The 57,671-nt window shown below is 35.6% G+C and carries 49 protein-coding genes and 1 riboswitch; of the genes, 9 read left to right on the plus strand and 40 right to left on the minus strand.

Going from position 1 to position 57,671, the window contains the following annotated elements; all coding sequences use genetic code 11:
* Positions 1-220 precede the first annotated feature (220 nt).
* From WMO19_RS03540 to hutI, 25 genes are all read right to left on the minus strand, one after another.
* The gene (locus tag WMO19_RS03540; RefSeq protein WP_349170216.1) at positions 221-1,225 is read right to left on the minus strand and encodes a zinc-ribbon domain-containing protein; all 1,005 of its coding nucleotides are present in this window, start codon (positions 1,223-1,225) and stop codon (positions 221-223) included.
* Positions 1,226-1,240: 15 nt separating this feature from the next.
* Positions 1,241-1,795, minus strand: a complete 555-nt coding sequence (locus WMO19_RS03545; RefSeq protein WP_311565270.1) for an NYN domain-containing protein — start codon at positions 1,793-1,795, stop codon at positions 1,241-1,243.
* Between the two features lie 9 nt (positions 1,796-1,804).
* Positions 1,805-2,512, minus strand: coding sequence for a 23S rRNA (guanosine(2251)-2'-O)-methyltransferase RlmB (rlmB, locus tag WMO19_RS03550; protein ID WP_349170217.1), 708 nt, complete (start codon positions 2,510-2,512; stop codon positions 1,805-1,807).
* Positions 2,509-3,270: an FAD-dependent thymidylate synthase gene (gene thyX, locus WMO19_RS03555; RefSeq protein ID WP_316719328.1), complete on the minus strand. Its 762-nt coding sequence runs from the start codon at positions 3,268-3,270 to the stop codon at positions 2,509-2,511. Before thyX ends, rlmB begins: the two co-directional genes overlap by 4 nt.
* Positions 3,267-3,674 (minus strand): Mini-ribonuclease 3, encoded by a 408-nt coding sequence (locus WMO19_RS03560; protein ID WP_349170218.1) that lies wholly within the window; start codon positions 3,672-3,674, stop codon positions 3,267-3,269. The genes thyX and WMO19_RS03560 overlap by 4 nt, the downstream gene beginning before the upstream one ends.
* Positions 3,659-5,056 carry a cysteine--tRNA ligase gene (gene cysS / locus WMO19_RS03565; protein ID WP_349170219.1) on the minus strand — a complete coding sequence of 466 codons (1,398 nt, stop codon included), beginning with the start codon at positions 5,054-5,056 and terminating at the stop codon, positions 3,659-3,661. The genes WMO19_RS03560 and cysS overlap by 16 nt, the downstream gene beginning before the upstream one ends.
* Positions 5,057-5,092: 36 nt before the next feature.
* On the minus strand, positions 5,093-5,581 hold the full coding sequence (locus WMO19_RS03570) for an NUDIX hydrolase (protein WP_316719324.1): 489 nt from the start codon (positions 5,579-5,581) through the stop codon (positions 5,093-5,095).
* Between the two features lie 213 nt (positions 5,582-5,794).
* Positions 5,795-7,489, minus strand: a complete 1,695-nt coding sequence (locus WMO19_RS03575; protein ID WP_349170220.1) for a DUF2207 domain-containing protein — start codon at positions 7,487-7,489, stop codon at positions 5,795-5,797.
* Positions 7,490-7,624: 135 nt separating this feature from the next.
* Complete coding sequence (gene glmL / locus WMO19_RS03580) at positions 7,625-8,968, minus strand: methylaspartate mutase accessory protein GlmL (RefSeq protein WP_349170221.1); 1,344 nt, start codon at positions 8,966-8,968, stop codon at positions 7,625-7,627.
* The gene (locus WMO19_RS03585; protein WP_019124896.1) at positions 8,965-9,591 is read right to left on the minus strand and encodes a cyclodeaminase/cyclohydrolase family protein; all 627 of its coding nucleotides are present in this window, start codon (positions 9,589-9,591) and stop codon (positions 8,965-8,967) included. The genes glmL and WMO19_RS03585 overlap by 4 nt, the downstream gene beginning before the upstream one ends.
* A gap of 8 nt (positions 9,592-9,599) precedes the next feature.
* Positions 9,600-11,279: a formate--tetrahydrofolate ligase gene (locus WMO19_RS03590; protein ID WP_316719321.1), complete on the minus strand. Its 1,680-nt coding sequence runs from the start codon at positions 11,277-11,279 to the stop codon at positions 9,600-9,602.
* Positions 11,280-11,287: 8 nt separating this feature from the next.
* Complete coding sequence (ftcD, locus tag WMO19_RS03595) at positions 11,288-12,181, minus strand: glutamate formimidoyltransferase (RefSeq protein ID WP_311565261.1); 894 nt, start codon at positions 12,179-12,181, stop codon at positions 11,288-11,290.
* Positions 12,182-12,251: 70 nt separating this feature from the next.
* Entirely contained in the window at positions 12,252-13,790 is a 1,539-nt protein-coding gene (gene hutH, locus WMO19_RS03600; protein WP_070612012.1) for a histidine ammonia-lyase, read from the minus strand.
* Positions 13,791-14,240: 450 nt separating this feature from the next.
* On the minus strand, positions 14,241-14,450 hold the full coding sequence (locus tag WMO19_RS03605) for a hypothetical protein (protein WP_349170222.1): 210 nt from the start codon (positions 14,448-14,450) through the stop codon (positions 14,241-14,243).
* A complete protein-coding gene (locus tag WMO19_RS03610) occupies positions 14,440-15,129 on the minus strand; it encodes a hypothetical protein (RefSeq protein ID WP_349170223.1) in 690 nt (229 codons plus the stop codon). Before WMO19_RS03610 ends, WMO19_RS03605 begins: the two co-directional genes overlap by 11 nt.
* Before the next feature lie 118 nt (positions 15,130-15,247).
* Positions 15,248-15,970: an amino acid ABC transporter ATP-binding protein gene (locus tag WMO19_RS03615; RefSeq protein ID WP_288166690.1), complete on the minus strand. Its 723-nt coding sequence runs from the start codon at positions 15,968-15,970 to the stop codon at positions 15,248-15,250.
* Positions 15,963-16,640 (minus strand): amino acid ABC transporter permease, encoded by a 678-nt coding sequence (locus WMO19_RS03620; protein ID WP_349170224.1) that lies wholly within the window; start codon positions 16,638-16,640, stop codon positions 15,963-15,965. The genes WMO19_RS03615 and WMO19_RS03620 overlap by 8 nt, the downstream gene beginning before the upstream one ends.
* 70 nt (positions 16,641-16,710) lie before the next feature.
* Positions 16,711-17,565, minus strand: a complete 855-nt coding sequence (locus WMO19_RS03625; protein WP_349170225.1) for a transporter substrate-binding domain-containing protein — start codon at positions 17,563-17,565, stop codon at positions 16,711-16,713.
* A 109-nt stretch (positions 17,566-17,674) separates the two neighbouring features.
* A complete protein-coding gene (locus WMO19_RS03630; RefSeq protein WP_349170226.1) occupies positions 17,675-18,478 on the minus strand; it encodes a L,D-transpeptidase family protein in 804 nt (267 codons plus the stop codon).
* A gap of 1 nt (position 18,479) precedes the next feature.
* Positions 18,480-21,296: an excinuclease ABC subunit UvrA gene (gene uvrA, locus WMO19_RS03635; protein ID WP_349170227.1), complete on the minus strand. Its 2,817-nt coding sequence runs from the start codon at positions 21,294-21,296 to the stop codon at positions 18,480-18,482.
* A gap of 12 nt (positions 21,297-21,308) precedes the next feature.
* Positions 21,309-23,300 carry an excinuclease ABC subunit UvrB gene (gene uvrB / locus WMO19_RS03640; RefSeq protein ID WP_349170228.1) on the minus strand — a complete coding sequence of 664 codons (1,992 nt, stop codon included), beginning with the start codon at positions 23,298-23,300 and terminating at the stop codon, positions 21,309-21,311.
* A gap of 11 nt (positions 23,301-23,311) precedes the next feature.
* Positions 23,312-24,913, minus strand: a complete 1,602-nt coding sequence (locus WMO19_RS03645; RefSeq protein WP_349170229.1) for a gamma-glutamyltransferase family protein — start codon at positions 24,911-24,913, stop codon at positions 23,312-23,314.
* Between the two features lie 320 nt (positions 24,914-25,233).
* Positions 25,234-25,752 carry a hypothetical protein gene (locus WMO19_RS03650; RefSeq protein ID WP_349170230.1) on the minus strand — a complete coding sequence of 173 codons (519 nt, stop codon included), beginning with the start codon at positions 25,750-25,752 and terminating at the stop codon, positions 25,234-25,236.
* 64 nt (positions 25,753-25,816) lie between these two features.
* Positions 25,817-27,352, minus strand: coding sequence for a Na+/H+ antiporter NhaC (nhaC, locus tag WMO19_RS03655; RefSeq protein WP_349170231.1), 1,536 nt, complete (start codon positions 27,350-27,352; stop codon positions 25,817-25,819).
* Between the two features lie 412 nt (positions 27,353-27,764).
* Positions 27,765-29,030 (minus strand): imidazolonepropionase, encoded by a 1,266-nt coding sequence (gene hutI, locus WMO19_RS03660; protein ID WP_349170232.1) that lies wholly within the window; start codon positions 29,028-29,030, stop codon positions 27,765-27,767.
* Positions 29,031-29,482: 452 nt separating this feature from the next.
* Here hutI and WMO19_RS03665 point away from each other — a divergent pair, with 452 nt between their 5' ends.
* Positions 29,483-31,474, plus strand: coding sequence for a urocanate hydratase (locus WMO19_RS03665; protein WP_349170260.1), 1,992 nt, complete (start codon positions 29,483-29,485; stop codon positions 31,472-31,474).
* 119 nt (positions 31,475-31,593) lie between these two features.
* Positions 31,594-32,094, plus strand: a complete 501-nt coding sequence (locus tag WMO19_RS03670) for an LURP-one-related/scramblase family protein (RefSeq protein WP_332087678.1) — start codon at positions 31,594-31,596, stop codon at positions 32,092-32,094.
* Positions 32,095-32,161: 67 nt separating this feature from the next.
* Here the strand turns inward: WMO19_RS03670 and WMO19_RS03675 are convergent, their stop codons facing one another.
* The 5 genes from WMO19_RS03675 to WMO19_RS03695 form a co-directional block, all read right to left on the minus strand.
* Positions 32,162-33,553 (minus strand): hydroxyethylthiazole kinase, encoded by a 1,392-nt coding sequence (locus WMO19_RS03675; protein ID WP_349170233.1) that lies wholly within the window; start codon positions 33,551-33,553, stop codon positions 32,162-32,164.
* Positions 33,543-34,349, minus strand: coding sequence for a bifunctional hydroxymethylpyrimidine kinase/phosphomethylpyrimidine kinase (gene thiD, locus WMO19_RS03680; RefSeq protein ID WP_349170234.1), 807 nt, complete (start codon positions 34,347-34,349; stop codon positions 33,543-33,545). Before thiD ends, WMO19_RS03675 begins: the two co-directional genes overlap by 11 nt.
* Positions 34,339-34,854: an energy coupling factor transporter S component ThiW gene (gene thiW, locus WMO19_RS03685; protein WP_019124916.1), complete on the minus strand. Its 516-nt coding sequence runs from the start codon at positions 34,852-34,854 to the stop codon at positions 34,339-34,341. The genes thiD and thiW overlap by 11 nt, the downstream gene beginning before the upstream one ends.
* 24 nt (positions 34,855-34,878) lie before the next feature.
* A riboswitch (TPP riboswitch) is annotated at positions 34,879-34,982 on the minus strand.
* 55 nt (positions 34,983-35,037) lie between these two features.
* Positions 35,038-36,339: a phosphomethylpyrimidine synthase ThiC gene (gene thiC, locus WMO19_RS03690; RefSeq protein ID WP_349170235.1), complete on the minus strand. Its 1,302-nt coding sequence runs from the start codon at positions 36,337-36,339 to the stop codon at positions 35,038-35,040.
* 231 nt (positions 36,340-36,570) lie between these two features.
* Positions 36,571-37,080 (minus strand): adenine phosphoribosyltransferase, encoded by a 510-nt coding sequence (locus WMO19_RS03695; RefSeq protein WP_349170236.1) that lies wholly within the window; start codon positions 37,078-37,080, stop codon positions 36,571-36,573.
* 114 nt (positions 37,081-37,194) lie between these two features.
* On the opposite strand from WMO19_RS03695, the gene nhaC (WMO19_RS03700) reads away from it, so the two are divergent.
* Both nhaC (WMO19_RS03700) and WMO19_RS03705 read left to right on the plus strand, forming a co-directional pair.
* The gene (gene nhaC, locus WMO19_RS03700) at positions 37,195-38,619 is read left to right on the plus strand and encodes a Na+/H+ antiporter NhaC (RefSeq protein WP_349170237.1); all 1,425 of its coding nucleotides are present in this window, start codon (positions 37,195-37,197) and stop codon (positions 38,617-38,619) included.
* 53 nt (positions 38,620-38,672) lie between these two features.
* Positions 38,673-39,428 (plus strand): formate/nitrite transporter family protein, encoded by a 756-nt coding sequence (locus tag WMO19_RS03705; protein ID WP_349170238.1) that lies wholly within the window; start codon positions 38,673-38,675, stop codon positions 39,426-39,428.
* Between the two features lie 26 nt (positions 39,429-39,454).
* On the opposite strand, the gene WMO19_RS03710 is transcribed toward WMO19_RS03705, so the two are convergent.
* The 3 genes from WMO19_RS03710 to WMO19_RS03720 all read right to left on the minus strand — a co-directional run bounded on the left by WMO19_RS03710 (position 39,455) and on the right by WMO19_RS03720 (position 41,712).
* Positions 39,455-40,159 (minus strand): TMEM164-related integral membrane acyltransferase, encoded by a 705-nt coding sequence (locus WMO19_RS03710; protein ID WP_349170239.1) that lies wholly within the window; start codon positions 40,157-40,159, stop codon positions 39,455-39,457.
* 91 nt (positions 40,160-40,250) lie between these two features.
* Complete coding sequence (locus WMO19_RS03715) at positions 40,251-40,667, minus strand: PaaI family thioesterase (protein WP_349170240.1); 417 nt, start codon at positions 40,665-40,667, stop codon at positions 40,251-40,253.
* Positions 40,654-41,712, minus strand: a complete 1,059-nt coding sequence (locus tag WMO19_RS03720; RefSeq protein ID WP_349170241.1) for a DNA polymerase IV — start codon at positions 41,710-41,712, stop codon at positions 40,654-40,656. Before WMO19_RS03720 ends, WMO19_RS03715 begins: the two co-directional genes overlap by 14 nt.
* 77 nt (positions 41,713-41,789) lie before the next feature.
* On the opposite strand from WMO19_RS03720, the gene WMO19_RS03725 reads away from it, so the two are divergent.
* A complete protein-coding gene (locus WMO19_RS03725; RefSeq protein WP_349170242.1) occupies positions 41,790-42,419 on the plus strand; it encodes an HAD family hydrolase in 630 nt (209 codons plus the stop codon).
* A gap of 60 nt (positions 42,420-42,479) precedes the next feature.
* Here the strand turns inward: WMO19_RS03725 and WMO19_RS03730 are convergent, their stop codons facing one another.
* Genes WMO19_RS03730 through WMO19_RS03740 form a run of 3 tightly spaced genes read right to left on the minus strand, consistent with a single transcriptional unit; the run spans position 42,480 to position 45,808 of the window.
* Positions 42,480-44,261, minus strand: a complete 1,782-nt coding sequence (locus tag WMO19_RS03730) for a thioredoxin domain-containing protein (protein WP_349170243.1) — start codon at positions 44,259-44,261, stop codon at positions 42,480-42,482.
* Positions 44,261-45,193: an FAD-dependent oxidoreductase gene (locus WMO19_RS03735; protein WP_349170244.1), complete on the minus strand. Its 933-nt coding sequence runs from the start codon at positions 45,191-45,193 to the stop codon at positions 44,261-44,263. Before WMO19_RS03735 ends, WMO19_RS03730 begins: the two co-directional genes overlap by 1 nt.
* Before the next feature lie 9 nt (positions 45,194-45,202).
* Positions 45,203-45,808 (minus strand): histidine phosphatase family protein, encoded by a 606-nt coding sequence (locus WMO19_RS03740; RefSeq protein WP_349170245.1) that lies wholly within the window; start codon positions 45,806-45,808, stop codon positions 45,203-45,205.
* A gap of 227 nt (positions 45,809-46,035) precedes the next feature.
* Between WMO19_RS03740 and WMO19_RS03745 the strand changes: the two genes are divergently transcribed.
* Positions 46,036-48,966 (plus strand): S-layer homology domain-containing protein, encoded by a 2,931-nt coding sequence (locus WMO19_RS03745; protein WP_349170246.1) that lies wholly within the window; start codon positions 46,036-46,038, stop codon positions 48,964-48,966.
* 70 nt (positions 48,967-49,036) lie between these two features.
* On the opposite strand, the gene WMO19_RS03750 is transcribed toward WMO19_RS03745, so the two are convergent.
* The 4 genes from WMO19_RS03750 to WMO19_RS03765 all read right to left on the minus strand — a co-directional run bounded on the left by WMO19_RS03750 (position 49,037) and on the right by WMO19_RS03765 (position 53,642).
* Positions 49,037-50,647: a MutS-related protein gene (locus tag WMO19_RS03750; RefSeq protein WP_349170247.1), complete on the minus strand. Its 1,611-nt coding sequence runs from the start codon at positions 50,645-50,647 to the stop codon at positions 49,037-49,039.
* 121 nt (positions 50,648-50,768) lie between these two features.
* Positions 50,769-51,716 carry a D-2-hydroxyacid dehydrogenase gene (locus WMO19_RS03755; RefSeq protein WP_349170248.1) on the minus strand — a complete coding sequence of 316 codons (948 nt, stop codon included), beginning with the start codon at positions 51,714-51,716 and terminating at the stop codon, positions 50,769-50,771.
* A 201-nt stretch (positions 51,717-51,917) separates the two neighbouring features.
* Positions 51,918-52,646: a TraX family protein gene (locus tag WMO19_RS03760; RefSeq protein WP_349170249.1), complete on the minus strand. Its 729-nt coding sequence runs from the start codon at positions 52,644-52,646 to the stop codon at positions 51,918-51,920.
* Positions 52,647-52,712: 66 nt separating this feature from the next.
* Positions 52,713-53,642, minus strand: a complete 930-nt coding sequence (locus tag WMO19_RS03765; protein WP_349170250.1) for a nitronate monooxygenase — start codon at positions 53,640-53,642, stop codon at positions 52,713-52,715.
* A 279-nt stretch (positions 53,643-53,921) separates the two neighbouring features.
* On the opposite strand from WMO19_RS03765, the gene WMO19_RS03770 reads away from it, so the two are divergent.
* The 3 genes from WMO19_RS03770 to WMO19_RS03780 are packed head-to-tail and all read left to right on the plus strand — an operon-like array spanning position 53,922 to position 57,590.
* Positions 53,922-54,986: a TAXI family TRAP transporter solute-binding subunit gene (locus WMO19_RS03770; RefSeq protein WP_349170251.1), complete on the plus strand. Its 1,065-nt coding sequence runs from the start codon at positions 53,922-53,924 to the stop codon at positions 54,984-54,986.
* Positions 54,986-55,519, plus strand: a complete 534-nt coding sequence (locus tag WMO19_RS03775) for a DUF1850 domain-containing protein (protein WP_019124934.1) — start codon at positions 54,986-54,988, stop codon at positions 55,517-55,519. The genes WMO19_RS03770 and WMO19_RS03775 overlap by 1 nt, the downstream gene beginning before the upstream one ends.
* On the plus strand, positions 55,506-57,590 hold the full coding sequence (locus tag WMO19_RS03780) for a TRAP transporter permease (RefSeq protein ID WP_349170252.1): 2,085 nt from the start codon (positions 55,506-55,508) through the stop codon (positions 57,588-57,590). Before WMO19_RS03775 ends, WMO19_RS03780 begins: the two co-directional genes overlap by 14 nt.
* Positions 57,591-57,671 lie beyond the last annotated feature (81 nt).

A 57,671-nucleotide genomic window follows, 5' to 3' on the forward strand; every position in this document is an offset into this window, starting at 1 on the left:
TCGTTATTAACATTTTACACGAAGTTAGTATGAGTTTTTATTTTTTATTTGTGTCGCATTTAATTTTACAACTTATCATTAAAAAAAATTATGAAATTTTTTCATAGATATAATATTTTTAACTCTTCGATTTTTAGAAAATTTTTATTTCATTAAAGTAATTTTAAATATAATAAGTTCTAAACAAAAAAAAGACAGCCTAAAAGCTGTCTTAAAATATTTATTTACTTTCACCATTAAGTGTTCTATAACTAATCCAACCATTTCCTATATTACACCAAGTTCTTCCATCGGCTCTTCTAGTGTCATATACATAAACTGGATCGCCCTTGAAGAGGCTAAATTCAACTCCATAAGAAAATCCTGGTCCACTTCTTACATTGGCTCTGCCTGAAGTTACAAATTGATAAGTGCCAATTAAGTTTGATGCCTCTGCATTTTTTAATTTTGCAATTTGCTCTTCTAATTCGTCAGCCCTTGCCTTTTCCTTTAAGGCTTCACTTTCCTCTTCTGCCTTCTTTTCACTGTCTAACTTTTGAGAATTTATGTCCTCTAACATTTTTTTGAAGTCAGCATTTTCTGGGTCCACTGCCAAATAAGAGTTGAGCCTCTTAATTGCACCCTCATAATTATTGCTACTCGTTAGCTGTGAAATTTCAGCCTTAATTGCAGAATAGTTTTTCTCTATAAGGGATTCCTTCTTTTCTTTTAATTCATCGTCGTCACTTTCTAAGTCCTTTAAATAAGCAAGAGAGGCCTCATAGTCTCTGCCTTCAAACTTTTGATTGGCCTTGTTAAAGGTATCTTTGGCTTCAAGGTTCTTGTCGATTTTATTTATTTCATCTAAGTATTTTTTGTCAGAAGATTTTTCGTAAAGCTGGCTAAATTTTTCTCTAGCTTCCTTATAGTTCTTGGCTTCTAAATTTGCCCTTGCAGAACTTTCCAATTTGTTAAATTTATATTTCCCAAAGCCAAAATTAAATAAGAGAGAAAAGGCTATTAAGCCAAGGATTACAAATCCAAAGACTAGACCCTTTTGCTTTGTTCCCATGGAATCATCTTTAAAGGAATTGTTTTTTATGATTTTTTCTTCGTCTTCATAGTCGTAATCTCTGTTTATTTTTTGAGTCTTGGAAAAATCCATGTCCTCCCTCAAAGGCTGACCACATTCCATACAAAATAGGGCGCCCTCTGCATTTTCTTTTCCGCAATTCTTACATCTCATTTATAAGCCTCCTCACTATTTTTTATTTTTGTTTTTATTAGAAATATCTCTTCGAAAAATTTTTAGCTTGTGAATAATTTCTTCGTCGAGAGCAGTAACCTTCTCTTCCTTTAACTTTTTTGCAACATGAGAAACTTTATTTTTTGAATTTAGGACTTCAGCTTCAAGTTCTCTTGCAGAAATTCTCGTGCCTCCCCGAGACAAGATAATTTGCTGCTCAATGTTGTCACTTGTTGCCACCCGCACATTGGTAAGCTTTCCTATTTCGTCAAGTTGCCTCTCAATGTAGTGGTCTGCCGTCTCAAACTCCTTTGTAAAGATTATGTCGATTCCATCTCTGTGATAATTCTTGCCGCCAGATTTTTTCACCAAGTAGGCATCGAAGACAAGTATTATGTGCTCTTTAGTGCTGTGAGAAAATTCAATCATAGTATCTATGAGTTCATTTCTTGCATCTTCAAGAGAAATGTTTTTTAATTTTATTAAATTTTGCCAAGAATTTATAATATTGTATCCATCTACAAAGAGATAGTTCACATCTCTTCTATACCTACTTCTTTGTCTCTTCATTTTAAAAAACTATCTAAAAATTTCGTACATTACTATTGCAGCTGCAACTGAGGCATTAAGGGAATCAAAGTCAGAAAAATTTGGAATAGTTATGATCTTGTCGGAGTTTTTCAAAACATTCTTTGAAACTCCCTTGCCTTCGTTGCCAATAATTACTGCAACTTTGCCAGAGAAGTCACACTTTCTTATGTCTTCTCCTTCAAGGTCTGTGGCATAAATCCAAAATCCAGCTTCCTTTAATTTTTCTATTGCCTGAGAAATATTTGTAACCTTTGACACATCAATGTCGTAAATTGCACCAGCAGAGGACTTTACAACTGTGTCGTTAACAGTAGCTGCCCTCCTATTTGGAAAAATAATTCCATCTACGCCAAAAAAGTTTGAACTTCTTGCTATAGCACCAAAATTGTGGGGGTCTTCAATTTTATCTAAGATAAAAATTTTCGCATCTTCCTTGTCCCTTAGTTTATTTATAAGATCTTCAAGTTCAATGTATTCAAAGTCACTTACAAGAGCCACAACTGCTTGGTGGTTTTTTGTGCCAGCAAGTTCTTCCAACTTTTCATTGTCGCTAGTAACTGCGGGAACTTTTGCATCTCTCGCCATACCAATAATTTTTTTTATGGAACCTGTGGCATTTTTTCCCACATAAATTTTTTCTACTTCTTCATTTTTTAGGGCCTCAATAACTGGGCCCCTTCCATATATATATTTCATTTTAGATTTTTAAACTTCTCTCTAATTTCTGCTGCCTTGCCACAAGTCATCTTGCCTTCTGGGCATGGACCTGTCACGCAAGCTGGACCTTCGTCTCTAAATAAAAGTGGTGCAACTTCCTTAACTTCTCTTAGCATTTCAGTTGCAAGTTCTCTTATTTCCCATTGAGCCCTTTCGCAACATCTCACTGTGAAGAAATGTTGAAGAGTTCTAACATTCATTGTGACAACAATTTTTGTCTCGCAGGCATTAGGGAAGACATATCTTGCATCTTCTATGGACATTTTTTCCACTGCCTTTTTTGCCTTTTCTTCTTCCATTCCACTTTCTATTAGAGGTCTTGCATTTTCCCTTACAAGAATTTCTACTAATTTGTCGTAATCTTCTTGGTCTCTTCTCATAGCTTCAAGGAAAACTTTCTTTGCTTCCTCATTTTTTTCGATTTGAGGTGGAATAATGTATTCAAAGCTGTCAAGTTTTACATATCTTTGTGATTGTTGTGAGTAAGAGGCAATTCTGTGTCTCACAAGTTGATGAGTAAGTGTCCTAGAAACACCTTCAATGGCAAAGGTAAAGCTCACATGCTCAAGAGGTGAAAGGTGGGAAAAGGACATAAGTCTATTTAAAAACTTTTCTGTGGATTCTTCTGTCAGATTCTCTGTGATTTCTTCAACACCAACTCTTGAATAGCAAAGTTTTGCAGCTGCAGCAATGGTCTTATCTGGATCCATTGTGTGTGAAATAATTTTTACCTTCATCTGATCATCTCCTTAAATATTTCTCTAATTCTATTATACCTTTTCAAAAGATAGAGGTAGCCAAAGAGAGCCTCCACTCCCGTTGCAATCCTATAGTCAATGGGATCTGCGTTTTTGGGAACTGTGTGGGACTTGGCATTTCTCCCTCTCTTAAAAATTTTAATCTCTTCCTCTGTAAGATTTTCTTCTATTTTTTCAAAAAGTTCTCTCTGGGATTTTGCACGGACAAATCTTATGCTTTCTCTGTGAAGCTTGTTGGGATTTTTCCTTACATCTAAAATTTCACTTCTAACTAAAATTTCAAAGCAAGCATCACCTATGTAGGCAAGGGCAAGGGGGCTAAGCTCCCTAACCTCTCTTTCGCTATAATTTTTAACTTCTAAAAAATTTAAATTCTCTTCCAAGTTGTTCCACTTCTCGTATCTTCTATTTCAATGCCCATTTCCTTAAGCTTGTCTCTGATTTCGTCAGCCTTGGCAAAGTCCTTGTTCTTTCTTGCGGCATTTCTTTCAGCAATAAGACCTTCTATGTCTTCAGAAATTTCTTCTCTTTCACCTTCCATGATGCCAAGAACTCTTGTAAGTTTCTTTAAAAGTTCAAGAGTTTTTTCTAACATCTCCTTGGAATTACTTTCATCAAGGTTTAAGTTTATGTCCTTAACTAAGTCAAAGATTGCAGTAATAGCATCAGCTGTATTTAAGTCGTCATCCATGGCATTTTCAAACTTTTCAATGTGCCTGTCAAAAGACTTATATAATTTTTCTTCTTCATCAGTGATTTTATCTAGGCTAGACTTTTCTATTGCATCTTCAAGCTTATACTTTGCATTGTAAAGTCTCTTGCTGGAATTTTTAGTTTGTTCCATTACTTCTCTTGAAAAATTAATTGGTGAACGGTACTGAGTAGTCAAAAGGAAAAATCTTAAGACTTCAAGGTCAAATTCATCTGCAATTTCTCTTACAGTAAAGAAGTTACCCTTGGACTTAGACATTTTTTCGTTGTCAACAGTTATCATGCCATTGTGGAGCCAATAATTTGCAAAGGGAACTCCATTGCAAGCTTCTGATTGTGCAATTTCATTTTCGTGGTGAGGGAATTGTAAGTCTTCGCCACCAGTGTGAATATCTATGTTATCGCCGATTAATGTCTTTGCCATTACAGAACATTCAATGTGCCAGCCAGGTCTGCCTTCTCCCCAAGGTGCTTGCCAGAAAGGCTCCCCTTCCTTTTTGTTTTTCCAAAGGGCAAAGTCACTTGGATTCTTTTTGTTGTCGTTTATGTCAACTCTGTGGCCAGAAATTAAATCTTCAATGTTCTTCTTAGAAAGCTTGCCGTAGTCCTTGGCATAATTAATGTCAAAGTAAACATCGCCATTGGAAACATAGGCAGCGCCCTTGTCTATCAAAGTCTTGATAAAAGAAATAATTTCATCAATGTGCTCTGTTGCTCTAGGGTTTAGGGTTTCATAATCGTAAAGGTGAAGGCCATTGGCATCTTGTTTAAACTCCTTGATGTATCTTTCAGCAATGTCAGAAACCTGTACGCCTTCATCATTAGCCTTATTTATCATCTTGTCGTCAATGTCAGTGAAGTTTACAACAAATTTCACCTTCATTCCCTTGTAAGTAAAATATCTTCTTAGGGTATCGAAGACAACAAGGGGTCTCGCATTGCCAACATGTATAAAGTTATAGACAGTTGGACCACAATTGTAAATCCCAACTTCTCCCTCTTTAATTGGCACAAAATCTTCCTTTGTTCTACTTAGAGTATTGTATAATTTCATAAATCCTCCTATAAAAAAACGCCTCCTGTGAGACGATTATATACCTTTGAAAAATTTTTCGTAGTAATCAAGTCCTATAAAAGTTTTGTCTTCCACCATTTTTCTTATCTTATTTGGATCTGCAAGGTCAACGTCCATGACTTCTTCCTCTTGCAGTTTAATCTCATCAAGAGAAATATTTTTGCGAACTAGAAAAATATAAAAAATTGTATTTTTTTCTGTGATGATCCTCTTTAAATGAAGCTCTTCTTCACTGATGTCGACGCCAAGTTCTTCCTTGAACTCGCGAACCATGCCTTCCTTTGGCGTCTCTCTTGAAATAACAGAACCACCAGCAGAACAGTACCACATGCCAGCAAAGGATTTTTTATCGAGAGCCCTTCTTTGGATTATAAAATTTCCGTCATCTCGCAAAATCCATCCTTCTACAATAATATGGTATTCATCATTTTTTAGACGCTCGCCCTTTCTTATGGCGCGCCTCTTCCATTTTCCCTTTTTATCATATACATCCCAATATTCCACGACAAAACTCCTTATAGTTATTTTACACCATTTATCAAGTTTTTAAAAGATTAAGAAGACTTTATTTAAGTAAAATATTATCCATAAAAAAATGCTGAGAAAAATTTAAGCCTAACAATTTTTATCAGTTGAAAATATTTTTCCATAAAAATTTTTTTAAGCAATAAAAAACTCTTCGCTGCAAAATTTAACAGCAAAGAGTTTAATTTTCCTTTAGCGACCACCACCGCCGCCTCCGCCGAAGGATCCACCTCCACCTCCAACAGAAGTTGCGCCACCAAAGCCTGCACTATTAAAGCCAGTTGCAGCTTGGTAAGAGCTATTGATGTCCTTTGAAAACTTTCTTGAAGTCATTATGTGAGTGTTGTAAAGGGCATAATTATTAATATAAGCCGGGTAAGCTGATGCTCCTCTTGCAAATTCTTCATCGAGGAAAAATATTGATGAGTAGATTAAAAAGTCCTGCCACTTTTCAAATTCAACTTCATCAGTAACTTGATCTCCATAATCTTTCAAATAATTTTTGAATTTTATGAGATTTTCCCAAAGTTCTTTTCCCTTTTCAGTTACCCTAAGTTCTGTTCCTCTTTTCTTGGAGAATAAAAACTTCTTTTCATAGGTGTAATTTTCTAAATATCCTCCAGCCTTTAGGGCTTCAATGGACTTATCTTCAAATTCATCGTAATAATTTTCCATGTCGTCCTTGTTTGCCTTTACATATTTTTTGAAGTCCTTGGCTGTCATATAGTCCTTGCCATTTTCTTCATTGGCTGCAGCAATCATGTCAAAAAGTTCTTCTTCAAGGGGACCCATGTCCTTTGGTCTAGAAATAATTTTTATTTTATTTTTAGAAAAAATTTCATCATCTTCAATAAATTCAATGGCACCATCAAGGCTCCACTTTAAGATAAAGGAGTTGATATAATTTCCCGCTAAGTCACTTATTACCAAAGAAGACTTACTGATGAAAAATGCCAAATCTTCAAGAGGACCATGGTAGGGCAAGTCCTTGTAATATTCTCCCTTTAAGTCCTTTATACTAGCAAGTTCCTTTTTATTTTCAATTCTCTTCTTGCTAAAGCCAAGGGCAATTAAGCGCCCTACAAAATAAATCACGCCAAGTACAGCTAAGCCAACTATGACAAGACTTGTCTTTGCCACATTTGACATTGGCTTTTGGTAAGCTTCCCCTTCTCTACTTTCCCATTCAGTGCCTTTTGCTGCCTGGTTGGCATAGTCCTGAAAGTCCTTGTCAATTTTATAGGCAGTGTTAAAGTATCCCTTTGGAAATTTTAGCATAACTGTTGCATAGTCAACATAGCCTGATGAAGTCATGAGGATTTCTCCATCAACATTGTGGATTTCACCTTCCATGCCAAAGCCCCACATTTTTACATCCTTAAAGGGTTCGAATCCCCTAATTTTTATTTGCACGCTTTTAGGTTTTGGGTCAAAGTTTTCTCCCACGAATTTAAAGAACAACATATCGCTGTCATTTAAACCCACTACAAGTGGATTTATCTTGTAGGACAAGTTATAAGTGTTGTCACCAAACTCACTGATGCCCCAAGTTAGTTCCACTCCGTTATCCTTGTCGATCCTTCCATAGTGGTATGCCTTGTCCTCAAAACTTGCATCAATATTCCAGGGCATGAGCTCTGTAAAATCTCTTCCAAGAGCATTAACAGAAAAATCTTCAATTTTAATTCCCTGCAAATTGTTTATGGCTTTATATCTCTCTGTGTAATCTTCATTGTCTTCGTCAATTTTCCAAACTTCCTTTACCTCTCCTATTCCATTTTTATCTATAGTCACATCAAGATTCATTTCTTTAAAATCTTCTGCAAATACAAAAGCTGGCATGAAGAAAAGCAAAAGTGTCAAAGCAAAAATTTTTCTAAATTTCATAAAAACCTCCCAATTTTTTTATACCCAAAATAATTATTTCAGTAAAAAATAAATTTTTCAAGAAAATTTTATTTTTTCAAAAATTTTTTATTGCAAGAAAAAGAAGTTGCCATAATGACAACTTCTCAAAGTATTTTATAATTCTTTTAAATATTTATTTAATAATTTGTAGGAAGCTTCTTCATCTACAGTAGAGATCAGTCCAGCTGATGATAAAATATAATTTTTATCTAAATAATATTTTATCTTCCTATTGATTAAATATTTATCGTCTAAATCCTCTATTGCTGAGAGAATTTTTTTCGGCTCATTAGAATTAATAAGCGATCCACCAGTTCCGATAAACATTTCAGCCGGTCTCAAATCTTTTCCGTATTGTTCGTAAATCGTCCTAGTCGGAGTTTTAATTTTTTTTATGTGACCTATATGTCTCATAAGTGAAGTGTGAGTAGCAATATAGCAAAGGACATTGTCAAAGAATAAATCCTCGTCATTGTCTGGAATATAATTTGTGTGATTGAAACGATACTCCGTCTTTTCCCTTGCATCCTTTATGCCAAATTTTAGGAAGGGTTCTTCACCTACTGACTCGTAAAGAGCAGTGGCTGAATACCTCATGCCCATGTCGCCTTCCACAGTTCTCTTTTCAAAGGGCTCATCAATGGGAGGTGAAATTACATTTTCTTCTCCATAATAAGTTTTGCCAATGGAATGGATGTCTGTAGTTGCTCCACCAATATCCACAGATAAAATAACTTTATCTAAATGTTTTGCATAGACAGACATTGCCTTTTGAACTGCAACGGGCGTTGGCAAAAGAATTTCAAAATCCTTACTCAATAAATCAATTCCCTTAGCGTGAGCAATTGTCCTTATAAAAAGGTCGCCAATTGTCTTTCTAAGCGGTCTATAATTTATAGTGTTAGTAGTTGGCATGACATTTTCTGTGAAGTCACAAGGAACTTTATTTTTTTCAAAAATTTCTCTTATTTCTTCATGAGTGTCAATGTTACCTGCCACAACAACAGGAGTCTTAAGACCACCCTTAGCAAGTTTTTTTGCATTGAAGATGATATTATCTTTGTTGCCGTGGTCAGTCCCACCACATAGTACTATAATATCGGCACCAGAATTTTTTATTTCATCTACTTGCTCATCTGTGAGTTCATAGGAATATACCTTTAAAATTCTGGCACCAGAAGATAGTGACGCCAGCCTTGCAGCGTCAGTAGTAAGATTCTTTGAAAAACCTATTGCTACAACTTTTAGTCCTCCTGATGCTGAAGAGCAACCTAAAACTTTGTCATATTTGACATCAGTAACTTCCCTTAATTTTTTATAGGCATTGTTAAAGCCTTCTCTAACATCAGTTTCTACAGTGGTGTAACTTGATGCACTGCCTAGAATTTCATTTTTGTCAGTATCCACTAAATTAAGTTTAGTATAAGTTGACCCAACATCGACTAAAAGGTAAATCATGCTAATTTTTCATCTACAACTTTCATAATTTCAGCGTGATTTTTTTCTACAATTTTTCTTGTAGCAGCCATTTTATCTTCAAGTTCATGTCTGTAGTCTTGGTCTTTAAGTGAGTTTAGGTTGATGATTACATTTAAGAAAGCACCATTAACTGCAGCTTCAATATTTAATAGAGCAACTGCAACATCAGTGATGGCATTTGAATTTCCCTTTTCAGCAAGTTCCCTTGCAAAGTCATAAAGTTCTGTAACCTTCATACCAAGTCCAAGAGGTACTTCAATTGCATTTCTGTAACCTTCTTGAATTTTTTCAGATCTGATTTTCTTTTCTTCTTCAGTTTCCTTTGGAAGTTGCATAGCATCCATAACTCCGTTAAAAGAGTTAGCGTCCTTGTCAATTCCATCAACAAAATCTTTTTTATATTTTACAAGTTCAGCATGGATTTCTTCCATTCTTTCAGAAACATCCATATATTTTTTCTTGCCAATAGTTAGTGCTGCAACCATTGCAAGAAGTGAAGCAGCCATTGATGCGTTAAGTGCAGCAATAGATCCGCCACCTGGTGCTGGTGAATTTGAAGCAGTTTCGTCTGCGAATTCTACTATAGTTAAATCTTTAAGCATTTTTCCTCCTAGAATAATCCAGTGATAACTCCGTTGTTGTCAATATCCATCTTGTTGGCAGCTGGTACCTTTGGAAGTCCAGGCATTACCATGATGTTTGAAGTTTGAACAACAATAAATCCTGCTCCTGCAGAAACTCTTACATCTTGAATTTCGATGTCAAAGTCAGTAGGTGCTCCCATTACTTTTTGGTCGTCAGTAAAGGAGAATTGTGTCTTAGCAACACAGATAGGAAGTTTGTCAAGACCCATTTCTTCAAGTTTCTTAACTTGATTCATTGCAGCCTTAGTGAAGTTAGCCTTTCTACCTCTGTAAATTTCAGTAACAATAGTGTTAACTTTGTTTACTATGCTGTCATTTTCGTCGTAAAGTGGTTTGAAGTTGGATTTTTCTTCGTCGATTAGTTCAACAACTTGTTTAGCTAAATCTTCTGCACCTTCGCCACCCTTTGCGAAACATTCACAAAGTGAAATTCTTACGCCAAGTTCTGCACAAAGTTCTTGTAATTTTGCAATTTCAGCTTCAGTATCATCAGCAAATCTGTTGATAGCAATAATAGCTGGAACGCCAAATTTCTTAATATTTTCAACGTGACGTCTTAAGTTAGCAAATCCTTTTTCAAGAGCTTCAACATTTTCAGTCTTTAGTTCTTTTTTATCTACTCCACCGTGCATCTTAAGAGCTTTAATAGTAGCAACAATTACTACAGCATCTGGAGATAGACCAGCTTTTCTACATTTAATGTCCATGAATTTTTCTGCACCAAGGTCAGCACCGAAACCTGCTTCTGTAACAGCGTAATCGCTAGTGTTAAGTGCAAGTTTTGTAGCTAAGATTGAGTTACATCCATGAGCAATATTTGCAAAAGGTCCACCGTGAATAAATGCTGGTGTATTTTCAAGTGTTTGTACCATATTTGGTTTAAGTGCATCTTTAAGAAGCATTGCAACTGCACCTTGGATTTCAAGATCAGCAACAGTTACAGGTTCTCCATCAAGATTATATCCAATAATCATTCTAGCAAGTCTATTCTTTAAATCTTCAATGTTTTCAGAAAGACAAAGAACTGCCATGATTTCAGATGCAACAGTAATCATGAAGTGGTCTTCTCTAGGGAAACCATCAGCTTTTTTACCAAGAGAGATAACAACATTTCTTAAAGATCTGTCATTCATATCGATAACTCTCTTCCAAGTAATTTGTCTACAGTCAATTCTTAGAGCATTTCCTTGATGAATGTGGTTGTCAATACAAGCTGAAATAAGGTTATTTGCAGCTGTCATTGCGTGAAGGTCTCCAGTGAAGTGAAGATTAATATCTTCCATTGGAACTACTTGTGAGTATCCGCCACCTGCAGCTCCACCCTTAACACCAAAAACTGGTCCAAGAGATGGTTCACGAAGTGCTACTGCAGATTTTTTGCCAATTCTATTAAGACCTTGAGTAAGTCCAATAGAAACTGTAGATTTACCTTCACCTGCTGGTGTAGGGCTAATTGCAGAAACTAAAATTAGTTTTCCGTATTCGTTGTTTTCATCAATTCTTTTAATTGCGTCCCAAGAAATTTTTGCCTTATACTTGCCGTATTGTTCAAGATCGTCTTTTTCAAGACCGATTTTAGCAGCAACTTCTTCAATAGGAAGCATTGTAGCTTCATCAGCTATTTGTATATCTGTTTTAAATGCCATATATTTAATTACTCCTCAATTAATAATGTTTCAAGAACTTGTTCTGATTTTAAGCCTTCGATTTGCATATAATAAGCTGCTGAATCTACTAGGGCTTGAAGTGGAAGAAGTCCAATAAGTTCAGTATTTACAACTGTAACGCCATATCTCTTAGCTTCTGATTTAATCATTTCAAGAGCTTGGTAAATTGCAGTTTTTTCAAAGTTTACAAGGTTCATTGATACTTGAGTTTGACCTTTTTCTTCAAGTTCAAGACCAATAGCCTTAACAAATCTAAGTCCTCCACCAATGTGACGAACTTTCTTTGCAATTGTATCAGCAACAGTTAAGTCGCTTGTGTTTAGGTTAACATTAAATGCAATAAGGTGGAATCTTGCTGCAACAGCAGTAGCTCCTGATTTAACATTCATTTCTTGAGGACCAAAATCTGGTTTCCATTCAGGTTCCTTGATTTTGTCGAAGAATCCTTCATATTGTCCTTTTCTTACTTTTGCAAGATTCTTTCTATCTGGAGTGGAAGCTGCATCTTCATATAGATAAACAGGAATTCCCATATCACCAATTGCTTTACCAACTTTTTTAGCATATTCAACACATTCTTCAGTAGTACATTCAGTTACTGGAACGAAAGGTACAACGTCAACAGCTCCCATTCTTGGGTGAGCTCCCTTGTGTTTTGACATATCGATTATTTCAGAAGCAACTTTTACAGATTCAATAACTGCATCAATAACAGCTTCTGGTTCACCAATTACTTCAACAACAAGTCTGTTGTGGTCAGCGTCTGGTTGATAATCGATTAATTTAATGTTTTCTTTTGCTCTAAAGCATTCTGTGATTTGTTCAACTTTCTTTAGGTCCCTACCTTCAGAATAGTTTGGGATACACATTACTCTTTTCAATTAATTTCCTCCTATAGGTTATCTAATACTTTTTTCTTACCGATATATTATATAATATTTAAACTAAATATTAAAGTTCTACTACTTTTTCAACTTCTTCAAGAAGTTTTCCGCTTGTAATTAATTCTTGAGCTTTTTCAAGTTCAACATAAATTTCAATCTTCTTATCTTCTTCGATAAATGCAACTTGATTTCTAATTACATCGTGAGCAACTTTTGTACCTTTACCAAGTTCATATTTGTTGTCTTCCATTTCCATTCTGAAATCAAGGGCTTGAGCAGCTATCATAAGTTCAGTAGTTAAAATTCTTGCAGTGTTCTTAACAACTTCTCTAACTTTTCTTGAAGCCCAGTTACCCATTGATACGAAGTCTTCTTGGTTTTCACAAGATGTTATTGAGTCAACACTTGCTGGGTGAGATAGTGTTTTATTTTCAGATGCTAAAGCAGCTGCAGCATATTGAGTGATCATAAATCCAGAGTTAAGTCCTGGGTGCTTAACTAGGAAAGAAGGCATTCCAGAAAGTGTAGTGTTAACCATTCTTTCAATTCTTCTTTCAGAAACATTACCTAGTTCAGAAACTGCAATTGCTAAGAAGTCAAATGGTTGAGCCATTAATTCTCCGTGGAAGTTACCACCAGAAATTACCTTACCATCGTGAGTGATGATTGGGTTATCAGTTGCTGAGTTAAGTTCGATTTCAACTTTTTCTTTAACATATTCAAGAGTATCCTTAGAAGCTCCGTGAATTTGTGGCATACATCTGAATGTATAAGCATCTTGAACTCTAAGTTCAGCAGTGTGAGTTACATAAGTTGAACCTTCAAGAATATTTCTTAAGTTTTCAGCAGTCTTAAGTGATCCTGCGTGTGGTCTAATTGTGTGAAGTTCTTCCCAGAATGCGTCGATGATTCCTCTTGAAGATTCACAAGCCATAGCTCCTGCGATATCAGCGATCTTAGAAAGTTGAAGTGCATCATATAGTGCAAGTGCTCCAGTTGCAGTAAGAACTGTAGTACCGTTAATTAGTGCAAGACCTTCTTTAGCTGCAAGTGCAATTGGTTTAAGTCCTGCTTTTTCCATGGCTTCTTTTCCTGGAAGAAGTTCGCCTTCATAGTAAGCTTTTCCAAGACCAAGCATTGGAAGAACCATATGTGCAAGTGGTGCTAAGTCTCCAGATGCTCCAAGAGATCCCTTTTCTGGAATAAATGGAACAACATTTCTATTTAACATTTCAAGAAGTAATTCAATAGTAGAAAGTCTGATTCCAGAAACTCCCTTTAATAATGAGTTAATTCTAATAAGCATAACTGCTCTTGTTTCGTCTTCAGGAAGTGGGTTGCCAAATCCAGAAGCGTGAGTTCTAATGATGTTTTCTTGAAGTTGAGCTGAATCTTCTTTAGAAATTGAAACTCTTGATAGAGAACCAAATCCAGTGTTGATTCCATAAACTACTCTTTCTTCTTCAACGATTTCTTCAACATATTCTCTTGATTTGTTTACATCAGCAATAGCCTTTTCGTCGATTACTGCCTTTACATGGTTTCTAGTAACTTCTACTAATTCTTCTAGTGTTAGATCATTACCTGTTAATACTACTTTGTTCATAATTGTACTCCCTTTCCTTTAATTGATTACATTTTACTTACTAATTCAAAAGAAAATATAAAGATGAAAAATTATGTCATCCTTTGAAAAGTAGTAACTATAAAAATTTACCAGCACTTGCTAAACTTTAATTGTTTGCAAATGTTTTCTACAATGATTCTATTCCAAATATAAATTATTGTCAATAATTTTCAATAAAATTAAACTCTTTTACTAAAAAAAGTACAATATTTTATCTCTTTTTTTTAGTAATTTGATTCTTGATTTTTGTGTTTTAAACAAAACTTAGTCTACATGATTAGTAATCCTTCCTTTTTATAAAAAATTATTATAAAAACTTTTAAAAAAATTATATCATTTATATTAATCTATGTATTTTTGCATCTTTGTATCTTAGAAAAAATATTTCCAATAAAAAATGACTTAGTCCCCTAAGTCATAAAATTCATCTTAATCTTTTTTTATTAATCCATAAACAATAAGTCCTACGGAAAGAATAAAGGCAATTATTAAAGTGCTGTCATCTTTAAGGTAATTAATTAAATTATTTTGATAAGACGATGTCATCTTCAGATCAAAAAGTGGCATGAAGTGTAAAAATATTATTAATAAAACAGTCAAGACCACGCCACTTATAATATACTTGTCTCTAGATTTCATTTATTTGCTCCTTTCTTACTATTAAATATCCTCCAACAACTTTTTTTGCGCTGCCCTTTCTTATCTCTCCGTTCTTACTAAGAATTTTAAAGTAATAAGAATTAATTTCAGGGTAAAGGCTGGCAGTGGCAAAAGTTTTTCCTTCAACTTTTATATCAAGATCTAAATCAATTAAAATCTCTCTTTTTACATCAAAAGCCAAGGCATTGGAAATTATTTTTTCATCTATAGGCAGGTCTGCCATATAATCATTTTTAAATTTTTTCTCTCCAAGTTTTATAGTGACTTCTTCATCTTCCTTGTTGTCGCATATTGACTGATAATAGTCTCCACTAAACTCTACTACATTTTTAACTTCTGAAATATCTTCAATTATATAGCCTTCTTTATTTTTTACTTCTTGCTTAATATAAGCTTCATCTTCAAAAAATTTTATGTGTTTTATTTCTGAAATTTCGGAGCCTAGACTTTCTTCAATTTGTTTTTTCTCTTCATCAGATAGATCTTCTATTTCGAAGTTTTTCTTGTCCTCACTTTTTTCCCCACTGTAATTTTTTTGATCTTCACTTGAAATTACCTGGTCCTTGTTGTGTGAATTATAGGTCCTAAGTCCAGCATAGATGAAAAGCAAAAATATTATGGCAAGAAAAATAATTATCTTCTTCACTGATGACTTCATCAAACACTCTCCTTAAGAGGATTATATCATCTGAAAAAAAATTTTTCCATGTAAAAAACTGCAAGAAAAAATGACTTAGTCGCCTAAGTCATCTCTATCTAATATTTACAAAAATTATTTAAAGCACCTTTGCTAAAAAGTTTTGTGTTCTTTCATTCTTCGGATTGCCGAAGACTTCTTCTGGACTTCCCTCTTCTACAATATAGCCGCCGTCCATGAATAAAATTCTGTCGCCAACTTCTCTTGCAAAGCCCATTTCGTGAGTTACAACAACCATTGTCATGCCTTCCTTGGCAAGGTCCTTCATTATATCTAAAACTTCTCCTACCATTTCTGGGTCAAGGGCAGATGTTGGTTCGTCAAAGAGCATTACCTTTGGATTCATGGCAAGGGCTCTCGCTATGGCAATTCTTTGCTTTTGTCCGCCCGATAAGGACTTTGGATAGGAATCTCTCTTGTCTGGGAGACCCACTCTTTCTAAAAGTTCCATTGCCTTTTTTTCTGCCTGATCTTTTTCCATTTTCTTCACAAGAGTTGGTGCAAGAGTAATGTTATCTATTATATTTAAGTTGTTGAAGAGATTAAAGGACTGAAATACCATGCCCATTTCCTCACGAACTTTATTTATGTCAATGTCCTTTGAAGTTATCTCTTCATCATCTACAAAAATTTTGCCACTTGTTGGCTCTTCTAAAAGGTTTAAGCACCTTAAAAAAGTTGATTTACCTGAACCTGATGGTCCAATGACAACTACTACTTCTCCGTCTTTTATTTCTTGATTTATTCCCTTTAGGACTTCAAGTTCTCCAAAGGATTTAGTCAAATTTTCTACCTTAATCATTTGCAAGTCTCCTTTCTAGAAGTCCCAAAGCCTTTGAAAGGCTAAAGGTCATAATGAAATAAATTACAGCTACAAATATGAAGGGTTTTACTAGTTGATAAGTACCTGAAGAAATAGTTTTTCCGGCATACATGAGTTCTCCAACTCCAACTGTATAGGTGATGGAAGATTCCTTTATAAGTGTAATAAATTCATTTACAAGGGCAGGAAGTATATTTTTTATTGCTTGTGGCATTATTACCTTTGCCATGGCTTGCTTTTTGTTAAGTCCAAGAGATCTTGCTGCTTCCATTTGTCCAGGATCAACTGATGCAATACCTGACCTTATAATTTCTGCAACATAGGCTGCTGAGTTAAGACTTATTGAAAGTGCACACAAAAACATTGGGGCAGTCAAAAGTGTAAATTGTTCTGGTATTATTTTTTTTAGTCCAAAATAAACAATCATTATTTGCACAAGCATTGGTGTACCTCTCACCACTTCGATGTAAATATTTGAAAGTATATTTAGTAATTTTATTTTTGATGTCTTCATTAGAGCAAGTAAAAGTCCAAGGGTAAAACCTAAAAGGACTCCAATTATTGAAAGCTCAATAGTGGTCAAGGCTCCATTTAAATAGGTTGGAAGATATTTACTTGCGAAGGCAATTTGTCTCGATATGATTCCCATATTATTCCTTTCTAAATTATCTAATTTACAAAATAAAAATTCCCCACATAAAGTAGGGAATATTTAATTACTAATTGTTAGCTTCTTTGTTAGATAGTTCAATATACTCATCAAACCATTTTTCAACTTGGCCTGAATCTTTTAATCCTTTAACAACTTCATTAACAGCTCCTGTTAAATCGTCATTTCCCTTTTTAATTGCTACTGCAAATCCACTTTCATCTGGGATTCCTAAATTGTCTATGATAACAAGCCCATCAGTTATTGATGCAAATTGCTTTGCTGGAAGTTCTGATAGGAAAGCTGCATCAATGGATTTGTTCTTTAATTGCTCAATGATTACATTGTTAAGATCAAATCCCTTGCACTTATCTCCAAACTTTTCAGTTGCAAACTTTTGTTGAAGTGAACCAAGTTGTGTACCAATAATTTTTCCTTCAAGGTCATCAAAAGTTTTATACTTATCTTTATTTTCTTCAGTTACTAGTAGTACTTGTGCTCCCTTTGAATATTCTTCAGAGAAGTCAACTTGTTTCTTTCTTTCTTCGTCAGCACCCATGCCCGCAAGAACCATGTCAACATCGCCTGCATTTAGGGAAGCTAGAAGTCCTTCGAAGGCCATGTTCTTAACTTCAAGTTCAACTCCAAGAGAATCGGCAATTGATTTTGCAATTGCAAGGTCAATACCTGTAAATTCTTCCTTGCCATTTTGGAAGGATGTCCATTCCATTGGTGGGAAGTCTGCTGAAGTTCCAAGAACAATTTTGCCCTTTTCCTTTATAGCGTCAATAGTTGGTCCAGTAGTTGTTATTTCAAACTTAACTGCTTCCTTTGCTTCTTCTTTTTCATCATCTTTTTTCCCACAGCCAAATAAAAATAAGGCTGCCATTCCTATAATTGCAATATTAAAAATCTTCTTTTTCATAATACCCTCCTAGTTCCTTGTAAATAGTATTTCCATGTCTTCTTTAATTTTAAAAAACATTATAACTCAAAACAAATTGAATTTCAACGATTTTTATTACTTTATTTAATTAAAATTCTAAAAGATCTCCTGCTGGAACACTCTCTATAGTCTTTTGGGCTTTTGTCTCTTCTTGCACTTCTGAAGGTTTTTCTTCTACAGGTGCTTTTGCTTCTTCCTTTTTAACTCTTGAGTATTGGTAAACTCCCCAAGATTCAAGTTCATTATCTGTACCTATCCACACTGGTGAACCCACAGACATATTTGGAAATACATAATTTTCCACATCATAATTAAATAGTCTTATGCAGCCGTTGGAATAGTAGCCGCCAATTTGATGAGGCTTAATATTTCCATGAATGCCATATCCACTTGCTCCAGGCAGTCTTAGACCCATCCATCTTTCCCCAAGAGGATTGTTGGGGTCGTCAGCCTTAGCTGGTTTGTACTTTCCATTCATTCCACCCCAAGCAGGGTTTTTGTGCATATTTTGAATTTTTCCCTTTGCAGATGGTGTTGGTGTGGCATTGGTACCTAGTGTCACTGGATACTTGCCAATAGACTGATTTCCCTCATACATAGTAAGAGTTCTTCTTGACTTGTTTACCACTATCCACTTGCCCTTTGTTGGTGGATTTGTCACCATGTCGTAAACTTCATAATTTTCAGTGTGTAGAGCTTCTTTAGTCTTGTCGTTTAGAGTTCCCGTCACTGGCAAATTCATGCGAGCTTGCCATCTTTTGATTTCATCTCTCTTTTCAACGCCGCTTTTATCCATAAAATTATTTTCTCTGACAAAGCCCTTGGCAAAAACAAAATTCGGCAAGAGACTTGCAGCTAAAATAAAAATTCCAAATTTTTTAATTTTCTTCAAATTAATCCTCCAATTTATCCCTTAAAAATTCTCCAGTGTAAGAATTTTTGCACTTAACAATTTCTTCAGGAGTGCCAGTGAAGAGAACCTCTCCTCCACCGTCGCCGCCTTCAGGTCCTAAATCTATTATATAATCGGCACACTTTATGACATCTAGGTTGTGCTCAATAGTAATGACAGTATTGCCTCTATCTACTAACTCTTCCAAAACCTTTATGAGTTTATTTACATCTTCAGAGTGAAGTCCCGTTGTAGGTTCATCTAAAATGTAGAGAGTCCTGCCAGTTGCCCTCTTAGAAAGCTCTGTGGCAAGTTTTATTCTCTGTGCCTCTCCACCTGATAAAAGAGTAGAAGATTGTCCAAGCTTGATGTAGGACAAGCCAACATCTCTTAGGGTTTCAAGCTTTCGCAAAACTCTCTCGTGATTTTGGAAAAAGTCAATTGCCTCTTCCACTGTCATGTCTAGGACATCATAAATATTTTTGCCCTTGTATTTAACTTCAAGAGTTTCACGATTGTATCTCTTGCCATGGCAAACTTCGCAAGGCACATAGACATCAGACAAAAAGTGCATTTCAACCTTTAAAATTCCGTCTCCCTTGCAGGCTTCGCACCTTCCGCCCTTTACATTAAAGGAAAATCTTCCCTTCTTGTAGCCACGCATTTTTGCCTCGTTAGTAGATGCAAATATATCTCTTATTATATCAAAAGCGCCAGTATATGTGGCAGGATTTGATCTTGGAGTCCTTCCAATTGGTGATTGGTCAATGTCCACGATTTTGTCAATATTTTCTAGTCCTTCTACACTTTTGTGCTTGCCAGGTTTTATTCTCGATTTATTTATTTTTTGTGCAAGGCTTTTATATAAAATTTCGTTTACTAGAGAGGACTTGCCTGAACCAGAAACACCAGTTACGCAGATAAAGTCGCCTAAAGGAAATTCTACATCAATATTTTTTAAATTATTTTCACTGGCTCCTATGACCTTTATTGACTTGCCATTGGACTTTCTTCTCTCCTTGGGAACTTCAATTTTCTTTCTGCCACTTAAATAGGCACCAGTAATTGACTCTTGAACTTCCATAATTTCTTCAGCAGTCCCCTGTGCAACTATTCTTCCCCCATTTACACCAGCAAGGGGTCCAATGTCAACAATTTGGTCAGCTGCAAACATGGTATCCTCGTCATGTTCTACAACGATTAGTGTGTTTCCTATGTCCGTTAAATTTCTTAGGGATTCCAAAAGCTTTGCATTGTCCCTTTGGTGAAGTCCTATGCTGGGCTCGTCTAGTACATAAATCACGCCCACAAGTTGTGAGCCAATTTGTGTTGCAAGTCTAATTCTCTGTGCTTCTCCACCAGAAAGGGTTCCCGCCATTCTTGATAGAGAAAGGTACTCTAAACCTACATTTACCAAAAATTCAAGACGAGATTTTATTTCCTTTAAAAGTTCTTCAGCTATAATCATTTCATTTTTTGTTAACTCTAAATTTTTGAAAAATTCCAAAGCCTTATCTATGGAAAGCTCTGTCAGCTCAAAAATATTTAGGCCGCCAACTTTTATGGCAAGAGAAGAATCTTTAAGCCTTGAACCGTGACATTTTGGACAGGGAACTTCTTCCATAAACTCGTCAATTTTATCAAGCATTCTGTCGGAGCTGGACTCAGTATATCTTCTCTTTAAATTTTTTAAAATTCCCTCAAAGCCACCAGAGTATTTTTTTTCTCCAGAGAAGAAGGAATTGAAAGAAAAGCTCAATTTGCCCTTGTAACCATTAAATATTGCCTCCATAAATTCTTCTGGTGCATTTTTTATTGGCTCTTTTGTGCTAAAGTTAAATTTCTTTGCAATTTCAGAAATTATTTCATAATAATAAGTTCCCTTAGAATTTGAGTAACAGGCAATGGCTCCCTGGTCTATGGAAAGGTCTTTGTTGGGAATTACTAAGTCCCTGGAAACTTCCTTGGAGAAGCCTAGTCCCTTACACTCATGGCAGGCACCAAGAGGTGAGTTAAAGGAAAAGGATCTTGGCGTAACTTCTTCTATTATAATATTGCAGTGAGGGCAGGCAAATTTTGTTGAAAATATTAAATCTTCACCATCAAGAACATTTACCTTGGCAATACCATCACTTAAATTTGTTGCAATTTCAAGAGAGTCAGCCAATCTTGATTCAATTTTTTCCTTTACAATAATTCTGTCAACGACAATATCTATATCGTGATTTTTATTTTTATCAAGCTCAAAGTCTTCAGAAATGTCATGCATCTCTCCGTCAACAAAAACTCTTAAAAAGCCTTCTTTTTTTATCTTTTCAAAAATCTTTTTGTGTTGACCCTTCCTGTGCCTTACCACTGGAGAAAGTATTTGGATTCTAGTTCTCTCTTCCAGTTTCATAACTTCATCAACCATTTGGTCAATTGTGTAGGAAGAGATTTCCTTGCCACATTCAGGGCAAAAGGCATGACCAACTCTTGCATATAAGAGTCTTAGGTAGTCATAAATTTCTGTAACTGTGCCTACAGTTGACCTCGGATTTTTTGATGTAGTCTTTTGGTCAATGGAAATTGAGGGACTCATTCCTTCAATATAGTCCACCTCTGGTTTATCCATTTGTCCCAAAAATTGTCTGGCATAGGAAGACAAACTCTCAACATATCTCCTTTGACCTTCGGCATAAATTGTGTCAAAGGCAAGGGAAGACTTTCCTGAACCAGATAATCCAGTGAAAACTACAAATTTATTTCTTGGGATTTTTAAATCAACATTTTTTAAGTTGTTGACTCTGGCTCCCTTTACTATTATTTCATCTTTCAATTTAACACCTCTTTATAAAAGGGCAGATTTTTTCTTCTCTCTTAAGTCCTTTATCTTATCTCTAATTTCAGCAGCCCTTTCAAAGTCAAGTTCCTCTGCTGCCCTGTACATTTCAGGTTTTAGAGCATCAATCATTTCATTTATTTCATCTTTTGTAAATTCATTATCTGTATCTACAAGTTCTTTAAAGTCAAGGCTATCTTCTGCAGCAATGGCAGTGTTAATAACTTCACGCACACCCTTAACTATTGTCTTTGGAGTGATGCCATGCTCTTTATTGTAGGCTTCTTGAATCTTTCTTCTCCTAGAAGTTTCATCAAGGGCAACTTGCATTGACGGAGTTATTGTATCGGCATACATTATAACCTTTCCCTCGGCATTTCTAGCAGCACGACCTGCCGTTTGTATAAGTGATGTCACAGAACGAAGGAAGCCTTCCTTGTCTGCATCAAGTATGCAAACTCTAGAAACTTCTGGAAGGTCAAGCCCTTCTCTCAAAAGGTTAATGCCAACGAGGACATCTACCTCTCCAAGACGCAAGTCTCTTATAATTTTCATTCTCTCCAAGGTATCCACATCGGAGTGCATGTAGGTTATTTTATACCCAATTTCCTTTAAATGTCTTGATAAATCTTCAGACATTCTCTTAGTAAGAGTTGTGATTAAAACTCTTTCCCCTCTATCAATAGCTCCATTTATTTCATTTATTATGTCGTCAATTTGATTTTTTATTGGTCTAACTTCTATTATTGGGTCCAGAAGTCCCGTAGGCCTAATAATTTGCTCAACTTGTTGCTCTGTATGCTCAAGTTCATAGGGACCTGGCGTTGCAGAAACATAGACGCATTGGTTCATCATCTCTTCAAACTCATTAAACCTAAGAGGTCTGTTGTCAAGGGCAGAAGGAAGTCTAAATCCATATTCAACTAAGGTTTCCTTACGAGATCTGTCGCCGTTAAACATTCCCCTAATTTGTGGAATTGTCTGGTGAGATTCATCTATTATAGTTAGAAAATCCTTAGGAAAATAATCTATTAAGGTGTAGGGTCTTGAACCTGGCGCCCTGCCAGATAAGTGTCTGGAATAATTTTCTATGCCAGAGCAAAAGCCCATCTCAGAAAGCATTTCTAAATCATATCTAGTCCTTTGCTCCAACCTTTGTGCTTCCAAAAGTTTTTCTTGGTCCTTTAAGACCTTTAATCTCTCTTCAAGTTCTTCTTCTATTGTCACTATTGCCCTCTTCACCTTTTCTTCTGAAGTTGCAAAGTGAGATGCCGGCGTAATGTAGGCGTGATTTAGGTAGTGCAGAACCTCCCCAGTTAAGGCATTTACTTCTGTAATTCTATCTATTTCGTCGCCAAAAAATTCAACTCTAATGGAATTTTCAGAAGAAGATGCAGGAAAAATTTCCAAAATATCTCCACGAACCCTAAAAGTTCCACGCTTAAATTCATAATCGTTTCTAACATATTGAATGTCCACAAGTTTACTCATGACATCATTTCTATCCTTAATCATGCCTGGTCTTAGTGAAATGGCAAGTTGTTCATAGTCAATTGGATCTCCCAAGCCATAGATGCAAGAAACTGATGCAACAATTATTACATCCTTTCTCTCAAAAAGAGCCATAGTTGCAGAGTGACGAAGCTTATCTATTTCATCATTTATAGAAGAATCCTTCTCAATAAAAGTGTCAGTGCCAGGCACATAGGCCTCTGGTTGATAATAATCATAGTAGGATACAAAAAATTCCACTGCATTTTCTGGGAAAAATTCCTTTAACTCAGAGCAAAGTTGGTAGGCAAGAGTCTTGTTGTGGGCAATTACAAGAGTTGGCTTTTGCACTCTCTCTATTACATTTGCCATGGTAAAGGTCTTGCCTGAGCCTGTTACACCTAAAAGATTTTGGTGCTTGTAGCCTTTTTTTATGCCTTCAGCTAACTTATCAATTGCCTGAGGTTGGTCGCCAGTAGGCTTGTAGTCTGAATGAATTTTAAATTTCACTTAATCACCTTCTAAAAAGCAAAAATATTGGAGTCAGTCCTCTTTTCTGTTCCGCCAATATATACATCATCTTTCTTCAAAATAACTTGTCCACGACCCATGTTTTTAAAATCACTTATTACATTGACATGGTGACCAAGTTTCTTTAGACCATCAATTATATCATCATCAAAGTCACACTCAAGGTCAATGTTTTTGTCGCCAGTCCACATAAGTCTCGGTGCATCAAGAGCAGCCTGTGGGTTTAAATTAAAGTCAAGCATATTCATGAGGACCTGGACATGAGCTTGTGGCTGCATAAAGGCTCCCATTATGCCAAAGGCTCCAAAGACCTCACCCTTCTTTGTCATAAAACCAGGGATAATTGTGTGGTAGGGAAGCTTTCCACCTGCAAGAGAATTTGCCAGTCCTTCTTCAAAATAAAAGTTTTCAACTCTGTTGTTAAGAGCTATTCCAGTCCCTGGCACAACAATTCCTGACCCAAAGCCAGCATAATTTGACTGAATCATGGAAACCATGTTGCCATACTTATCTGCAGTGGCAAAATAAACTGTATCTGAAGATTTTATAGGATAAGACTTTGGCATTTCAGCAAAATCTTTTATGTCAGCCCTTCTCTTTTCAGCATATTCTTCTGACAAAAGCTCTTCAATTTTTATCTTCATTGAATCAGGATCTGCCACAAAAGTCTTTGCATCAGTTAAGGATAATTTTATGGCCTCTATAATTTTGTGCGTAGTTCCTATGTCAGATCTTTCCTTTATTTCCATTTTACTTAAAATATTTAGTGCCATTAAGACAGAAATACCATGGCCGTTAGGCGGTATCTCCCAAATGTCAACGCCCCTATAATTTGTTGAAATTGGATCAACATATTTTGGAGTAAAGTTTTTTAAGTCCTCTTCATTTAAAAATCCGCCAAGTCTTTCTACTTCAGCTGAAATTTTTTCTGCCAGCCTACCCCTATAGAAGGACTCACCCCTAGTGTCACGAATTTCTCTTAGGGTCTCTGCCATGTCTTTGCAGGAAAAAACTTCTCCAGCTCTCGGTGCTCTTCCATCTATTGTAAAAGTTTTGAAAAATTCATCAAATTCTTTTCTATTAAATTTTCTGTATTTTTCTACGCTTTCCCTCCAAAGCTTTGCAATTTGTGGAGTGACTGCAAAACCTTCTTCTGCATAAGAAATTGCAGGCTCAAAAATTTTCTCAAGACTCATTGTGGCAAAGTCCTCATGAACTTTCATGGCGCCTCCAATTAGTCCCGGCGTGTTAATTACATTTACACCACAAGAAGGCATCTTGTCATAACCCTTTTCTTTTAAGGCATCAATGGAAATAGATTTTGGACTTCTTCCACTGGCATTGATGCCATAGAGTTTTCCTTCAAAATAAATGAGAGCAAACATATCTGAACCAAGACCATTGCCCGTCGGTTCAACAACAGGAAGGGTCATAGATACAGCAAGGGCAGCATCAATTGCATTTCCCCCTTCAAGTAAAATTTTTGCTCCAGCACTTGTTGCATAGGGTGAAGAAGTTGCCACCATTCCCTTTTTCCCAAAGATGGTCCTTCTTGTGGAAGGATAGGGATATTTATTGTAATCAAAATTCATTTAATCATCCTCATATTTTATAAAAATTATCACTCAAAGCTTTATCAACTAAAGATAATTCTATAATTAAAAGGTAAATAATTCAACTTCTAGTGATTATTGTTGAAAATATTCTTAAATTTAAATTTTCCCTAGCTTTAAAAATTTTTACTCTAAAGTTTTTTTATATTTTTAAAATTTTTCTTTGTTGTAAATTTTTCTTAGCTTAAAATTATTTCATCAAAAAAAATATTATGTAAGATTGGATTAGAGTAGTGACTAAAAAATCAAAAGAAAAAAAGAGAAACTTCAAATTGAAGTCTCTCTCAAAATTAAAATTATTATTTTCTACGATTCTTCTTGTTCATATTTTTCATCTCTTTTTTAAATCTTTTGAGATCTTGTTTATATTCCCAAGCATCATAAATTTTTATTTTTTTGTTGTGCTTTTTAGCTAAGTCAAAAACACTTTCCTTATCCTTTTCATCAAAGAAAAATCTCTTAGTTATATCTCCCTTTGTGAAATATAAAAGTATTAACTTAGGCTCTTCAGCTTTCTTTTCATAAGTAACAGCTTCAATGTCTGACCATTCCCACACATTGTAGGTGTGAGTAATTTTCATGTCAGTGTACATTTCAAGGCCCTTGGCACTTACTGCCACATATCTCTTAGAGATTAATGACAATAATAATAAGAGTGCAAGAATTAAAGTAAGCTTATACTTTGTAGTTATGCCTAATATAATCAAAATAGAAGTGATTATGTAGGCATATTTTTCAGAAAAGTTTTTTCTTGGATTTACATACACGTATTTAATTGCTTCGCTGTCATCATCCCAAGGTAATTTTATTTCTGACACATAATCACTTCTTTCTAATTCAATTATTTTTAATTTTTAGTCTTTGCTTAATTAAGACTTTAAATTAAGCATTAACCTTTGGTGCTTTTCCTTCTGCTCTTAATTTTTCAAGTTGAGCAAGAGCATATTTGTGTGCTTCTTCAGGAGCAGCAGCTGCTTTCTTCATCTTTGTTTTACCAAATAAATTTGTGTAAGCTCCGTCAGCCCAGAATATATTTCTGCCCATAAGTGCAGTTACACAAGCGTAAATTGGGTTTAGTAAGTTTACGAAAGCAAATGGGAAGTAAACGAATGGACTCATGCCAAGTACTCCAGATTGGTAAGCTCCACAAGCTGTCCATGGGAACATACAAGCCCAAAGTGTACCAGCATCTTCAAGTGTTCTTGAAAGCATATTTCTTGCAAGACCAAGTTCATCATACTTATCATCATATAGTGGAGCAGGAACACCGATTCCTAAGAATTGGTCACACATTGCTGCATCACAGAATATTGATGTAAGCATTGTAGCGAAAACAAGTCCGCCAACAGTGTTGATTTTATGTTTAATATTTCCAAAAATTCTTTCAACAGAACCGCATTTTTCAAGAGCACCACCAAAGGATACTGCAAGAATAATTAGGTTGATTGTCCACATTTGATTATCCATACCACCCTTAGCAAGAGCTGCGTCTACAAATTCATTTCCAGTTTCAATTCCTGGACCATAGTGAAGTACGCCAAATAATCCAGCTAAATTGTATCCACCTTGGAAAATAACTGCAAATAATACACCAGTTGCTACTGAAATAAGAACTCCAGGAAGTCCAGGAACTCTCATAACACATACAACTACAATTACTATGATTGGAAGAAGTACAAGTGGGTTTAGATTAAAGTTTGCTGCTAGTGCATCTTGGATTCCTTGTGCAATTGTAGGATCATAGTTAGCACCATTAATTCTTGAACCAAGAATTGTGTAAATAATAAGTGTAATTAAGAAAACAGGTCCTGTAGTAGAAACCATTGCATTTACGTGGTCAAATAATCCAGTATTTGAAACACCTGCTGCAAGGTTTGTAGTATCAGATAGTGGAGAGAATTTATCTCCAACATAAGCACCTGAAATAACCATACCTGCTGTTAGTGCAGGGCTAATTCCAAGACCAACACCAATTGTCATAAAGGCAATACCTATTGTTCCTGTTGCTGTCCAAGATGAACCACAGGCAAGACCAACTATTGCTATAAGAATACATCCTATAGGTAAAAATGTTTGTGGTGTAAGTAATTTCAAACCATAATAAATAACTGCTGGGATAGTTCCTGAAATCATGAAAGATGAAATCAATAGACCTACTGTAAGTAGAATTAAAATTGCTTCAAGAGTAGCTGTAAGTCTTTCGATCATTCCTTCAAGCATATCAGAAAAACTATGTCCACATGCTGCTCCAACTCCACATGCAACTACAATTCCAATAACTAATGGCATATGAGCTCCGTCATAAACGCCATCAGAAAGGTTGAAAACATAAACCATTAAACAAACCATTGTAATAATTGGCAAGAATGCTCCTATAAAACTAGGAAGTCTAACAGCTTTTTGACCTTCGTTCTTCATATAATAACCTCCTCGAAATATCATTTAGCATATTAATTTTGCATAAAAAATTTTTAATATGCTTGCGATACAATTTAAAAAGAATTTTGTATCGCTGAAAATGTTTTCTAAGTAAATTCTAACCTAGATTGACCTACAAGTCAATCAATTAATTTAAAAAATGGCACAATTACAAGAAAAAATACAATCCGTTAGTCTCGTTACATGATAACATATTACTATGTCTTACAATTTTTTTGTGTAAAATTGTTTTATAAAAATTCTCTACCTCTTTAATTAACAGCATTAAATCATTGTTTTTTATAGAAATATTTTTATTAAAATTAACTTCTATGCAAAATTTTATTTTCAATAAAAGAAAAGTGCAAGTGAACTTCACCTGCACTCAATTAAAATTATTAAATTAAAAACATTATTTAACTAGTTTTCTATCTTCAACTACAAGTTCTCCATCTACATAAACTTGCTTACATAGATTTGTTCCAAAGAAGTAAAGTGTGTAGTCAATGTTGTGAGCATCGAAAATTGTAATGTTTGCTCTCTTGCCCTTGTCAAAGGATCCCATAGTCTTTGCTCTGTCAACTGAGTAAGCAGCGTTAATAGTTACTGCATTAAATACTTCAATTGGAGTCAATTTCATTTCAAGACAGCCAAGTTGCATGATGAATTGAAGGTTCGCTGTTGGACAAGATCCTGGGTTTGAATCTGTACAAAGTGTAATTGCCATTCCCTTGTCAAGCATCTTTCTTGCTGGTGCATAAGTGTCAAGCATTAGGGAGAAAGTTGTTCCTGGAAGTAAGTTTCCAATAACATTTGCCTTTGCTAGAGTTTCAATTTCACCTTCATCTACTACCATTAAGTGTTCTGCAGAAACTGCTCCAACCTTTGCAGCAACATCTACGCCACCAATGTTTTCAATTTCATCAGAGTGGATTCTTAATTTAAAGCCATGTTCCTTTGCAGCTTCAAGTATTCTTTCTGATTGTTCAGCAGTGAATACTCCCTTCTCGCAGAAGACATCACAGAATTCTGCCAAGTTTCTCTTGGCAACTTCTGGCATCATGTCAATTACTATGTTAACATATTCATCTGAATTGTCCTTATATTTTTCGTGAATTACGTGAGCTGCCATGAAAGTCCTAATAAGTTCTGTTGGAAAATCTTTATTTAACTTTTCAAGGACTTCAAGTTCCTTAAGTTCAGTTTCAAGAGTTATTCCATAACCACTTTTTGCTTCAACAGCTGTTACACCATGAACTAGCATGTGTTCCAATAGGTCTCTAGTCTTGTCGTAAAGTTCATCAAAGCTTGCTGCGTCAGTTGCCTTTAGTGTAGAGAGAATTCCTCCACCTGCTTCAAGAATTTCAAGGTATTCCATGCCATTAAGCTTCATTGCAAATTCATTTTCACGACTTCCGCCGTATACTAAGTGAGTGTGAGCGTCAATAAGACCTGGTGTTGCAACCTTTCCTGTAAGGTCAACTATTTCTGTATTGTCGTCCTTTAAATTTTCGTAGCCCTTGCCTTCACCAACTTCTAAAATCTTTCCATCCTTAATAGCGATGTAAGCATTTTCTAAGATGTCGGCTTCATTCATTTCTTCACCTCTTAGTGGTCTACCAATGTCCTTTGGTGAAAAAACTTGTTCAAGATTAATTAATATTTTATCCGCTTTCATAATTCCTCCTTTTATCTGTCCTTATCTTAACACATATTTTATACCCATTAAATAATAAATTATTTTTTCTATTTTATATAAAAAATTTATATAAAAAAATTTTTATGGGAAATTTATTCTTTATTATAGAAATTAAGTTGGGAAAATTTTTTGCATATTTTAGAAAAATTTTTTATAAATTAAATCCTATATATTAGTCGCTTTTTTTAATTTGAAAACGATTCATTTCTTTAATTTACCATGGTAAAGATATCAACAGATAGTCCAATATTACTGATAACCACAATTCCCACGAGATTTTCGCATTTTCTATAAAATTCTAAAATTTTTTTAATTTTTTAGGAAATTAATTTCCCTTTGTATTTACTTTTTAAATATTTTAATTTATAATAGCAAGTAAATGGAGGTTGATAAAAGTGATTAATAATCATAACGCAGATGTTCAAAAGATTATGAAGGTACAAATCAAAAACTTACCAGAAAAAAAATCTTTTGAACAAGGAATTAGAAGAGCTCCTGATAGAGGATTTAGACTTTCAAAGGACCAAACTAAGGTTGCCCTTAGAAATGCTCTAAGATATATCCCAGAAGAATATCATGAAGAATTAATTCCTGAATTTTTAGAAGAACTTACAACTAGAGGAAGAATCTACGGATACAGATTCAGACCAGAAGGAAGAATTTACGGCAAGCCAATTGACGAATACAAAGGAAATTGCTTAGCTGGAAAAGCTTTCCAAGTAATGATCGATAACAACCTAGACTTTGATGTTGCTCTTTATCCATACGAACTTGTAACTTATGGAGAAACTGGTTCAGTTTGTCACGACTGGATGCAATACAACTTAATCAAACAATATCTTGAAATTATGCACGATGACGAAACTCTTGTAATGGAATCTGGTCACCCACTTGGACTATTTAAATCAAGAAAAAATTCTCCAAGAGTTATTATCACTAACGGTTTAATGGTTGGTCTTTATGACAATCTTGACGATTGGGAAATTGCAGAAGAAATGGGTGTTGCTAACTACGGACAAATGACTGCTGGTGGTTGGATGTACATTGGACCACAAGGTATTGTTCACGGAACTTACAACACTATTCTTAACGCTGGTAGATTAAAACTTGGTCTTGGCGAAAAAGACAACTTAGCTGGTAAATTATTCGTTTCATCTGGACTTGGTGGAATGTCTGGTGCTCAAGGTAAAGCTGGAGATATTGCAGGCGCTGTATCTATCATCGCTGAAGTTGATATTTCAAGAATTGAAACTAGACTTGAACAAGGATGGATCAAGAAACTTGCTGAAACCCCTGAAGAAGCAGTTAAACTTGCTCAAGACGCTCTTGCAAAGAAAGAAGCTCTTTCAATTGCCTTCCACGGTAACATAGTTGATCTTCTTCACTACATGGACAAGAACGATGTTCACATTGACCTACTTTCTGACCAAACTTCTTGCCACAACGCATACAATGGCGGATACTGTCCAGTAGGAATCACTTTCGAAGAAAGAACTGAACTACTAAGAACTGACATCAAGAAATTCCATGAACTTGTTGATGAAACTCTTAAACAACACTTTGAAGTTATTAAGAACCTTACTGCTAAGGGAACTTACTTCTTCGACTATGGTAACTCTTTCTTAAAGGCTATCTACGATGCTGGAGTTAAAGAAGTTTCTAAGAACGGTAAAGACGACAAAGACGGATTCATTTGGCCTTCTTATGTAGAAGACATCATGGGACCACTTCTATTTGACTATGGATATGGACCATTCAGATGGGTTTGCCTAAGTGGTAAACACGAAGACTTAATTGCAACTGACCACGCTGCAATGGAATGTATAGATAAAGACAGAAGATACCAAGATATGGATAACTATATCTGGATCAGAGACGCTGAAAAGAACCAATTAGTAGTTGGAACTCAAGCAAGAATTCTTTACCAAGATGCTAAGGGTAGAGTTGACATTGCTCTTAAATTCAACGAACTTGTTAGAGAAGGAAAGATTGGTCCTGTTATGATGGGTCGTGACCACCACGATGTATCTGGTACAGACTCTCCATTTAGAGAAACTTCTAACATCAAAGACGGTTCTAATGTAATGGCTGACATGGCTACTCAATGTTTCGCAGGTAACTGTGCAAGAGGTATGTCTCTTGTTGCTCTTCACAACGGTGGTGGAGTTGGTATTGGTAAATCAATCAACGGTGGATTTGGTCTAGTACTTGACGGATCTGAAATGGTTGACGAAATTATCAAACTTTCACTTACTTGGGACGTTATGAGTGGTGTTGCTAGACGTAACTGGGCTAGAAATGATCACGCTATCGAAGTAACTAAAGAATTTAACGAAGACAATGAATTCGGACACATTACAATTCCTTATCTTGTAAAAGATGAACTAATTGACAATGCTGTTGATTCACTTAATATCGACTAATAAATAATCTTAAATTGCCCTACAGGAAACTGTGGGGCTTTTTTATGCTCTCTTTCTTTTTTTTACAATTAATAAAAAGAGTGACTTCATGGTATAATTTACTTATAAAGAGGTGTAGAATGAAAAATTATTATTTCAAGGAAAAATTTTTTAAAATTACAGACCACTATGCCATCCTAGATGAAGATGGCAATGACGCCTATTTTGTGGACCAAGACTTTAAACTCATCGGCTATTCTTCCACTATATCTGACGCTAATAGAAATCCAATTTTAGAAATTGACAAGGAAATTTTTAGTCTCTTTCAAAAATTTAATGTGAACTTTACTGACGGAAGGTATATGAGAGTTGAGTCAAAGTTAAGTTTTTTGACGAGAAAAGTTGATGTAGACTACGAGGGAGAAACTTTTAAACTCAATGGGAATTTTATAGATTTAAACTTTGACATTTATAGGGGCTCTGACTTAATTGGCGAAATCGAAAAGACTTTCTTTGCCATGACTGACACCTATAGGCTCACAGTTCACGACGAAAATTATACAGAAGCCCTCCTTGCCCTCACCCTTTGCCTAAATAATATTAAGGACACTGCTAGAGCAAGATCTAATTCTGCTGGCTAAAAATATAAATAATACAAGAAAATTTAAAAAAATCTGCTAGAATTTAATTTTTAGCAGATTATTTATATTATAAATTGTTTAATTTCTCTATTATTTCTCGCACATTTTTTTCTACTTCATCTTCCCTCACTGAAAAGATGGCTCTTGACATGCACAGACCATCTAAGTCTAGGCCAGTGAAAAAGTCTAACCTATCCTTACTTATTCCTCCTATGGGAAAGACTGGAATTAAGAGAGCTTCTCTTATTTCTTTAAATCTTTCTAGCGTAATCCTTGAGGCATCTTTCTTGGTTTCTGTTTCAAAAAAAGCTCCCGTCCCAATATAAGATGCTCCCATATTTTCTGCCTCAATGCCAAGCTTTACAGTTTTTGCCGTTGCACCAATTATCTCATCTCTTCCCAAGACTTCTCTTGCCCGAGAAATTTTTTCGTCCTCTTGACCAAGATGAAGTGCAGTGCCATATTTTTTCGCAAGCTTTAAGTTATCATTTAAGATAAAAAGGCACTTACCATCAATTTCACTTTTTATATTTAAGATTTTTTCTCCAAGCTCATCTTCATCTGCAAGCTTGTCTCTAAGCTGATAAATCCCCATTCCAGCCTTAACTGCATTTTTTATTTTCCATAAATCATCGCCTTCAGAAATTCCATATAAAATTGGCTTAATAAATTTAGTTGAAGGAGATAAAATTTCAAGATCTCCACTTATTTCATCTATGCCTTGCATTTTACTTATAATATCTTGGGCATTTACTTTATTATCTCTTATGACGCTTTTCCCAAGCTGTCTTAAAAATATTGCAGCAAGAGCGCAGGCTTTTAAGTTTGACATGGGGGCTGCCAAAAGAGAAGTTATCATGGCAGATTCCATGTCTCCTAAGCCAGTGATTTTTTTTAAATTTTCATCGCCACCAGGAATTGAAATTAACAAGTGAGAGTTGGCTATCACTTCATATTTGCCGCTAACTACAACTGTAGCTTTGCTTTTTTCTTGGAGTTCTAAGGCAATATCTATGAAATCTTCTCGTGATAAATTTTCATCCCTTGAATCCACGCCAGTGAAGGTCTTGCCCCTTGCCAAGTAATTAATTTCGTTAAAATTTCCTCTTATGACATTAAATTTAAATTTACTGATAAGGTCTTTTGCCAAGTCTCTTCTTAGGCTACTAGAAGCAACTCCAACTGGGTCAAAGACCAGAGGAATATTATTTTCATCTGCAACTTTTGCAGAAATTTTAATTGCTTCAATTTTATCTTCATTTAACATTCCCATATTCAAGAGGAGGGCAGAAGATTTTTTTGTAATTTCAGCAACTTCCTTGGAATATTCTGCCATCATTGGACTTGCTCCAAGAGATAAAACAAAGTCAGCAAGTCTAGCTCTTGTGACGCTATTTGAAATAATATGTACTAAGGGAGCCTTGTCCCTTAGATTATTTAAATTTGCCTTAATTTTCATTTTTATCACTCAAATTATACATGTGATATAGGGGTCCCCTGCCCCTTCCTATATCAAAGCCATAAGCTATGGCACCACTTAAATATTTTTTTGCAGCTACAAGTGCATCATAAAGACTTTTACCCTTTGCAAGTTCACAAGCTAGGGCACTGGATAGGGTGCAACCTGTGCCATGGGTATTTTTGTTGTCTATGTTTTTTCCCTCTATTACAAAGAGCCCCTCTCTTCCACAAAGCACATCATCCTTTGAGTCTTTTAGGTGACCTCCCTTTATTAGAAAGGCTACTTTATATTTGTTATATAAAAATTCTGCTGCCTCCTTCATCTCTTCAAGGCTTTCAATTTTTTTGCCGTAAATAATCCCAGCTTCAATGAGATTCGGGGTGATTAAAGTTGCCTTTTGAAATAAAATTTCCTTCATCTTCTCAAGAGTATCATCTGGCACAAGGGTAAATCCGCTAGTTGATGTTATTACTGGGTCTAAAACTATGGGCAGATCCTTAAAATATTTTTCAGCTATTTCTGATATAACTTCTACTTGTCCTGGACTTGCCACCATGCCAATTTTTACAGCATCGAGCATAATATCTTGGCAAATTGACAAAAGCTGACTCTTAAGCATCTGCTCACTTATAGGTGAGGAAGCCTGAACACCCATAGTATTTTGTGCAGTTATTGCTGTAATGGCAGTCATGCCATAAAACTTATATGAAGTTATGGTTTTTAAGTCGGCTTGGATACCTGCGCCACCGCTAGAGTCAGACCCAGCTATGCTTAAAATCTTTTTAATTTCCATGTTTATTTCCCTCTAAATTAAGATAATCATTAAGAGCTGTCTTTTTAAGGCTCAAAATAATTATTATAGCTATTATCGAACCACCAAGGGTACTTACAGAAAAAGGAATAATTAGTCCAAAAAATGCCATTTCCTTTCCAAGAATAAACTTGGCTACTGGATAGGCTAATAGGGCACCTATAACTCCTGTGCCAAAAACTTCTCCCAAAAAGGCAAGGGAAAGCTTTCTTGTCTTGTAATATAAAATGCCTGCTAAAAAGGCCCCAACCATTGAACCAGGAAAGGCCATTAAAGAACCTGTGCCTGATAAATTTCTAATAAGTGAGATGCAAAAGGCAACAAGGACTGAATAGATAGGTCCTAATATTACTGCAGAAAGTACATTTACCATGTGTTGAATTGGATAACACTTTGAAAGTCCCACTGGAAAGTTTACAAAGGAAAAAACAACTCCTATGGCAACAAAAAGAGCTGCCACAGTTAACTTCTTAGTATTAGATTTCATATTTACCTCCTAGAGAGTGCTGACATAAAAACTAAAACTATTCCCTACGTTGGCATTATCCAAATCAGGTAACGGTCGAAATTAACAATTTCCTCTCAGCCTGTCAACAAGCTCCCTTTTTTATTTAATTAAATTTTTACACTGAACTAAATTTATTTAAATTTTAATATTAGTTCACTTAGATTAAGCTTCTATTTTAATATCTTTGCCTTCAAGTATTAAATTCATATTTTTTGCAGAGCACATTGAGCCGCACATTGTGCAGGTATTTTCTTCTTCAGGCATGGATGAATCTCTGTACTCTCTTGGCTTAACCTTGTCAAGAGCAAGCTCAAACATTCCTTCCCAGTCAATTTTTTGGCGTCTCTTGCTCATTTCTAAATCCCAATTTCTTGCGTCCTTTAATTTATTAATGTCACCTGCATGAGCTGCAATTTTGCAAGCTACAATTCCTTCGCGAACATCTTCTACATTTGGCAGTCTCAAATGTTCAGCAGGCGTTACATAACACAAGAAATCTGCACCATGAGCTGCTGCAATTGCACCGCCAATTGCCGATGTAATATGGTCATAACCAGGTGCCACATCTGTAACAAGAGGTCCCAAGACATAAAAAGGTGCCTTGTGACAAAGTTTCTTTTGAAGTTTGACATTCATTTCAATGTCACCAATTGGCACATGACCAGGCCCTTCAATAATTACTTGCACATCCTTCTCCCAAGCTCTCTTTGTAAGCTCACCAAGTGTAATAAGTTCTGAAATTTGAGCAGGGTCTGTGGCATCATGAATGCCACCAGGTCTCAGAGAATCTCCAAGAGAAAGAGTCACATCATATTCTCTTAAAATATCTAAGAGCTCATCATAGTATTGGTAAAAGGGATTTTCTGCGTCATTCATCATCATCCAACCAAAGAGTAGAGAACCTCCTCGAGATACAATTTCATTTACACGCCTATTCCTCATAAATATTTCAGCATTTGCCCTATTTATACCTGCGTGAATTGTCACAAAGTCCACTCCATTTTCGGCATGATTTCTAACTACATCTAAAAATTCCTCTGCCTTTATGTAAGAAAGTCCCTTGTCCAAAAATCCTACTGCATCATACATGGGCACTGTGCCTATCATGGCTGTAGATTTTTCAATTAATTTTTTCCTGAATTCTTGAGTCTTGCCATAATTTGATAAATCCATTATGGCTTCTGCACCCATTTTTAGTGCCATGTCAACTTTTTTCATTTCCATGTCCATGTCATTTAAGTCCTTGGAAATTCCTAAGTTTACATTAATCTTGGTCCTAAGCCCCGTGCCAATGCCTTCAGGTGAAATTGATTTGTGATTTTTGTTTTTTGGAATGACAATTTCTCCACAAGCCATTTTCTCCAGTAGATACTCACAAGATACATTTTCCTTTTCTGCCACAATTTTCATCTCTTCTGTGACAAAACCATGTTTCGCTGCTTCCATTTGAGTAGCATATTTCATATAAAAAAACCTCCTATAAAATTATAGGAGTAATCTTACTTTTCCCTGCCAAGGCATTATCCTAGCAGGTAAGATGGTCGAGTCTTAACTCCTCTCAGCAAATTGCTCCCATAAGTTTATTTATTCATTTATTGATTTTATAATATCAAATCTTTTAAAACAAGAAAAAATATAATACTAATTCATAAAATATTGTAAGTCTCTTTAATAGAGATAATAAATTTTTATCTCTTAATATTTTATAATTGATTCTACCCTTGTGCCACTTAAAACTTCTCTTCCCTTTAAATCTTCAAGTTCAACTAAAAAGATTATGGAAGACACTTCTCCCTTTAGCTTTTCCACAAGATTTACAGAGGCCTTGGCTGTGCCGCCAGTGGCAAGAAGGTCGTCAACTATTACAACTTTTTCGCCAGGCTCTAGGGCGTCCTTGTGAATTTCAATTGAGTCTTCGCCGTATTCAAGCTCATAGGATTCTCTTTCCTTATCCCAAGGAAGCTTGCCTGGTTTTCTAACTGGCACAAAACCCTTGTCAAGTTTATAGGCAAGGGCTGAAGCAAAAATAAATCCCCTTGCTTCAATGCCAACTATTTTGTCTACATCATCATCTATTTTTTCTGCCATTTCATCTACAGCTTTTTGGAAGGCATCCTTGTCCTTTAAGAGAGTAGTAATGTCTCTAAAGATGACTCCTTCCTTTGGATAATCTTTTATTGCGCGAATTGTATCTTTTAATTCCATAACTTCCTCCATTCCCTTATAGTATAACATCTTTGTCAGCTAACTAAAACTTTTATTATCATTCTTTTAATGATATAATATGTTAAATTTTTCTATTTATTCACGAGGTGTTAAATGAATAAAAATATAAAAAAATATGACAGAGAAATAAGGAAGGCAAATTTTTCTGAAGCTCTATTTACCTTCCTCTCTCTAGTTGTAATTATGTTTATAAGTATTATAAAGTACGAAGAAAGTCCCCACATACCCATGCTCATTGGGGTCTTAATAGCTTCTCTTGTCGCCCTAAAAATTGGCTACTCCTGGAAATTTATTGAGAACTCCATGATAAAGGGAATCTCACAAGCCATGCAGTCCATAATAATTCTCGCCATTATTGGAGTTTTAATTGGCGTTTGGATTTTAGCTGGCGTTGTGCCAACTATGATCTACTACGGACTTATGATTTTAAAGCCATCAATTTTTCTTGTGGCAACAGTTTTAATCACTTCAATAACTTCTCTTGCTACGGGAACAAGTTGGGGCACTGCAGGCACTATGGGTATAGCCCTCATGGGCATAGCAAGTGGCCTTGGCATACCTGCTCCCATAACAGCAGGTGCCGTTTTATCTGGCGCCTACTTTGGCGACAAGATGAGTCCCCTATCTGATACAACAAACCTTGCTCCGGCAATGGCAGGCACTGATGTCTTCACTCACATCAAGGCAATGGTTAAGCCAACAATTATTACCTATGTATTGACCCTACTCATCTTTGGATTTTTATCACTAAAGTACAGGGGAAGCTCTGCAGACTTGTCTAGCGTAACTATGATTACTGAAGGCTTAAAAAATAATTTTAATATTTCTCCAGTTCTTTTGCTTGCGCCCCTTATTGTAATACTTTCTATTGCAAAAAAAGTTCCTGCAGTGCCTGGCATAAGCCTTGGCATAATTGCAGCTGCCATTATGGGACCTCTTTATCAAAAAGTAACTTTTGGCGATATCTTATCTTGTGCCCTAAATGGTTTTGTGTCTGAAACTGGAATAGAATCAGTGGATAAACTTTTAACTACTGGTGGACTTAACAACATGATGTCTTCCATTTCCCTTACTATTATCGCCATGATGTTTGGCGGCATTGCTGAAGAGACTGGAATACTTGAAGCAATTGTAAAAAAATTCCTTGGCAAGGTAAAGTCCACTGTTGGTCTTGTCACTGCCACAATTCTCACTTGCTTTTTCACAAATGCAACTATGCCTGAGCAGTACATCTCCATAGTTGTTCCAGGCAGAATGTTTAAAAATGAATATAGAGATAGAAATTTGGACCCAAAACTTTTGTCATCTACACTTGAATCAGGTGGAACAGTTACATCAGCTATGGTACCTTGGAACACTTGTGGTGCTTATATGACATCAGTCCTTGGAGTTTCCACTGTTCACTATCTACCGTTTTTGTTCTTTAACCTTCTAATGCCCCTTGTGCAAATAATAATTACTGCCCTTGATTCGAAAAAATTTATCTTAGACCAAGATAAAGATTCTTTCACCAATTGAAAAACCACCTCTTTTTGGTATAATGTTTAGTGGAATAAAAAAAGAGGTGTGTTATGTATAAAGATATAATAAGTGGACTTACAAATTCTGCAAATACGAAGAAAAATTTACTTGAAGGCTCTCTTTTTAAGTACATGGTTGCTTCCATACTTGCAGGATTTTTTATTGGAATGGGCATGCTCATAATGACTCTATCAGCTAGTGTCTTTTCTCCACTGCCCATCCCTGCCGTAAAATTTATTAACGGCTTTGTCTTCTCCCTTTCCCTATCCTTTGTGGTCTTTGCAGGCGGAGAACTCTTCACAGGAAATGTTCTAGTGACAACAGTTGGAAGATTAAATAAAAAAATTGACACAGGAACCCTTTTAAAGATTTTAATTTTTTCCTACCTTGGAAATATTTTGGGCTCAGTTTTAATTTCATTTTTATTTAAAATGACTGGCGTTTCCCCTGAATATAATGAAGCATTGTTAAAACTTGTAACTGGAAAGACGAGCTTTGACTTCCTTCCTTTGCTTTTCAAGGGAATTATGTGTAACATTTTAGTCTGCCTTGCAGTTTTAATTTGCTCAAGAAAAATTTCTGATTCAGCAAAATTGATTTTAATTTTTTGGTGCATACTTGCCTTTGTAAGCCTTGGCTTCGAGCATAGTGTTGCAAATATGACTTGCTTTGCACTTGCAAAAATGTTAAATTCAGATTTTACTTTTGCATTAATTCTTAAAAATTTAATACCTGTAACTATTGGAAATATTATTGGTGGCGCTTTAGTTGCCCTAACTTATAATACTATAGCTTCAGAAAAGTAAAAGAGACGAGGTAAAGGAGCCTCGTCTTATTTTTTTCGTAAACTTACTATTAACTTGTAAATAAAAAATGTAAGGACCATGACAAATACTGTCACTATAAAAAGTCCAACTATATAATTAGGAAAGACATTTTTTATAGTAGCAAGGGGCGAGCCTTCATAGGGCTCCTCTATAAAATAATAATTTGCCTCTAGCTTTTTGTTTAAAACTTTTATTATAGGAAGAGTTACAAGGATAAAAATTATAGGATAAATAAGGTCTCTTAGCCTTGGCAGGTATTCCTTTGAAATCACAAGATAGATTGGATAAAAGGCATTAATGCCGTGGATTATCCAAGAAATTATTGCCACATAGGAATATTTATTTACCTGGTCCCAACCTGGCGTAAGTAAACTTAAAATTGCAGCTGGCATAAATAAATAGTAAAGACATGACTTTATGATCTTGCTGTCATAGAAGGCATCCAGAGCCATAAACTGCGCCCCAATGAGGCAGAGGTGAAAGGGCAAGTAGGAAGAGTCGTAGTGACCGTCAATTAAAACTGCTATAAGCCTAATAATTTCTAAGCTGATGGGCAGGAGGGCAATAATTTTTCTAAATTCTTTATTGTTTTTCCAGGGCTTGTATAAAAAAATCGCAAAAATAAAAATAATAAATAGGCAGGCAAAGTGGTAGACTCCGAAAAATTTGAAGCCCACTGTGCCATAATTTAAATCCCAAAAATTTCTCATTTCTAATTAAAATCCTTTATAATTTTTCTTCAAATATTTTAACATAGAATCATTAAAAATTTTTTTCTTTTAAAATTTTTTTCGCCCTTATTTAAAAATCTTTTCCGCTAATTTCAATTTCGCCTACAATAAAAAGTGTGAAGGTCCCCTTAGCAACTATTTTGTCGCCCTTCTTTGCCAAGACTTCTATAACCTCTGTGCTTTTGCCTGAGTGAATTATCTTCGTTGTGGAGTAAATTTCTTCTCCAAGTTTTACGCTGGAAATAAAGTTCACACTAGAGTCTAAGGTCACGCCCTTTCTGCCCATGGCAATGGAAAGGCAGCCTGCTGCTGTATCCATGAGGGCAAAAATTTCTGCTCCATGAAGAATGTTATAGGCATTAAATTGATTTTTCTCTGGCTTCATCTTTAGGACTAAGTTGTCGCCACTAAGGTCAAGTAATTCTATATGACTTCTCTTTACATATTCATCTTCTTCAAATAATTTTTTAAAATTAATTTTCTCCATTTCTCCCCCTATTAAAAAAAGAAAGCTGTCTAATATTTAAGTCTACTAAATTGGAAACAGTGATGCCAATGAGCCTAAGCTTTTCGCCTTCATAGGCCTCATCAAATATTTCCAGACTCTTATTAAAAATATCTTCTTCCTCATAAATTGCTGCGTCATAGGTCCTGGACCTGGTCTTAAGCTTAAAATTTTCATTTTTCATCTTTAAAGTCAAGGTGTAGCCAGAAATTTCCTTTACGATTAAATCTTCTGACACTTCCCTAGCAAAGTCCCTTAAGTAATTTATAAGCTCATCCTTATTTTTTGTTGCTTCAAAGGTTGACTCTGTGCCAAGACTTTTTCTCACAGCATTTGGTGTCACTTCTCTCCTGTCAATGCCCCTGATCCTGTAATAAATTTCTTCGCCACTTTTTTTGAACATACTTGTCAAAAAATCATAGGACAGGTTGTAAAGGTCCTCAACCTTATTTATGCCAATATTTCTAAGTTTTTTCTCAGACTTACTGCCAATGCCGTGAACCTTTCTTATGTCCAGGGGAAATAAAATCTCTGGCATATCAGACTCTCTAATAATCATAACTCCCCTGGGCTTATTCCAGTCGCTTGAAAGTTTCGCCAAAAATTTGTTGTAGCTTAGGCCAACACTTACGCTTAGACCAGTTTTATCGTAAACATCTTTTTGAAGATCATAAACAATACTTTCATGGTAGCCAAGTCCCGTCAGGTCAAGATAGGACTCATCAATAGAAACTTTTTCGATCTTATTTGTATATTTCTTTAAGACATCAAAAACTTCACGAGACTTTTCCAGGTACCTTTCCCTTCTCATGGGCTTGATAATAAGGTGGTCGCAGAGATTTTTCGCCATATACATGGGCATGGCAGAGTGGATGCCATAATTTCTGGCAATATAATTAGCCGTAGTGACAACTCCATGATTGGACCTGCCACCTACGACTACCGGTTTTCCTATTATGCTCCTATCGTCAAGCTCTTCTACTGATGCGTAAAAGGCGTCTATATCAACATGTATAATAATTCCCATAAATATCACGACTTTAGTATATCACAAGAGCTTTTTATAAAGAAGACAATTTGATATAATTCTAGGGAGGTGAGATTTTGAAAAGAAAAGTTGCGCTCTACGATTTTGACAAAACTGTGGTGAATTGTGAGTCCATAGTTGAGCTTTATAAATATGCCTACAAAAATAAAAAAATAAATATTTTTAAAAATCTTTGGAAATTAGCTGTGGCTTACATAAAATCAAAGCTAAATTCTGATTTTGAGATTATGAAAAACCAAATGGTCTCTGTAATAAAATATTTAACAGAAGATGACCTCCAGGACTTTGTCACAAACTATCTCTATCCAAAATTTTTCTTCAGTGAATTTGAAGATGAATTTTCTTCCTATGACGAGGACACCATAAAAATCCTCTGCTCTGCCTCTGCCACAAATTATTTAATTTATGTTGGCGAGTTGTTTCCTTTCGACTATATTATTGGAACAGACTTAGATGAAGACTATAAATTATGTCGCGGCAACAACAAAAAGGATGTCAAGGTAAAAAATATTGAAGAAATTTTAAAAAGAGATGGCTATGAAATTGACTACGAAAATTCCCTTGCCTACTCCGACTCCTACAAGGACGACAAGTATATGCTTCGCATGGTAAAAAATAGGTTTTTAATTAATTCAGGAGTAAATAAGAGAGGCTATATAAATTTATCTTGGCATACAAATAAATAAATTCAAAAAAACTGAGGTCGCCCTCAGTTTTTTTAATTCAAGAAAAATTTCTTTCAGCTCTTAAATTCCTAAAATATATTTTTCAATTAATTCAGCAATTTCGTCATAGGATTTTTCTCCAATGAACTCGTAAACTTTTTCGCCATCCTTGTAGAAGGAAACTCGCGGCAATTGAAAGATTTCGTGTTTTTCTGCAAAGTCCTTATTTTTGTCAAGATCCATGTAGTAGCAGGAGACTTCCTTAAACTCTTCTTCAAGAAGAACTTGCATAACTTCCATAAGTGGCTCGCAGTGAGAACATCTCTCTGCACCAAAGATGACAAGAGCCGCCTTTTGATTTTTTATCGTATCATCGAAGTGATTTTCTGTCACATATTTTATTACAGATTCATTTCTCTTAATTACCTTTTTATTTTCTTCAAGGTCAATTACTGACTCAGACTCTTGTGAAAGTGGGTCAATGTCGTTATTTAGTGAACTTCTATTTACATTAGTAACTTCCACAGACTTAAAGCTGCCTGCACCCCTTAACTTGTAGTAGGATGCATCTTCAATCTCTTCAATTTCATTTTCACTTTCATCAACGCCTAGATAATCGTAGGGATACCTGTAAACTCTGTAGATCATATTGTTTTTCAAAAGATTTTCCGTAGTAGTCCTGTAAGGGCAAGTCCACTGCCAAACTATTTCCTTGGAGTGGGTAATCTCTAAGACAAGACCTTCTGTGGCAAGAGTTATTAGGGTGTTGCCATTGGGAAGTCTTTGAAGGTTTCCACCATAGGGCGAATAAAATTTATAGCCATTCATAGGAATGGAAAAGCCAAAGTCCCTAGGATCCACTGACCAGTTAAGAGATAGAGTCACTGGATTTATTTCAAGAATTCTTGAATAATTTCTCACGAAGGGAAGAAGTCCCGATGGAGAAGTAAGAGTTGGTGAACCGTAGCCACATCTTCCGCCATTGTCAAAAATTAAAAGATTACCCTCGCCAGTTAAGCCCTTGGGAATAATACTTGCAAAGGCAGATCCAACTACAGGGTCAACCTTTTTGAAGTCAGAAAAATTTGGTCCCAGCTTATAGCAAATGCGCGATCTCTTTTTGTCAATTATGCCAATAATATTTGCAGCTCTCGCCGTAAATAAAATATTGTCTGGATGAAAGCGTGGATCCCCTTGGTCGTACCACTTGTTTTCCCCAATTGTAGAAATTGATGTAACATCTAAATAATTGCCCAGCGGTCTCTCTGTCATTCTCAGATTTGGATTTCTGTAGAGAACATTTTTCGCCTCTTCAGAAAATCCCAGCTGGTCAAAGTGCTCGCTAAAGGAAAATTTCCAAACAATATTTCCCTCTTCGTCCACTTCTAAAATTACATCATCAAGCAAAGTCTTATCAGAAATTCTGCTGTCCTTAATGGCATCGTGAACTAGTAGGAGAGTTTTGCCCCCCTCCACAATTTTTTCACCAGGATAATAATAGCCAAGAGAGTTGCCCTCCCTTTGAAAATCAGAGTGAGCCCTAGCCATCCACTTTGGCCTGTAGCCCCTGTCCTCTGTAAACTTAAACTTGTCGAAGTCAAATTGAACCCTGCCCTCCTTGTCAAACTCAATGAGTTTAATACCGTCACTGACGCCAAAGTCTGATGACCTAAAGGAAGAAATGCTCATAATATGTTTGTTGGGTAGCATCTTGGCAGGCATTGGGTTTACAGAATACCTTTTGAGCTCTGTGCCGTCCATTTTTGTTATAAGAGCTCCGTCCTTGGCAGTTGAAATTAAATTTATGCCATTGTAGGCCTTTTCTCTCTTGTAGACTACAGTTCCCCTTGGATAGACTCTCATTATACACCTCTATTTCTAATAAACTTTTCTGCATAAACTGTTGCCACTGCCCCATCATTTGCCGCTGTGACAATTTGTCTAAGGGGCTTCTCTCTTATGTCTCCTGCAGCAAAAATTCCTTCCACAGATGTCCTCATGCAGTAGTCAGTTTTTATAAAGCCAAAACTATCTACTTCCACAAGGTCTTTTACAAAATCAGAATTGGGACTCATGCCTGCAAAGATAAAAATCCCATCAGACGTGACCCTAGTCTTAGTGTTGTCAGAAAGATCTAAAATATCAAGACTATTTACTCTTTCGCCCCCATAAATTCCTTGAAGTTTTGAGTGCCAAGTGTAAGAAACTTTTGGATTCTTTTTTATCCTCTCAACTTCAAGTTCATTTCCATCAAAATTTCCCTCGTCGTGAATAATAATCATGTTAATGGAGTTGGCAAAATTGGAGAGATAATCAGCTTCCTCTAAAGCAAGGTCCCCAGAACCTAAAATATGTATGTCCTTGTCCTTAAAATAATCTGCATCACAAGTTGAGCAGTAGGACACGCCACGACCAGCAAATTCCGTTTCGCCAGGCACATTTATCATCTTGGCATAGGTTCCCGTAGCAATAATAATTGCCTTAGAATAAAATTCCTTTCGCCTAGCAGTAGTAAGCTTAAAGCCATCATCAGATTTTTCGATTTTAGAGACAGTGCCATAAATAAACTCATTAGTAGTAAAATTTTCAGCTTGCTTTCTAAACTCATTTATAAGGTCTCTTCCAGCAATCTCCTTAAAACCAGGGTAGTTTATAACTTTTGGCGTGTCATTAACTCTTCCGCCAAAGGAAAACTTCTCTATTACAAGAGTATTTAAGATAGACCTGCCAGCATAAATGGCAGCACTTAAACCCGCTGCCCCTGCACCAATAATAATCAAATCATACTTTTTCATCTAATCACCTCAAATAGAATCCACAGGATTTTGTGGAGCCTTTTTAATTATCTTAAACTTGCCATCATGATAATCACAAATATTAAACTCAGCGTTGCGCCTTACCCTATTTGTCCAAAAATTTTCCATGGGCACATTTTCCATAATAGAATACATGGCAACAATAGTGACACCGTGAGTTACAATCAAAATATTTTCGTCAAGCTCAGGATAGACAGCATACTCAAAAAATTTCTCAACTCGTCTTCTGAGGTCGTAGAGACTTTCACCGTCAATTCTATTGTATTTGTGAGGCTTTTCAAAATAAAGTTTGTGGAGCCACTTATCGTCTTCTTTCACATCCTTAATATTTTTGCCAGACCAATAGCCCACATCTATTTCGCGAAGAAGAGAAGTCTTTATAATATTTCTGTCAGGACAAATTAATTTTGCAGTGTCATAGGCGCGACCAAGATCAGATGAATAAACACTGTCGAAGTGAATGTCCTTACACTTTTCGCGAAGAATCTTGCCCATTTCAATGCCTTCTTCAGTAAGTGGCGAATCATCTTGCCCTTGAATAATGCCAGCCCTGTTCCACTCAGTTTCCCCATGCCTTGTAAAATAAATCCTCATGCTTCCCTCACAATCTATATGCACAATCTATATAAAAAAATTTCATTCCTACTGATATTATATATTATAAGAAAAAACAATTAAAGTAAGAAAAGCTTATCCTTTTAGTTAAAAACTCCTCAAAAAACTTGAAATCTCCTTGCATTTTCCCCTTATTATTATTATTATTATTATTATTGCAAAGATATTTTTTATTTCTTAAAATAATTTAATAAAAGGAGGAATTTATGAAAAAGAAAATATTTGCAATAATTTTTGCCTTTGCCTTAGTATTTTCATCTGCAATTTTTTTATCAGCAGAAAATACTTATGCAGAAGGCGAAAAGACCTTTGTTCTTAAAAAAGCTGACGGCACTGAACTAGGTCAATACGATGAAATCAAAGATGGTTGGGACGAAAAAACCATCCTTGGTATGATGAAAAAGACAGATCCAAATGCAAGTTATATAATCGAAGTGACAAAGGACTATGAATTTGAAGGAGCTTCAAGATCAATAATAAGCGGATTAAATGTTACCTTCACATCTAAAGAAGGCACTTCTCCCGTACTTACATCAGGTAGCGGTATGCCACACTTTTTCCTAAAGGATGGCAACTATACATTTAAAAATATCATTCTTGAGGGAAAATCTGGATCCAATGGTGGAGGTATTTACACTCATGATGACAATCAAGGCATTACAATTACTTTAGACAAGGGTACAGTCATAAGAAATTGTAATTATATTGATGCACCTTATTTTTATCGCACCCTCGTCATTAGAGATGACTATGATGACCAAAAAGATTCCACCCTTATTATTAACGACGGCGTTACAATTGAAAATAATAAGTTGAATTCTCAAAACGGCGGATCACCTATTTCTGTACGTGAAGGCTGTAAACTAATCGTAAACGGCGGTGAATTTAAAAATAATGAAGCACAATATAATCGAATCGGCGGTGGAGTAATCTTTAATGAAGAAGGCGCCGAAACTATTATTAATGGCGGAAACTTCGAAGGAAATAAAGCAGCTGGCTATGGTGGAGCCGTTATTAACTACGGCAAGCTCACAATTAATGCAGGAACTTTTAAGGGTAATGAAGCAAAAAACGGAGGAGCAATTTCATCAATTGCAAGTAATTCTGAATTAACAGTAAATGGTGGATCTTTTGAAGATAATAAAAGTACTGGCAAATGGGGCGGCGCTATCGTCGCGAAAAATAAAGTAAGTGTTAAGAATGCGACTTTTGATGGCAATGTTTCTGGTAACGGTGGTGCAATTTTTGCCTACGATGCAAATGATGCAGCAATAGTAAATTGTACCTTTAAGAACAACAGTGCAACAAATGAAAACACTGTAAAACATGGCGGGGCACTTTTTGTAAATGATAGCAAGAATGTTTCCATAAAAAGCAATACATTTATTAAAAATACGGCGAAAGATGGCGGAGCTTTGAATATAACAGGAGTAGAAGGAGTTATAGAAGATAATACCTTTGAAGAAAACTTTGCAGATAGATTTGCTTCTGCTTTTCATGTAAAAGATTCAGCACCTTCCATAAAAAATAATATCTATAAAAACAATGGAATGAAAGATGACAAGACAACAGTCTATGCAACTCTTATGGTTGAAAGCGTAGCATCAGGAAAAGAACTTACAATTGAAAATGATAAATTTGAAAATAATGGTGCGACTAAATCCGGTGGCGCATTAGTTGTAGGAGAAGGAACAGTAAGCTTAAAAGCTTGCGAATTTACAAATAACAAAGTGTCTGAGTATGGCGGTTCAATTTATATTACTGACGATGGAAAACTAAAAATAACAAACTCCAAATTCGTAGGAAACTCTGCAAAAAGAGGTGGAGCAATAGTTACTGAATTATTCTCACAAGCAAACCCTGCCGAAAAAACAAAATATGCAAACTTAACTATTGCAGATGATGTTGTGTTCGATAAAAACTTCGCAAGTGACGGCTACTTTAACCCACCTATGAACTACAAGGATTTCCCTGACCTTAAATTTAAAACAACATCTCTTATGGGACAACTTCGTGCTATTAAAGCTGATATGATAACTTACGAAAAAGTTGACAGCCTTTTAAACAACTATGATGTCTACTATGTAAATCCTTTAGTTACAGTTATTTATGATTCCAATGGCGAAAGTCCTGCAGAAAAAATTTTCGGCGAAGAACTTAAATCTGAAAATGATGAAATTCTACCAGCTAAACATACAATCAAAGCTTTAAAAGAAACTGGACTTACTAGAGAAGGTTTTGAATTTAAAGAATGGAACACTCAAGCTGATGGAAGGGGCACTGCATATAAAGCTGGCGACGAAATGAAAATTTCCAGCAACCAAGTTCTCTATGCAATTTGGCAGGAAAAAGCTCCAAGTCCAGAACCTCAACCTGAACCAAAGCCTGAGCCTCAACCCGAACCTAAGCCTGAACCTAAACCTGAACCTGAAATAAAAATTCACGAATATGTGGAAACTATACCTGTCTTTGCCCAAGCTGACTCTGTGAAAAAAGTTACAGAAAGGGTAATTGAAAGTCACATTGAATACATCAGCGGCTATCCTGACAATACCGTAAGACCTGATGGCAATTTAACTAGAGCTGAAGCTGTAACAATGCTTGTAAGACTAAAGGCTTATCCTTTAACTGAAGGCGAAGAAATCTTTAAGGATGTAAAGGCTAATGCTTGGTACGCACCTTTCATCAGCGCTGCTTACAAAAATAATATTCTAGAAGAAAAGAAGGGCGAGGCTTTTAGACCTGATGAAAAAATTACAAGAGCAGAACTTGCACAGTTAATTTCTCACCTTGACAAGAAAAATAATGCCAAGGCAAGTTTCCCTGACATTGCTGGACACAAGTATGAAGCAGCAATAAATCAAAGTTTTGGAAATAAGAGAATTGCTGGTTATCCTGACGGAAGCTTCAAACCAGACAATGCAATTACAAGAGCAGAAACTGCTAGAATTTTAAATAGTCTTTTCGACAGAAAAGTTGACAGTAATGGACTTGCAAAAGTAATGGATGCCCTTAGACTTTACAAGGACTTAGACAAGAACCACTGGGCTTATTACGAAATAATGGAAGCTTCTCACACTCACCAATATGAAAGAGCAGGAAGCGGGACTGAAAACTGGACAAGTATTATTAAATAATAAAATTTTAGATTAAACAAAAAACCGAGATGAATTTTACAAATGTATTGCAAATATCATCTCGGTTTCTTTATCTTTCTTCTAAGTCCTTTGAAAGGGCTCTTGCTTCACTTATTATTTCTCTTGGGTAGTTTAGGTTGTCTAAGATTGCAATGGCGTTACGACTTGTGGCTGGTCCTTCTTTTAATAAGTAGTCGAATTTTATGTCGCCATCTTCTATTTTTTCTTCAAAGTGCATATTTTTGTAGAGGTCCTTTAACAGAATTGTAAGTTCTATGTCGTGAGTTGCTGCCACTACATGGTTATTCCTTGCCAAGTATTTTAGGGTTGCAGTGGCTGCTGCAATTCTGTCAATGGTGTTTGTCCCCCTAAATATTTCGTCAAGCAAAATTATTTTTTCTTCACCATCTTCTATCATGGCTCCAATTGCCTTGGACTCTGCCATAAAATAGGAAAGATTTTCCATTATTGAGTCAGATATGTCAATGGCTGATCTTAATTTCATTGGCTTTATCTCAAATTTTTCTCCAAAGAAAATTCCAAAGCTAAGGGCAAAGACTGTGTTGATGCCAATTGTCCTAAGATAAGTTGACTTTCCTGATGCATTTGAGCCTGTAAGGATCATTGATTTTTCTAAATCTAAATCATTTGCCACCGGGTCCTTTAGGAGTGGAGTGTATAAGTTTTTTCCAGAAATTTTCTCTCCAAAGTCGGCAAAGTTTGTGCCATAGGCCTTTGAAATTGAAATTATTCCAATTTGGCAGTCAATTTTTCCCAGCAAGTAGTAAAGTCTAAAGATTTCTTCTCCATATTTTTTGAAATATTTTTGAGCCTTAGAAAAACTCCTAGCTTCTGATAAAAATAATACATTCTTATAGGTTTCAGCAAAGTCCATCTCTGCATTGCCCGTCAAAAATCCAAAGGACCTTAAGGTTTTCTTTAGGGGTCCAAGTTCTCTTAAAATATTTTCTACTTCTTGGACTTCCTCTGTAAAGACCTGGTTTTTATTTTTCGTCAAGCTTTCTGATACAAATAAAATACTTTTGAGCCTCACTAAGCTTTCTAATTTCCCCAAAGTTATTTCGTTAAATTTTTTGTAAATAAAGGTGTTGACGCCAAGGAGGACAAAGATAAATAGGACTGCCTGAGCCCTTAAGAAAACAAAGAGAAGGATAATATAAAGTGCTGTGAAGGAAAAAATTTTCGCCGCAATGTCAAGTTCTCTATCTACTTTAACTTCTTCTTCAATAAGATTTAGGACATCTTCCTTGAAATAACCAATCTTTCCCAGCTGAAACTGCATGTCTAGAAGCTCATCTTCTCTATCACCGTAAAGCTTTATGTTATTCTGAGTCTTTTTAATTTGGTCTTCATCTAAAATCAAATCTCTCAGCCTGTAATAAAAGTATTCCAGACCCAGCCTAGTCATGTTGTGGTTCATCTTCTCAATTATTTTGTCGAAGTTTAAATCAGCTGCTGTGATTTCAGATAAATTTCCCCCAAGCCTTTTATGTATGCCGTCAATTTTTCCCTTGAATTTTTTGGAGTGAATTTTGCCAAAGTTTTTTCTTATTTCAACTCGCAAAATTCTTTCGTTTTTTATTTTCACATAGTAGTTGTATAAAAAAATTACTCCAGTAAAAGCTAATAATAAAATAATTGGTGCGTAATAGTCCTTCATGTCATCCTCCTCTTAATCTCTTTCATTATTTTATTACAAAGAGATTGTCATTACAATAAATAAAGACTAGGCAAAAAAAGACTGCCCACTAAAAGTGAACAGCCTTAAAAAATTTATTTTCTTATTTTACATTTGGAAATAATTCGTCAAAGTTCTTAAGAATTACATGTCCAATGTCGTCTTGAGCGTCGATAGTTGATCCACCAATGTGTGGTGTTACATAAAGTCTATCAAGTTCAAATAATTTATTTTCTACTGGAACATCTTGAGTGTCAAGTCCGCCAGAGCCAAGTTCGTTAGAAAGTGTATCTAAGTTTGCTCCGCCTAGTTTGCCATTTTTGATGTAGTCGTATAGGTCATCTTCGTTAACAATTCCGCCACGAGCAGCGTTGATGATGCAAGCTCCGTCTTTCATCTTTTCAAATTCTTCTGCTGCAAATAAGTCCTTAGTGTCAGGAGTTAGTGGCATATGAAGAGTGATAATGTCAGATTCTTTTACAAGAGTATCGAAGTCAACAAGTTTAGCATAGTCAACTTTGATGTCTTCTGGTTTTAAGAATGGGTCATAAGCAAGAACGCTCATGTGGAATACATTGGCGATTTCGCCAACTCTTCTACCAATTGCACCAAAGCCACAAATTCCTAGAGTCTTATTTCTAAGTTCTCTACCAATCCATCTATATTTGTTCCAGATTCCGCCCTTAACTTCGTTTTGAGCTTGTACAGAGTTTCTGTAAAGGTCTAACATTTTTGCAAAAACAAGTTCAGCAACTGCGTTTGCATTTTGTCCTGGAGAGTTTTTAACTGGAATATTTTTTTCCTTTGCATATTCAAGGTCAATGTGGTTAGTTCCTGTAGAACCAACGAAAATTGCCTTTAAGTTTTTAGCAGCATCAAGAACTTCTTTGTTGATGAATGGGTCAACTCTCATGAATAAGAAATCATAAGGTTCAATAATTTCTGCTAATTTTTCAGAAGTTGGAAGCATAACTTTATCAAGTTCAATACCTCTTTCTTCAAGTCCTTTGTCAATTACATCTGACATATAGTCTACCATTAACGCTTTCATTTACATCCTCCTTAAAATTTTATGTACATCGTTACATTTCTATTTTAGTTGAAAATGAAATCTTTTTCAAGTTCATTTATCTCCTTAATTTAATTAACACTTTTCTTTAAAAAAGCCCTTGGAAAACTATTCTATATTTACTTTAAGTTAATAGTTCTCTCAAAGGCATCTCATTGTTTATATAAAAATTTCTGTTTAATTTTATATATTTAGGTAAAACCTAAGTAGTCCCAATATAAAAAGGTGGACTGGATAAAATAGATAATTAAATAATTTGTTTTGCTTTCCCTTTTCGCCATTATACATTATAGTTAGTCCAAAGCCAAGTATTGACCAAACTTCTTTTATTATAGTCAAGTAGGCAAAGGCTGCCGAAGCGATAGGTCTATTGTAAAATATATAAAAGAAAAAAGCTGTCAGTATTGCATGAAAATCATAATCCCCTGAGGCAAAAATACTTGCAAAATACATGATGATTAAAAGTGGTATGGAAAATAAAAGCCATTTCCTTCCAATTTTATCTTCAAATTTATTTCTAATCTCATCAAGGATCCAAATAAAAATTAGGGAGAGAGCCAGAGAAAATAAGACATTGTTTAATCTAAACTCCAAAAAAACTTTTGAAGAAAACATATCATAGGGCACTTCTGAAATCACTGCAAAGAAAAGTAAGTTTAGTAAATATTTTTTCCTTGAATGAGTCTTAAAAAATCCCTCCACTACAAAAAAAGAAAAGAGAGGAAAGGCAATGCGGCCTAAGACATCAAAGACTGTAGAAATCTTTGAGAGAGTGGATCCCACTTCAAGGTAGGGCAAAATTATCGCCTTGTTGACATGGTCAATTAACATAGATGTAAAGGCCATGTATTTTAACTGTGCCCCATTTAAAACTTGAATCCTTTTTAATTTTTCATTATTAAATCTTTCCATACTTTGCTCCAAAATTTTGTAAAAATATTTTACTATAAAATTTATGAAGTAAACAAGAAAAAATTTTTAACTATTTTTAAAATTTTCTTTTAAATCTTTGTAGTCATTCATAATATTTTCTATTATATCCTTTACGCTCTCGATTTTACTTAGATATTCATAGCCTTCTCCTGCCATTACAGAGCCCCATTCCACATCTCCATCTCTTACAGCTTTATAGCTAGAGCCTGCAGCGTACTTTTCAAATTCTTCTTGGCCAAGCTTATTTAATTCGATATCCAAAAGTTTATCAGCCAACTTATTTTTATAGCACCTTATTGGATGAGGCGTAGTAATTCCTGTGACAATTGTGTCCCTATCTGTGGCTTCAAGAAGAGTCTTTTTAAAGTTTTCGTGGACTGGTGCTTCTTCTGACACCAAAAATCTCGTGCCCATTTGCACTCCACTTGCCCCCAAAATTTCTGCAGCCAAGATATGCCTTGCCGTGTAAATTCCTCCAGCAGAGATCACTGGAATTTTTACAGAATCAGAGATTTCTGGTAGAGCTGGGAAGGTATTGAGCCTTCCTATGTGTCCCCCTGCTTCCGCCCCTTCAAAGACACAGGCAGTGGCACCTAGTCTCTCAACTTTTTGCGCCATCTTTTTGTTGGCAATAATAGGAATTACCTTTAGACCCTTATCTAGCCAGTAGTCAAAATATTTTTGAGGATTTCCTGCACCACAAGTTATAATTTTTACTCCCTCTTCCACAACAATTTTATTGAGCTCGTCAATGGCTGGGTGAATCATTACCATATTTACGCCAAAGGGTTTATCAGTCATCTTTTTAATTTTTCTAATTTCATTCCTAACTTCATCTGGACTAAAGCCGCCAGTAGCAATCATGCCAAGGCCACCAGCTTCTGAAACCGCACCTGCAAGCTCTGATGTAGAAATATTTGCCATAGCTCCCTGCAAAATTGGATACTTAATATTTAATAGATGGGAAATTTTCATTTTTACCTCCATAATTTATAATTTTTTTTATTTTTTGTGATTTTATTTTTAAATTGTTATTTATATCTACCCCAAAAGCCAATTCCCTCACTTTATAAAGATTTATTTTTTTTAAACCGTTTTCAAATTTGTAGCTTTGTATAAATATTATACAATTTTTCGCCCCAATATCCTTTTTTATTTAATTGACATTTTATATTAGTTATTGTAATATAAAAATAGCAAATAAACATTTTCATAAAATTTTAGTTTATTTGAATAATGTCAAGGAGGATTATTATGACAAAGAAAAAATTTATGACACTCATGATGCTTATTGCTTTGGTTGCAGTTACTTTAACTGCTTGTGGCGGTGGCGGAAACAAAAAAGAAGAACCTGCTAACAATGCTACTAAAACTGAAGAAAACGCAAAGACAGAAGAAGCTTCTGCCGAAATGACAGCTGAAGGTTTAATGGAAACTAAAGGCGGATTCATGTCAGTTGCAACTGGTGGTACTGGTGGTACATATTATCCACTAGGTGGAGCACTTTCTAACATTCTTAATAATGCAGGTGTTAACTACACAGCTACTGCACAAGCTACTGGTGCTTCTAAAGAAAATGTTGAACTTGTTACTAAGGGAGACGCAGAAATCGCATTTATTCAAAACGACGTTGCTTACTATGCAGCTAACGGAACTGATACTTTCGAAGGACAAAAGAAACCTTCTCTAAGAGGTCTATGCTGTCTATATCCTGAAATCGTACAAATAGTTGCTTCTGATGAATCAGGAATTAAAACTATTGACGACTTAAAGGGCAAGAGAGTTGCTGTTGGTGCTCCAGGTTCTGGTGTTGAAGTTAACGTAAAACAAATTCTTGATATCCACGGAATCACTTATGATGATTTAGGAAAAGTTGACTATCTATCTTTCGCAGAAGCTGCTGACCAAATTAAATCTGGTCAAATTGATGCAACATTCTTAACTGCAGCAATTCCATCTTCAGCTATTACTGAACTAGCAACTACTCATGATGTTCACCTAGTTCCAATTGCAGAAGATAAAGCTGAAGCTCTTATCGCAAAATATCCATTCTATGTTAACCTACACATCACTCCTACAGAATACAAGGGACAAGACCAAGAAATCTCTGTAGTAGCAGTACAATCAATGCTAGCTGTTGACGAAAAAATGGCTGAAGAAGACGCATACAATATCGTTAAACTTTTATTCGAAAACCTTGATACTATGAAGGAATCTCACGCAAGAGGTGGCGACATCGCTCTTGATAAAGCTCTTGACGGTATGAGTATTGAAGTTCACCCAGGTGCACAAAAATATTTCGATGAAGTTAAAAAATAATGAATGGTAGAAATAAAGAGGGCATTGGAAAGAAGTTTTTCTTTCCAATTCTCTTTATTATAATAGTTTTTTTTATTTTATCCTTTGTGAAAATCGACGCAATAATAATAAAATCTTACTTTAATGGAGACCTATTAAAGATAGAACACTTAAAGGATAAGGAAAGGTTCGGCATAGTCTATACCCATTCCGTTGAAAGGTCAGAGACTAGTGAATGGTATGAAGTTCGCGATGGCAAATTAATACTTATGGAACAAAGATATCGCGACCAAGGTGCAGGTCTTCCTGTAAATTTAATATACAAGTTTAAATACGCCGATGACGGTAGTTTTTGCCTATATGATATGAACGTTCCCTTTGAAACTGTTGTTTATAGGACTGGGGCTGTCATAGCAAATCACAAACTTGTTATCAATGGAAGGACCACTCCCTTTTTAGATTTTTCTGAACCGAGAGAAGCTTTAGAATTTTCTACTGAACATATCTCACTTTTACAATACGCACTAAGGAGGTGCCAAATTGAGCGAAGATAAAAAATTAAATGAAAATTTAGAATCTGAAGAAATAAAAACAGAGGATTCAAAACTAGATTCACAAGATCCGTCTTCTGAAGCTAGTTTTACTAAGACTGCCGAAGAACTTGGCGCAATGAATGTTGACGAATTAATGGAACAATATGACCTTGAAACTAGTAAACTTCGTAAGTTATCTGGTAAGGTTGCCCTATTTATTACAATCGTTGCAATTTTAATGTCTGCTTTCCATTTATTTACAGCATGGCATGGTACACTTTTAGCTATGAAGCAAAGATCTCTTCACTTAATCTTTGCCTTTACTCTTGGATTTGCACTTTATCCAGGATTTAAAAAGTCATCAAAAGATAAAATTGATATCACTGATTGGCTACTTATTATTTTATCAGTTGGAGTATGGGGCTACATATTCTTTAATGTAGAAGCAATTGCCCTTAAGGGTGGTCAAATGTCCACTACAGATATGATTCTTGGTGTTCTTGCAGTTCTTCTTACTCTTGAAGTCACAAGAAGAGTTGTAGGACCAGAACTTCCTATCGTTACTATAGTATTCCTACTATTTGCTTACTTCGGCAGACATATGCCAGGTATATTTGCCCACAGAGGCTTTAATGTTACTAGAATTGTTTCACACATGTATATGACTACTGAAGGTATTATGGGTACACCTCTTGGAGTATCTTCTACTTTCGTATTTATGTTTATACTATTTGGATCCTTCCTAGACAAAACTGGTGTTGGTGAATTCTTTATAGACTTTGCTTACGCTTTAACTGGTTCTACAAGATCAGGCCCAGCTATGACATCAGTTCTTTCTTCAGGACTTATGGGTTCAATCTCAGGTTCATCTGTAGCTAACACAGTTACTACTGGTGCCTTCACAATTCCACTAATGAAATCAGTTGGTTACAAACCTCACTATGCAGGTGCCGTAGAAGCTACTGCATCTACTGGTGGACAAATCATGCCTCCAGTAATGGGAGCTGCTGCTTTTATCATGGCAGACTTCACTGGTTTCCCTTACATTTCAATTGTTAAGGCTGCAATTATCCCAGCTGTTCTATACTATATAGCTGTTGGTACAATGGTTCACTTGGAAGCTTGTAAACTTGGCCTTAAAGGTATGCCAAGAGAATCACTTCCAAAAGTTTCACACATTTTAAGAAAACAAGGTTATTTAACTCTACCTCTTATTGCAATTATCTTCATGTTGGTTAAACAATATCCACCAACAATGGCTGCTTTAACTGGTATAGTAATTGGCGTTATAGTTGCCATGACAGTATCTCTTATCAAAAAAGATAATTCCTTTACTCCTAAAGATATTCTTGGAGCAATGGAAGCAGGTGCTAAGGGTGCTGTTGGTGTAGCTTGTGCCTGTGCTTGTGCTGGTATGATCGTAGGTGTTGTAACGCTTACTGGTTTCGGTCTAAAGATTGCAGAAGTAATCGTACAAATAGCTCAAGGTAGACTTATCCCTACACTACTTCTTACAATGGTATCTTCAATTATCCTTGGAATGGGACTTCCAACAACTGCAAAATACATCGTACTTGCAACAATGGCTGTTCCAGCAATAACAAAACTTGGTGTAAACCTAATGTCAGCTCACTTATTTATCCTATACTTTGGTGTAGTTGCCGACGTTACTCCTCCAGTAGCCCTAGCTGCTTACGCAGGAGCAGGTATCGCAGGTGCAAACTCAATGAAGACTGGTTTCCAAGCCTTCAAACTTGCCATAGGTGCCTTCATAATACCTTACATCTTTGTTATTAACCCACATTTAATAATGGTAGATTCCATAGTAGGAACAACAGTAAATTGGCTTCCAGTAACAGCTGCTCTACCAACAATTGTAACTGCACTTATTGGTACAATTTGCTTGGCAGGTACAGTTGAATCTTACCTATTTGGAAACCTAAGAATATGGCAAAGAATTATACTTCTTTTAGCTGCCTTCGCACTACTTGATCCAAAGCTTCTTACTGACGCAATTGGACTTGCTGCTCTAGCATTTATCTTTGTAACACAAAAAATGCTAAATAAAAATAAACCAGCAGCAACTGCCTAATCTATAAAATTTAATAATTTTAAAAATTTTATAATATCTGTTGGGGAGTAAATCTCTAACAGATATTTTTTTGCAAAAAAA

Origin of the sequence: Peptoniphilus hominis (ex Hitch et al. 2025) (assembly GCF_040096015.1) — a bacterium.
Lineage (GTDB): Bacteria > Bacillota > Clostridia > Tissierellales > Peptoniphilaceae > Peptoniphilus_A > Peptoniphilus_A hominis.

Coding starts and splice junctions, on each gene's coding strand:
- WMO19_RS03540 (WP_349170216.1), bottom strand. CDS start 1,225: ATGAGATGTAAGAATTGCGGAAAAGAAAATGCAGAGGGCGCCCTATTT.
- WMO19_RS03545 (WP_311565270.1), bottom strand. CDS start 1,795: ATGAAGAGACAAAGAAGTAGGTATAGAAGAGATGTGAACTATCTCTTT.
- rlmB (WP_349170217.1), bottom strand. CDS start 2,512: ATGAAATATATATATGGAAGGGGCCCAGTTATTGAGGCCCTAAAAAAT.
- thyX (WP_316719328.1), bottom strand. CDS start 3,270: ATGAAGGTAAAAATTATTTCACACACAATGGATCCAGATAAGACCATT.
- cysS (WP_349170219.1), bottom strand. CDS start 5,056: ATGAAATTATACAATACTCTAAGTAGAACAAAGGAAGATTTTGTGCCA.
- WMO19_RS03575 (WP_349170220.1), bottom strand. CDS start 7,489: ATGAAATTTAGAAAAATTTTTGCTTTGACACTTTTGCTTTTCTTCATG.
- glmL (WP_349170221.1), bottom strand. CDS start 8,968: ATGATTTACCTTTTAGTCGATGTTGGGTCAACTTATACTAAACTTAAT.
- WMO19_RS03585 (WP_019124896.1), bottom strand. CDS start 9,591: ATGCTTAAAGATTTAACTATAGTAGAATTCGCAGACGAAACTGCTTCA.
- WMO19_RS03590 (WP_316719321.1), bottom strand. CDS start 11,279: ATGGCATTTAAAACAGATATACAAATAGCTGATGAAGCTACAATGCTT.
- hutH (WP_070612012.1), bottom strand. CDS start 13,790: ATGAACAAAGTAGTATTAACAGGTAATGATCTAACACTAGAAGAATTA.
- WMO19_RS03605 (WP_349170222.1), bottom strand. CDS start 14,450: ATGAAATCTAGAGACAAGTATATTATAAGTGGCGTGGTCTTGACTGTT.
- WMO19_RS03610 (WP_349170223.1), bottom strand. CDS start 15,129: ATGAAGTCATCAGTGAAGAAGATAATTATTTTTCTTGCCATAATATTT.
- WMO19_RS03615 (WP_288166690.1), bottom strand. CDS start 15,970: ATGATTAAGGTAGAAAATTTGACTAAATCCTTTGGAGAACTTGAAGTC.
- WMO19_RS03620 (WP_349170224.1), bottom strand. CDS start 16,640: ATGGGAATCATATCGAGACAAATTGCCTTCGCAAGTAAATATCTTCCA.
- WMO19_RS03625 (WP_349170225.1), bottom strand. CDS start 17,565: ATGAAAAAGAAGATTTTTAATATTGCAATTATAGGAATGGCAGCCTTA.
- WMO19_RS03645 (WP_349170229.1), bottom strand. CDS start 24,913: ATGAATTTTGATTACAATAAATATCCCTATCCTTCCACAAGAAGGACC.
- nhaC (WP_349170231.1), bottom strand. CDS start 27,352: ATGAAGAACGAAGGTCAAAAAGCTGTTAGACTTCCTAGTTTTATAGGA.
- hutI (WP_349170232.1), bottom strand. CDS start 29,030: ATGAAAGCGGATAAAATATTAATTAATCTTGAACAAGTTTTTTCACCA.
- WMO19_RS03665 (WP_349170260.1), top strand. CDS start 29,483: ATGAAGGTACAAATCAAAAACTTACCAGAAAAAAAATCTTTTGAACAA.
- WMO19_RS03670 (WP_332087678.1), top strand. CDS start 31,594: ATGAAAAATTATTATTTCAAGGAAAAATTTTTTAAAATTACAGACCAC.
- WMO19_RS03675 (WP_349170233.1), bottom strand. CDS start 33,553: ATGAAAATTAAGGCAAATTTAAATAATCTAAGGGACAAGGCTCCCTTA.
- thiD (WP_349170234.1), bottom strand. CDS start 34,349: ATGGAAATTAAAAAGATTTTAAGCATAGCTGGGTCTGACTCTAGCGGT.
- thiW (WP_019124916.1), bottom strand. CDS start 34,854: ATGAAATCTAATACTAAGAAGTTAACTGTGGCAGCTCTTTTTGTTGCC.
- thiC (WP_349170235.1), bottom strand. CDS start 36,339: ATGAAATATGCTACTCAAATGGAAGCAGCGAAACATGGTTTTGTCACA.
- WMO19_RS03695 (WP_349170236.1), bottom strand. CDS start 37,080: ATGGAATTAAAAGATACAATTCGCGCAATAAAAGATTATCCAAAGGAA.
- nhaC (WP_349170237.1), top strand. CDS start 37,195: ATGAATAAAAATATAAAAAAATATGACAGAGAAATAAGGAAGGCAAAT.
- WMO19_RS03705 (WP_349170238.1), top strand. CDS start 38,673: ATGTATAAAGATATAATAAGTGGACTTACAAATTCTGCAAATACGAAG.
- WMO19_RS03710 (WP_349170239.1), bottom strand. CDS start 40,159: ATGAGAAATTTTTGGGATTTAAATTATGGCACAGTGGGCTTCAAATTT.
- WMO19_RS03715 (WP_349170240.1), bottom strand. CDS start 40,667: ATGGAGAAAATTAATTTTAAAAAATTATTTGAAGAAGATGAATATGTA.
- WMO19_RS03720 (WP_349170241.1), bottom strand. CDS start 41,712: ATGGGAATTATTATACATGTTGATATAGACGCCTTTTACGCATCAGTA.
- WMO19_RS03730 (WP_349170243.1), bottom strand. CDS start 44,261: ATGAGAGTCTATCCAAGGGGAACTGTAGTCTACAAGAGAGAAAAGGCC.
- WMO19_RS03735 (WP_349170244.1), bottom strand. CDS start 45,193: ATGAAAAAGTATGATTTGATTATTATTGGTGCAGGGGCAGCGGGTTTA.
- WMO19_RS03740 (WP_349170245.1), bottom strand. CDS start 45,808: ATGAGGATTTATTTTACAAGGCATGGGGAAACTGAGTGGAACAGGGCT.
- WMO19_RS03745 (WP_349170246.1), top strand. CDS start 46,036: ATGAAAAAGAAAATATTTGCAATAATTTTTGCCTTTGCCTTAGTATTT.
- WMO19_RS03750 (WP_349170247.1), bottom strand. CDS start 50,647: ATGAAGGACTATTACGCACCAATTATTTTATTATTAGCTTTTACTGGA.
- WMO19_RS03755 (WP_349170248.1), bottom strand. CDS start 51,716: ATGAAAGCGTTAATGGTAGACTATATGTCAGATGTAATTGACAAAGGA.
- WMO19_RS03760 (WP_349170249.1), bottom strand. CDS start 52,646: ATGGAAAGATTTAATAATGAAAAATTAAAAAGGATTCAAGTTTTAAAT.
- WMO19_RS03765 (WP_349170250.1), bottom strand. CDS start 53,642: ATGAAAATTTCCCATCTATTAAATATTAAGTATCCAATTTTGCAGGGA.
- WMO19_RS03770 (WP_349170251.1), top strand. CDS start 53,922: ATGACAAAGAAAAAATTTATGACACTCATGATGCTTATTGCTTTGGTT.
- WMO19_RS03775 (WP_019124934.1), top strand. CDS start 54,986: ATGAATGGTAGAAATAAAGAGGGCATTGGAAAGAAGTTTTTCTTTCCA.